This is a genomic window from Flavobacteriales bacterium (genome assembly GCA_016699575.1).
Lineage (GTDB): Bacteria > Bacteroidota > Bacteroidia > Flavobacteriales_F > PHOS-HE28 > PHOS-HE28.
Window position 1 is genome coordinate 114348 of sequence record CP064979.1, and the last position, 57671, is coordinate 172018.

General features: G+C 60.0%; 54 protein-coding genes (2 of these 54 cut by a window edge). 37 read left to right on the plus strand and 17 right to left on the minus strand.

What is annotated here, in order from left to right; translation table 11 throughout:
• Window positions 1–2553: the 5' portion of a DNA gyrase subunit A gene (gyrA, locus tag IPJ76_00535; GenBank protein QQR86745.1), read on the minus strand. It extends 36 nt beyond the left edge of the window; 2553 of the gene's 2589 nt are visible here — the first part of the coding sequence; its start codon is at window positions 2551–2553; its stop codon lies beyond the left edge, outside the window.
• A gap of 386 nt (window positions 2554–2939) precedes the next feature.
• Between gyrA and IPJ76_00540 the strand changes: the two genes are divergently transcribed.
• A complete protein-coding gene (locus tag IPJ76_00540) occupies window positions 2940–5528 on the plus strand; it encodes an ATP-dependent Clp protease ATP-binding subunit (protein QQR86746.1) in 2589 nt (862 codons plus the stop codon).
• Here the strand turns inward: IPJ76_00540 and IPJ76_00545 are convergent, their stop codons facing one another.
• Window positions 5529–5978, minus strand: coding sequence for a MarR family transcriptional regulator (locus tag IPJ76_00545; protein ID QQR86747.1), 450 nt, complete (start codon window positions 5976–5978; stop codon window positions 5529–5531).
• A gap of 63 nt (window positions 5979–6041) precedes the next feature.
• Between IPJ76_00545 and IPJ76_00550 the strand changes: the two genes are divergently transcribed.
• A complete protein-coding gene (locus IPJ76_00550; protein ID QQR86748.1) occupies window positions 6042–6758 on the plus strand; it encodes a methyltransferase domain-containing protein in 717 nt (238 codons plus the stop codon).
• 71 nt (window positions 6759–6829) lie between these two features.
• Here IPJ76_00550 and IPJ76_00555 read toward each other — a convergent pair whose 3' ends face one another.
• On the minus strand, window positions 6830–7441 hold the full coding sequence (locus tag IPJ76_00555) for an outer membrane beta-barrel protein (protein ID QQR86749.1): 612 nt from the start codon (window positions 7439–7441) through the stop codon (window positions 6830–6832).
• A gap of 207 nt (window positions 7442–7648) precedes the next feature.
• Here IPJ76_00555 and IPJ76_00560 point away from each other — a divergent pair, with 207 nt between their 5' ends.
• The 7 genes from IPJ76_00560 to IPJ76_00590 all read left to right on the plus strand — a co-directional run bounded on the left by IPJ76_00560 (window position 7649) and on the right by IPJ76_00590 (window position 13152).
• Window positions 7649–8011, plus strand: coding sequence for a hypothetical protein (locus IPJ76_00560; protein QQR86750.1), 363 nt, complete (start codon window positions 7649–7651; stop codon window positions 8009–8011).
• Window positions 8012–8188: 177 nt separating this feature from the next.
• Window positions 8189–9052 (plus strand): transketolase, encoded by an 864-nt coding sequence (locus IPJ76_00565; GenBank protein QQR86751.1) that lies wholly within the window; start codon window positions 8189–8191, stop codon window positions 9050–9052.
• A gap of 3 nt (window positions 9053–9055) precedes the next feature.
• Window positions 9056–10456, plus strand: a complete 1401-nt coding sequence (locus IPJ76_00570; GenBank protein ID QQR86752.1) for a VWA domain-containing protein — start codon at window positions 9056–9058, stop codon at window positions 10454–10456.
• Window positions 10457–10459: 3 nt separating this feature from the next.
• Window positions 10460–11419, plus strand: a complete 960-nt coding sequence (locus tag IPJ76_00575) for a transketolase family protein (protein QQR86753.1) — start codon at window positions 10460–10462, stop codon at window positions 11417–11419.
• Window positions 11420–11576: 157 nt separating this feature from the next.
• On the plus strand, window positions 11577–12143 hold the full coding sequence (locus IPJ76_00580; protein ID QQR86754.1) for an RNA polymerase sigma factor: 567 nt from the start codon (window positions 11577–11579) through the stop codon (window positions 12141–12143).
• Between the two features lie 20 nt (window positions 12144–12163).
• The gene (locus IPJ76_00585) at window positions 12164–12652 is read left to right on the plus strand and encodes a hypothetical protein (GenBank protein ID QQR86755.1); all 489 of its coding nucleotides are present in this window, start codon (window positions 12164–12166) and stop codon (window positions 12650–12652) included.
• A 5-nt stretch (window positions 12653–12657) separates the two neighbouring features.
• The gene (locus tag IPJ76_00590; GenBank protein QQR86756.1) at window positions 12658–13152 is read left to right on the plus strand and encodes a hypothetical protein; all 495 of its coding nucleotides are present in this window, start codon (window positions 12658–12660) and stop codon (window positions 13150–13152) included.
• Here the strand turns inward: IPJ76_00590 and IPJ76_00595 are convergent.
• The 3 genes from IPJ76_00595 to IPJ76_00605 all read right to left on the minus strand — a co-directional run bounded on the left by IPJ76_00595 (window position 13149) and on the right by IPJ76_00605 (window position 19748).
• Window positions 13149–13589, minus strand: a complete 441-nt coding sequence (locus tag IPJ76_00595; GenBank protein ID QQR86757.1) for a very short patch repair endonuclease — start codon at window positions 13587–13589, stop codon at window positions 13149–13151. The two genes, IPJ76_00590 and IPJ76_00595, sit on opposite strands and share 4 nt — an antisense overlap.
• A 10-nt stretch (window positions 13590–13599) precedes the next feature.
• The gene (locus tag IPJ76_00600; GenBank protein ID QQR86758.1) at window positions 13600–14739 is read right to left on the minus strand and encodes a cysteine desulfurase; all 1140 of its coding nucleotides are present in this window, start codon (window positions 14737–14739) and stop codon (window positions 13600–13602) included.
• 308 nt (window positions 14740–15047) lie between these two features.
• A complete protein-coding gene (locus tag IPJ76_00605; GenBank protein ID QQR86759.1) occupies window positions 15048–19748 on the minus strand; it encodes an SBBP repeat-containing protein in 4701 nt (1566 codons plus the stop codon).
• 120 nt (window positions 19749–19868) lie between these two features.
• Between IPJ76_00605 and IPJ76_00610 the strand changes: the two genes are divergently transcribed.
• The 9 genes from IPJ76_00610 (at window position 19869) to lepB (IPJ76_00650) (ending at window position 29819) form a co-directional block, all read left to right on the plus strand.
• Window positions 19869–22256 carry an immune inhibitor A gene (locus IPJ76_00610; protein ID QQR86760.1) on the plus strand — a complete coding sequence of 796 codons (2388 nt, stop codon included), beginning with the start codon at window positions 19869–19871 and terminating at the stop codon, window positions 22254–22256.
• Between the two features lie 35 nt (window positions 22257–22291).
• Window positions 22292–23020 (plus strand): tetratricopeptide repeat protein, encoded by a 729-nt coding sequence (locus tag IPJ76_00615; GenBank protein QQR86761.1) that lies wholly within the window; start codon window positions 22292–22294, stop codon window positions 23018–23020.
• Window positions 23021–23104: 84 nt separating this feature from the next.
• Entirely contained in the window at window positions 23105–23698 is a 594-nt protein-coding gene (locus IPJ76_00620; protein ID QQR86762.1) for a hypothetical protein, read from the plus strand.
• Between the two features lie 210 nt (window positions 23699–23908).
• Window positions 23909–24718, plus strand: coding sequence for a ParA family protein (locus tag IPJ76_00625; GenBank protein QQR86763.1), 810 nt, complete (start codon window positions 23909–23911; stop codon window positions 24716–24718).
• A complete protein-coding gene (locus IPJ76_00630; GenBank protein QQR86764.1) occupies window positions 24715–25608 on the plus strand; it encodes a ParB/RepB/Spo0J family partition protein in 894 nt (297 codons plus the stop codon). Before IPJ76_00625 ends, IPJ76_00630 begins: the two co-directional genes overlap by 4 nt.
• A 170-nt stretch (window positions 25609–25778) precedes the next feature.
• On the plus strand, window positions 25779–26309 hold the full coding sequence (locus IPJ76_00635) for a hypothetical protein (protein ID QQR86765.1): 531 nt from the start codon (window positions 25779–25781) through the stop codon (window positions 26307–26309).
• 3 nt (window positions 26310–26312) lie between these two features.
• Window positions 26313–27059, plus strand: coding sequence for a 4-hydroxy-tetrahydrodipicolinate reductase (gene dapB, locus IPJ76_00640; GenBank protein QQR86766.1), 747 nt, complete (start codon window positions 26313–26315; stop codon window positions 27057–27059).
• Window positions 27060–27870: 811 nt separating this feature from the next.
• A complete protein-coding gene (gene lepB, locus IPJ76_00645; protein QQR88367.1) occupies window positions 27871–28845 on the plus strand; it encodes a signal peptidase I in 975 nt (324 codons plus the stop codon).
• A 62-nt stretch (window positions 28846–28907) separates the two neighbouring features.
• The gene (lepB, locus tag IPJ76_00650; protein QQR86767.1) at window positions 28908–29819 is read left to right on the plus strand and encodes a signal peptidase I; all 912 of its coding nucleotides are present in this window, start codon (window positions 28908–28910) and stop codon (window positions 29817–29819) included.
• Here lepB (IPJ76_00650) and fabG read toward each other — a convergent pair.
• Window positions 29816–30568, minus strand: a complete 753-nt coding sequence (fabG, locus tag IPJ76_00655) for a 3-oxoacyl-[acyl-carrier-protein] reductase (GenBank protein QQR86768.1) — start codon at window positions 30566–30568, stop codon at window positions 29816–29818. The genes lepB (IPJ76_00650) and fabG overlap by 4 nt on opposite strands.
• Before the next feature lie 174 nt (window positions 30569–30742).
• Between fabG and IPJ76_00660 the strand changes: the two genes are divergently transcribed.
• The 3 genes from IPJ76_00660 to IPJ76_00670 are packed head-to-tail and all read left to right on the plus strand — an operon-like array spanning window position 30743 to window position 33597.
• Window positions 30743–32614: a hypothetical protein gene (locus tag IPJ76_00660; GenBank protein QQR86769.1), complete on the plus strand. Its 1872-nt coding sequence runs from the start codon at window positions 30743–30745 to the stop codon at window positions 32612–32614.
• On the plus strand, window positions 32592–32768 hold the full coding sequence (locus tag IPJ76_00665) for a hypothetical protein (protein ID QQR86770.1): 177 nt from the start codon (window positions 32592–32594) through the stop codon (window positions 32766–32768). Before IPJ76_00660 ends, IPJ76_00665 begins: the two co-directional genes overlap by 23 nt.
• Window positions 32769–32790: 22 nt before the next feature.
• The gene (locus IPJ76_00670) at window positions 32791–33597 is read left to right on the plus strand and encodes a hypothetical protein (GenBank protein QQR86771.1); all 807 of its coding nucleotides are present in this window, start codon (window positions 32791–32793) and stop codon (window positions 33595–33597) included.
• A 2-nt stretch (window positions 33598–33599) separates the two neighbouring features.
• Here IPJ76_00670 and sucD read toward each other — a convergent pair whose 3' ends face one another.
• The 6 genes from sucD to IPJ76_00700 all read right to left on the minus strand — a co-directional run bounded on the left by sucD (window position 33600) and on the right by IPJ76_00700 (window position 38928).
• Window positions 33600–34469, minus strand: coding sequence for a succinate--CoA ligase subunit alpha (gene sucD, locus IPJ76_00675; GenBank protein ID QQR86772.1), 870 nt, complete (start codon window positions 34467–34469; stop codon window positions 33600–33602).
• Window positions 34470–34493: 24 nt separating this feature from the next.
• Window positions 34494–35693 (minus strand): MFS transporter, encoded by a 1200-nt coding sequence (locus IPJ76_00680; protein ID QQR86773.1) that lies wholly within the window; start codon window positions 35691–35693, stop codon window positions 34494–34496.
• 5 nt (window positions 35694–35698) lie between these two features.
• Window positions 35699–36676, minus strand: a complete 978-nt coding sequence (locus IPJ76_00685) for an SDR family NAD(P)-dependent oxidoreductase (GenBank protein QQR86774.1) — start codon at window positions 36674–36676, stop codon at window positions 35699–35701.
• Between the two features lie 44 nt (window positions 36677–36720).
• Window positions 36721–38277, minus strand: a complete 1557-nt coding sequence (gene rny / locus IPJ76_00690) for a ribonuclease Y (protein QQR88368.1) — start codon at window positions 38275–38277, stop codon at window positions 36721–36723.
• 65 nt (window positions 38278–38342) lie between these two features.
• Window positions 38343–38627, minus strand: coding sequence for a cell division protein ZapA (locus tag IPJ76_00695; protein QQR86775.1), 285 nt, complete (start codon window positions 38625–38627; stop codon window positions 38343–38345).
• Window positions 38628–38640: 13 nt separating this feature from the next.
• A complete protein-coding gene (locus tag IPJ76_00700; protein ID QQR86776.1) occupies window positions 38641–38928 on the minus strand; it encodes a hypothetical protein in 288 nt (95 codons plus the stop codon).
• Between the two features lie 257 nt (window positions 38929–39185).
• Here IPJ76_00700 and IPJ76_00705 point away from each other — a divergent pair, with 257 nt between their 5' ends.
• Window positions 39186–40817, plus strand: a complete 1632-nt coding sequence (locus IPJ76_00705) for a M23 family metallopeptidase (protein QQR86777.1) — start codon at window positions 39186–39188, stop codon at window positions 40815–40817.
• A complete protein-coding gene (locus IPJ76_00710) occupies window positions 40814–41572 on the plus strand; it encodes a glycerophosphodiester phosphodiesterase (GenBank protein QQR86778.1) in 759 nt (252 codons plus the stop codon). Before IPJ76_00705 ends, IPJ76_00710 begins: the two co-directional genes overlap by 4 nt.
• Here the strand turns inward: IPJ76_00710 and IPJ76_00715 are convergent.
• Both IPJ76_00715 and IPJ76_00720 read right to left on the minus strand, forming a co-directional pair.
• Complete coding sequence (locus tag IPJ76_00715) at window positions 41569–42762, minus strand: DUF1501 domain-containing protein (protein ID QQR86779.1); 1194 nt, start codon at window positions 42760–42762, stop codon at window positions 41569–41571. The genes IPJ76_00710 and IPJ76_00715 overlap by 4 nt on opposite strands.
• A gap of 3 nt (window positions 42763–42765) precedes the next feature.
• Entirely contained in the window at window positions 42766–44172 is a 1407-nt protein-coding gene (locus IPJ76_00720; protein QQR86780.1) for a DUF1800 domain-containing protein, read from the minus strand.
• Window positions 44173–44343: 171 nt separating this feature from the next.
• On the opposite strand from IPJ76_00720, the gene IPJ76_00725 reads away from it, so the two are divergent.
• The 11 genes from IPJ76_00725 (at window position 44344) to IPJ76_00775 (ending at window position 54053) form a co-directional block, all read left to right on the plus strand.
• Window positions 44344–45021 carry a tetratricopeptide repeat protein gene (locus IPJ76_00725; GenBank protein QQR86781.1) on the plus strand — a complete coding sequence of 226 codons (678 nt, stop codon included), beginning with the start codon at window positions 44344–44346 and terminating at the stop codon, window positions 45019–45021.
• A gap of 38 nt (window positions 45022–45059) precedes the next feature.
• Window positions 45060–45557: a 6,7-dimethyl-8-ribityllumazine synthase gene (locus IPJ76_00730; protein QQR86782.1), complete on the plus strand. Its 498-nt coding sequence runs from the start codon at window positions 45060–45062 to the stop codon at window positions 45555–45557.
• Between the two features lie 107 nt (window positions 45558–45664).
• Window positions 45665–46051: a Co2+/Mg2+ efflux protein ApaG gene (gene apaG / locus IPJ76_00735; GenBank protein QQR86783.1), complete on the plus strand. Its 387-nt coding sequence runs from the start codon at window positions 45665–45667 to the stop codon at window positions 46049–46051.
• 68 nt (window positions 46052–46119) lie between these two features.
• Window positions 46120–46437, plus strand: a complete 318-nt coding sequence (locus IPJ76_00740) for a hypothetical protein (protein QQR86784.1) — start codon at window positions 46120–46122, stop codon at window positions 46435–46437.
• An 82-nt stretch (window positions 46438–46519) separates the two neighbouring features.
• Window positions 46520–48118, plus strand: coding sequence for a SulP family inorganic anion transporter (locus tag IPJ76_00745; protein QQR86785.1), 1599 nt, complete (start codon window positions 46520–46522; stop codon window positions 48116–48118).
• Window positions 48119–48164: 46 nt separating this feature from the next.
• Window positions 48165–48797, plus strand: coding sequence for a carbonic anhydrase (locus tag IPJ76_00750; protein ID QQR86786.1), 633 nt, complete (start codon window positions 48165–48167; stop codon window positions 48795–48797).
• Window positions 48798–48814: 17 nt separating this feature from the next.
• Window positions 48815–49459, plus strand: coding sequence for a carbonate dehydratase (can, locus tag IPJ76_00755; protein QQR86787.1), 645 nt, complete (start codon window positions 48815–48817; stop codon window positions 49457–49459).
• 82 nt (window positions 49460–49541) lie between these two features.
• Window positions 49542–51161: an L-glutamate gamma-semialdehyde dehydrogenase gene (pruA, locus tag IPJ76_00760; protein ID QQR86788.1), complete on the plus strand. Its 1620-nt coding sequence runs from the start codon at window positions 49542–49544 to the stop codon at window positions 51159–51161.
• Between the two features lie 12 nt (window positions 51162–51173).
• Complete coding sequence (locus tag IPJ76_00765; protein QQR86789.1) at window positions 51174–51605, plus strand: (4Fe-4S)-binding protein; 432 nt, start codon at window positions 51174–51176, stop codon at window positions 51603–51605.
• A gap of 111 nt (window positions 51606–51716) precedes the next feature.
• Complete coding sequence (locus tag IPJ76_00770) at window positions 51717–53162, plus strand: TonB-dependent receptor (GenBank protein QQR86790.1); 1446 nt, start codon at window positions 51717–51719, stop codon at window positions 53160–53162.
• 93 nt (window positions 53163–53255) lie between these two features.
• Window positions 53256–54053, plus strand: a complete 798-nt coding sequence (locus tag IPJ76_00775) for a DUF4846 domain-containing protein (protein ID QQR86791.1) — start codon at window positions 53256–53258, stop codon at window positions 54051–54053.
• Here the strand turns inward: IPJ76_00775 and IPJ76_00780 are convergent, their stop codons facing one another.
• On the minus strand, window positions 54054–55226 hold the full coding sequence (locus IPJ76_00780) for a hypothetical protein (GenBank protein QQR86792.1): 1173 nt from the start codon (window positions 55224–55226) through the stop codon (window positions 54054–54056).
• A 204-nt stretch (window positions 55227–55430) separates the two neighbouring features.
• Here IPJ76_00780 and IPJ76_00785 point away from each other — a divergent pair, with 204 nt between their 5' ends.
• The 3 genes from IPJ76_00785 (at window position 55431) to IPJ76_00795 (ending at window position 56854) form a co-directional block, all read left to right on the plus strand.
• Window positions 55431–55874 carry a hypothetical protein gene (locus IPJ76_00785; GenBank protein QQR86793.1) on the plus strand — a complete coding sequence of 148 codons (444 nt, stop codon included), beginning with the start codon at window positions 55431–55433 and terminating at the stop codon, window positions 55872–55874.
• Window positions 55875–55909: 35 nt separating this feature from the next.
• On the plus strand, window positions 55910–56320 hold the full coding sequence (locus IPJ76_00790; protein QQR86794.1) for a hypothetical protein: 411 nt from the start codon (window positions 55910–55912) through the stop codon (window positions 56318–56320).
• Between the two features lie 141 nt (window positions 56321–56461).
• Complete coding sequence (locus tag IPJ76_00795; protein QQR86795.1) at window positions 56462–56854, plus strand: DUF1987 domain-containing protein; 393 nt, start codon at window positions 56462–56464, stop codon at window positions 56852–56854.
• 24 nt (window positions 56855–56878) lie between these two features.
• Here IPJ76_00795 and IPJ76_00800 read toward each other — a convergent pair whose 3' ends face one another.
• Window positions 56879–57671: the 3' portion of a glycosyltransferase family 4 protein gene (locus IPJ76_00800; protein ID QQR86796.1), read on the minus strand. Its footprint extends 296 nt past the window's final position; 793 of the gene's 1089 nt are visible here — the last part of the coding sequence; its start codon lies beyond the right edge, outside the window — the gene reads right to left on this strand; it ends in the stop codon at window positions 56879–56881.

Sequence of the window (57671 nt, forward strand, 5' to 3'; positions counted from 1 at the left end):
GCCATCGGTGGCCTCGCCATCTCCTTCGCTGGGTGCATCACCTGTGGAAGTCTCCGCTTCGTCCTCCTCGTGCAGGTCACTGTCCACCTTGGCAACAGCAGCGATCTGATCCTTGGCGCCCAACTCGATGAGGCGCACACCTTGTGTGGCACGGCCAAGCACCCTCATTTCGTTCAGGCCCATGCGGATGGTGATGCCGCTGCGGTTGATGATCATCAGGTGGTCATCCTCCTTCACGTCCTTGATGGCCACTAGCGCGCCGGTTTTGTCCGTCACCTGGATCGTCTTCACGCCCTTGCTTCCGCGGTTCACCAGGCGGTACTCGTATTCGCCCTTCTCATCCACGATCGCCGAGCGCTTGCCGTAGCCGTTCTGGCTTACCACCAGCACTTGGCGTGTGGAGATCTCGGCCTTGTCGATGGTGATCATGCCGATAACCTCATTGTTCTTGCTTCCGCCTTCCAGGTTCATACCGCGCACGCCACTGGCGCCACGGCCCATCGGCCTCACATCGCTTTCCTCGAAGTGCACCGCACGTCCATCGCTGCTGGCCAGGATAACGTGGCTGTTGCCGTTGGTGAGGCGCGCTTCGAGCAGTTCATCGCCCTCGCGGATGCCCACGGCAATGATGCCATTGGCGCGTGGGCGGCTGTAGGCTTCGAGCGTGGTCTTCTTGATGATGCCGCCCTTGGTGCACAGCACAACGAAGTGGTTGTTCAGGTACTCCTCGCTCTTGAGGTCCTTCACGTTCAGGTAGGCCACAACCTTGTCGTCGGCATCAAGCTGCACGAGGTTGATGATCGCGCGGCCTTTGCTCTGGCGGTTGCCTTCGGGGATGTCGAAGACGCGCATCCAGTACACCTTGCCCTTCTGGGTGAAGATGAGCAGGTAGTTGTGGTTGGTGGCCACGAAGAGGTGCTCGAGGAAGTCCTCATCGCGGGCTGTTGAACCACGTGCGCCCTTCCCACCACGCCCCTGTGTGCGGAATTCGCTCAGCGATGTGCGCTTGATGTAGCCCAGGTGGCTTATGGTGACCACCACCGCGTCGTCGGCGATGAGGTCTTCCATGCTCATGTCGCCACCGGCCGTCACGATCTGGGTGCGGCGCTTATCGCCGTACTTCTCCTTCACCTCGCGCATTTCATCCTTGATGATGGCCATGCGCAGGCCTTCGTCGGCGAGAACGGCTTTCAGGTGATCGATGAGTTCCATGAGGGCCCTGTGCTCCTCGCGGATCTTGTCGCGCTCCAAACCCGTCAGGCGCTGCAAGCGCATATCGAGGATGGCGCGCGCTTGGATCTCGCTCAGACCGAACTGGGTCATCAAACCATCCCGTGCTTCATCGGGTGTTTGACTGGCACGGATGAGGGCGATGACCGCATCGAGATGGTCCAGCGCGATGAGCAGACCTTCCAGGATGTGGGCACGTTCCTCGGCCTTGCGCAGATCGAACTTGGTGCGGCGCACCACAACATCATGGCGGTGGTCCACGAACCGTGCGATCATGTCCTTCAACTTGAGGAGCATGGGGCGGCCGTTCACCAGCGCGATGTTGTTGACGCTGAAGCTGATCTGGTTGGCGCTGTGCTTGTAGAGCTGGTTCAGCACCACGCTCGCCATGGCCTCCCGCTTCACCTCGTAGGTCATGCGGATGCCCTGGCGATCGCTGTAGTCGTCCACCGCGCTGATGCCTTCGATCTTCTTTTCGTTCACCAGTTCGCTCACGCCCTTATCGAGCTGAAGCGCCTTGTTCACCTGGTAGGGCACCTCGGTCACCACGATGGTCTCGCGGCCCGTCTTCGGGTCTTCTTCAACATGCGCCCGGCTCCGCAGCACGATGCGCCCACGACCGGTCTCGTAGGCCTCTTTCACGCCTTCGATGCCATGAATGACACCACCCGTGGGGAAGTCGGGGCCCTTGATGTGTTCCATCAAGCCCGCCGTGTCGATGTCCTTGTTGTCGATGTAAGCGATGGTGGCGTCGCACACCTCGCTCAAGTTGTGCGGCGGCATGTTGGTGGCCATACCCACGGCGATACCCGCAGCGCCGTTCACCAATAACGTCGGGATCTTCGTGGGCATCACGGTGGGCTCTTCGAGCGTATCGTCGAAGTTGGGCCGCATGTCCACCGTCTCCTTGTCCAGATCGGCCATCACCTCCTCGGCGATCTTGCGCAAGCGCACCTCGGTGTAGCGCATGGCTGCCGGCGGGTCGCCGTCCAAGCTGCCAAAGTTGCCTTGGCCGTCCACCAGCGGGTAGCGCAGGCTCCAGCTCTGGGCCATGCGCACCATGGCGTCGTAAACACTGCCGTCGCCGTGGGGGTGGAACTTCCCGAGCACCTCGCCAACGATCCTCGCGCTCTTCTTGTAGGGCCGGTTGCTGAACACGGCCAGTTCCTGCATACCGAACAGCACCCTGCGGTGCACGGGCTTCAAGCCATCACGCACGTCCGGGAGGGCCCGGCTCACGATCACCGACATCGAGTAGTCGATGTAGGCCGTGCGCATTTCGTTCTCTATGTTGATCGGAATGATCTTCTCTCCGTCTGCCATGTCAAGCTTCAAGTCTCAAGTTCCAAGTCCAAAGTTCCAAGGCACCCGCATCCCAGCGGCCGCCATTGCGTTTTACAGGTCGAACGGGCGTCCTCGTTCCATGGCCGTCAAGTTGTCGCTCCACCGTTATGGCTTGAAGCTTGACACTTGGGACTTGAAGCTTGAACACCCCCTCCCGAAAAGGCGCCCGAAAGTAGCCTGCCCCCTAGGATGCACCGTTCACATTTTTCCACAACCGCACACGTTGGTGTGGATAAAAGGACCGCACCTCAAAAAGTCGCCGCCGAACCCCTAGGATAGCTTGCCCCCGCCGGGTGGTAGCCTACTTTGGGCGTTGTACGGTGACGGGCGGAAACCACCTCCGGGCCAAACAAAGAGCGAACGATATGGACGCGAAATTCTCTCCCAAGGTGAAGGAGGTCATCTCCTTCAGTCGCGAGGAAGCCTTGCGCTTGGGCCACAACTTCATCGGGATCGAGCATATCCTGCTGGGCCTCATCCGCGAAAGCGACAGCAACGCGGTGAAGATCCTCCGGCGACTGGAGGTGGACGTGGACCAGCTCCGCAAGACCGTGGAGAACGGGATGGAGCCGGCCAGCGCCATCCAACCCACCGACAAGGACAAGATCACCCTGGTGAAACAGGCCGAGAAAATGCTCAAGATCACCTTCCTGGAGGCCAAGGTGTTCAAGAGCCAGCAGATCGAAACGGAGCATCTGCTGCTCAGCATCCTGAAGGATGATGACAATCTGGCCACCCGCACCCTGAACAAAATGCAAGTGGACTACGAAAGCGTTAAACACGAGGTGGACACGATCAAAGCCGATAGCCCCAAGCCTGAACGACCCAAGGCCAGCGGTGCCACCGACGACGACGATGATGATGGTGGCAGCTTCCAAGGTGGGGGAAGCGGAGGTGGCGGCGGCCAACGCAAGCAGGGCGACAGCAAGAGCAAGACGCCCGTGCTGGACAACTTCGGCCGCGACCTGACCAAGCTTGCAGAAGATGGCAAGCTGGACCCCATTGTGGGCCGGGAGAAGGAGATCGAGCGCGTGAGCCAGATCCTCAGCCGCCGGAAGAAGAACAATCCCGTGCTCATCGGGGAGCCCGGCGTGGGCAAGAGCGCCATAGCGGAAGGCCTGGCCCTGCGCATCATCCAGCGCAAGGTGAGCCGCGTGCTGTTCGGCAAGCGGATCGTGGCGTTGGACATTGCCAGCCTGGTCGCCGGCACCAAGTACCGGGGCCAGTTCGAGGAGCGCATGAAGGCGGTGATGAACGAGTTGGAGAACAGCCCGGATGTCATCCTGTTCATCGACGAGATCCACACCATTGTGGGAGCGGGCGGTGCCAGTGGCAGCCTCGATGCCAGCAACATGTTCAAGCCAGCCTTGGCGCGCGGCGAGATCCAATGCATCGGTGCCACCACGCTGGACGAATACCGCCAGTACATCGAGAAGGACGGTGCCTTGGAACGCCGCTTCCAGAAGGTGCTCGTTGAACCGACCAGTGTCGACGAGACCATCCAGATCCTCAACAACATCAAGGAGAAATACGAGGATCACCACAACGTGAACTACACGCCCGAGGCTGTCGCCGCTTGCGTGAAGCTCACCAATCGCTACATCACGGACCGCCACCTGCCCGACAAGGCCATCGACGCCTTGGACGAGGCCGGTAGCCGCGTGCACATCAGCAACATTGTGGTGCCCAAGACCATTTTGGATGTGGAAGGCAAGATCGAGGAGGTGAAGGAGGAGAAGAACAAGGTGGTGCGCAGCCAACGCTACGAGGAAGCCGCCAAGCTCCGCGATAAGGAACGCCTGCTGCAGGAGGAACTGGAACGTGCCAAGAAGGCTTGGGAAGAAGAGAGCCGCAGCCACCGTACCACCGTCACCGAGGAGAACGTGGCCGAAGTAGTGGCCATGATGAGCGGCATCCCCGTTACCCGCATTGCCGAAAAGGAGAGCGGCAAGCTCCAGCGGATGCGTGAGGAAATGGTTGGTAAGGTGATCGGCCAGGAGGAAGCGGTCAAGAAGGTGGTAAAAGCCATCCAGCGTAACCGCGCAGGCTTGAAGGACCCTAACCGCCCCATCGGCAGCTTCATATTCCTGGGCCCTACCGGTGTTGGGAAGACACAGCTGGCCAAGGAACTGGCCCGCTACCTGTTCGATACGGACGAGGCGCTCATCCGCATCGACATGAGCGAGTACATGGAGAAGTTCTCCGTGAGCCGCTTGATCGGTGCTCCTCCGGGATACGTGGGCTACGAAGAGGGCGGCCAGCTCACGGAGAAGGTGCGCAGGCGCCCGTACGCCATCGTATTGCTCGACGAGATCGAAAAGGCACACCCGGATGTTTTCAACCTTCTGCTTCAAGCACTTGACGATGGGCAGATGACCGACAGTCTTGGCCGTCGCATCGACTTCAAGAACTCGATCATCATCATGACGAGCAACATCGGGGCCCGTGACCTGGCGGACTTCGGGAAGGGTGTCGGCTTCGGTACTCAAGCACGTGAACAACAGACCGAGGACAACAACAAGGGCGTCATCGAGAAGGCCCTGAAAAAAGCCTTCGCTCCGGAGTTCCTGAACCGTATCGACGACATCGTGGTGTTCAACAGCCTGAAGCGCGAGGACATCCACAAGATCATCGACATCGAGCTCGCGAACGTGTACAAGCGCATCGCCGAACTGGGATACGACCTGAAGCTCACCGACGAAGCCAAGGATTTCCTTGCCGAGAAGGGCTACGACGAGCGCTTTGGTGCCCGTCCCCTGAAGCGTGCCATCCAGAAATACGTTGAGGACACCATGGCCGAGGAGATCATCAACCAGCACGTTGAGGAAGGCGATAAGATCAGCGTGGGCCTCAACAAGGAAAAGACCGATGTCTCGATAAAGGTGACCAAGGGCAAGAAGAAGGTGGGCAAGGGCGAAGACAGTAAGGAGCTGCCCCCAGCTACCGAAGCCTGATCAACCGCGCATCCTGTCGAGGACGCGATTGACCACGGTCGCGTCCTCGATGGACAAGTTCGCATTGGTCGCTTCGATATCGCCCCGCACGAGTTCATCCACCCTGCCGAGAAGCTCAAGACCGGTCAGGGTGATGCTGAGATGTACCACGCGCCTGTCGTCAGTAGCGCGTTCGCGCTGAACGAGCCCTTTCTCGATCAGTTTGTCCACCAGTCGGGTGGCGTTGGGTGCCCGGTCCACCATCCGCTCCTTCACGGTCTGCATGTTCACAGGGGCTTGCGCGCCACGCAGGATCCTGAGGATGTTGTACTGCTGCATGCTCAACCCTGAAGGCGTGAGGACCGCATTGTGGCGCGACCGGAGCCAACTGGCGGTGAACATGATGTTGAGCAGTGCCTTGTGCTGCTCGCTCTCAAAGCGGCTCTTGATCTCCTCGTCGATGATGGCCATCGGTGGTCGAAGTTAGGTTTGTGCGGTTCGACACCCTCTATTTTCGGCCCTTTAGAACCCACCATGAAACCCACACAGGCCTTTGTCGTCGCCTTTTCGTTACTGCTTGTTGCGTGCGGCGCAACTGATCAACCAGCACAAGGCGTTGACACAGCTCCGGCGGGCACAGGCACCGCTTCCCGGTCCGACAACGGTTCGCAGGGCGACCCGCGGGACAACTGGCAGCGGCCTCAGGAAGTGTTCCGCGCCATGGGTGGCATACAGGGCAAGGTGGTGGCCGACCTATTCGCTGGCGACGGATACATCGCCTTCCACATGGTGAAGGCCGGCGCGGCCAAGGTGATCGCGGTGGATACGGATCCAGCGAACATTGCGGCCATGCGGCAAAAGAAGGCCGAGCTCGGCCTTGACGACCAACGGATGGAGATCCGTCAGGTCGCCCCGGGTGAAACCGGTCTTGAAATGAACGAGGCCGACCTGACCTTCATGTTCAACCGGTACACGACCATTCAGGACCGCAAGAGCTACATGCAGAAGGTGAGGTTGGGCACCAAGTCGCCGAAAACGGTTTACATCATCGACTTTCTCGTGGCCGAAACTCCCGTTGGCCCGCCAGTGTCGCAGCGTATGAGCGACTCCCAGATGATGGACGAACTGGGCGAGTACGAATACAGCGATATGGGTGCCCGCGGCGACCTCCTGCCCTATCAGTACATTCTTTTCGCGCAGGATTATGTGGAAGGTGCGGAGAGCGAGCCGGGCCCTATGCAGGAACAGTGAGGATCTGACCCGGTGAGAACAGAAGGCCGTTGCAATGCAACGGCCTTCTGTTTTGGAACGATCGCTTGGTTCTAGTCGTCGTTCTTATCGTCGTCGCCGATGTTGATGCCCACGGTCAACCCATAGGTCAGGTAGCGGCTGTCGATCTGCCCCACCGTCGGGTTGTCCTCGAACACACGGGTTAGGCCAAAGCTCACACCGGGCTCTACCGTCACGATGCCCATGTCGAAACCGAGCGCTGCGTCCAGGTTCCAGCTGCCCTTGTTGAAGTCGCCTTCGTTCCACGCGATCTCTGTGTCCTTCACATCGTTGCTGAGGAGCACATCGTAGCTGGGACCGATCCCGAAACGCAGGTCGAACTGGTAATTGTCGATAATGCGGTAACCAACGAGCGTTTTCAGCTTGAGGTTGTTGCGCACCACCTTGCCTTCGGAGAAAGTGCTGTCGTTGTACTGGAAGAAGGTGCTGCTGCGGCCAAGTGCAACACCGGGTTGCAGGTAGAGCCGGTTCCCGATGCGGAAGTCGACGCCCAAGGAGTAACCTGCACGTGCGGCGTAATCGATACCGGCTGGCGGGTTGGTAAGCGTTTGGAAATTGAGCCCCAGTTGCGGGTTCACTTGGAACTGGGCGCTGGCGGCTGCCGATGCACCCATCAGTGCGAAGGCGAGAATGTGCTTCTTCATGGTTTGCGGTTCTGTCCGCGAGGCGGGGTTGGCAAGCCCTGTGCCACGCGACCGGTGGTTATGATGCCAGCGCCGCCGAACGTCACTGGTTCCGATGACGGACGCCCAGCACCACTGAAGGAGGAAAACGCCGTCACGTCCTGTTCGATCCAGCGTTCGACCCAACAAACCCACGTATCCATTTAGAACAACCTACGAACCCTGTAGGTGCTCTACTACATCTACGGTGCCTTGCAACTGCTTGGTGGGCTGGTGCTGTTCTTGGTCTTCGGTGGACTGAGCATGTTCCTGAACAGCGATGCAGTGGCCGATCACGCGAACGGAGACGTGGCGCCCGCGGTGGTGGGCACCGTTATGGGTGTCGTCGGCGGCCTGATAACGTTGTTCGTTCTAGTGGTCGCCGTGTTGAACATTCTCGCCGCCCGGAACATTGGCAAACGCAAAGGACGGACGTTGGTCATGGTTGCCGCTGGCCTGGATTGTTTCAGCTTCCCGTTCGGTACGGCTTTGGGCATCTTCACCTTCGTGGAACTGAGCAAGGATGATGTGAAGCAGCTGTTCACGAGTTAGCCTGTTCATTATCCACGCTTCACCGGAGCGCGTTTGCAACGCGCTCCTTCCGGGGGCGGCGCTTGCAGCGCCCTTCCCTCTTTATCCACACCTCCGCTCTCTTATCAACGATCGGCGGGGCCTGCGGGGGTGCCCGGATAGTTTCGCGGCAGCTCACCGCACATGCTCCCAGAACCCATGACCCGAACGGCTTCCGTTGCGGACATCGCCCATTTGCAGCAGGTCTGCACCCAGGTACGACGCGATATCGTGCGTATGGTGCACGCTGTTCAAAGCGGTCACCCAGGCGGCTCCTTGGGCTGCACGGAGTTCTTCACCGCACTGTACTTCCATGTGATGAAGCACGATCCCAAGGCCTTCGACATGGATGGCAAGGGCCAAGACATCTTCTTCCTGAGCAACGGCCACATCAGCCCGGTGTTCTACAGCGTTCTCGCGCGGAGCGGCTACTTCCCCATCAGCGAACTGAAGACCTTCCGCAAACTCGACTCACGTCTGCAAGGGCACCCCACCACCCATGAAGGTCTGCCGGGTGTGCGCATGGCAAGCGGCTCGTTGGGCCAAGGGCTCAGCGTGGGTATCGGTGCAGCACTTGCCAAGAAGTTGAACCATGACGATCGCCTTGTATACACGCTGCATGGCGATGGCGAACTGCAGGAAGGCCAGATCTGGGAGGCTGCCATGTTCGCTGCGCACAATAAGGTGGACAACCTCATCAGCACCATCGACGCCAATGGACGGCAGATCGATGGCGATACGAAGGACGTCATGGACCTTGGCGACCTCGAGGCCAAATGGCGGGCATTCGGCTGGGATGTCCTTCGCGCCGAAGGCAATGACCTGTCGAACCTCATCAGCGTCTTGGCCGATGCGAAAACGCGCACCGGAAAGGGCAAGCCCGTGATGATCATCATGCGCACCGAGATGGGCCAGGGCGTGGACTTCATGGTGGGCAGCCACGAATGGCACGGTATTCCCCCCAACGACGATCAGCTGGCCAAAGCACTGGCGCAGCTGCCCGAAACGTTAGGTGATTACTGACCCGTGCGTATCCGACTTCCGATACTTCTCTTCCTGGCCGTCCCGCTGCTTCTGCAAGCACAGGATGAACCCGCACGACCGCTGACGCGGATGCTCTTCGTGATGGACGCAAGCAACAGCATGAACGCGTTCTGGGGCAATCAACCGAAGATCAATACGGCTCGGCATCTGCTCCTGAAGAGCTTGGCGGAACTGGAAGGGCAACCCGACCTGGAGATCGCACTGCGCCTCTATGGCCACCAGACGCGCATTGAAGCCGGTAAGCAGGATTGCGACGACACCCGCTTGGAAGTGCCATTCGGGCCGAGCACGATCCCGGCCATCAAGCGGACATTGGAAAGTGTGCGCTGCCTCGGCACAACACCGATCGCGCGTTCATTGGAAAGGTCCGGTGGTGACTTTCCCCCGCTCGAACGAGGTGGAAGACCTGTGCGCAACATCATCATTCTCATCACGGATGGCATCGAGGCCTGCGACGAGGATCCCTGCGCGGTAAGCCGGGCGCTGCAAGCAAAGGGCATCGTGCTGAAGCCTTTCGTGATCGGCGTGGGGCTGGAGGACGGCCAGAAGTACAGCCTGCAATGCGTTGGCAATTACTACGATGCCAGCACGCCAGAGCTCTTCGAGCAGGTGCTTCAAGTAGTGGTGACCCAGGCGCTCAACAGCACCACTGCAGAGATCGACCTGCTCACCGATGATGGCACGCCTACGGAAACCGATGTGCCCATCACCCTTTACGACCAGAAGACCGGAGCGTTGAAGCACCATCTGGTGCACACGATGAACGAGAGAGGTTTGCCGGATACGCTGAGCATAGACCCGATCTTCACTTATCGGCTGGTCGTGCACACGATCCCTTCAGTGGAACGCAACGATGTGAAGCTGAGCCCAGGCATCCACAACAAGATCCCCGTGAGTGCCGGGCAAGGCACCTTGGAACTCAAGGTGGAAGGCATCCCGAACAACATCGGCTGGAACGATGCCAATGTGATCCCGTGCATCGTGCACCCCAACGATGCCGACAGCATCCTGCATGTGCAGCACATGGGTAGCGAAGAGCGCTATCGGACCGGCACGTACGACCTCGAGATCCTCACCCTACCAAGGATGCGGGTGAACGATGTGGTGATCGTTCAAGACAAGACCACGCCCGTTGTGATCCCGCAGCCGGGCGTGTTCAATGCGCAAATGGCTGCACCCGGTGCTGGCGCGGTTTTCCTGAAGACCGGCAGCAGCCTGCAGTGGGTAACCGACCTCGACACACGCAGCACCCAGCAACAGTTCCGCTTGTTGCCGGGCGAGTACCAGCTGATCTACCGTAGCGACAACGCCCGCCGTACGGAGTTCAGCATCACCAAGGATTTCAGCATACAACCCGGACGCAGCACCACCCTCAACCTCTGACCGATGAACGCAACGGCCTTCCCCGTCCTCGACAACAAAGACACCCGCAGTGGCTTCGGTGCCGGCCTCATGGAGGTGGCCAAGAAGAACGATCGTGTGGTGGCCTTATGCGCCGATCTCACCGGTAGCTTGAAGATGGATGCTTTCGCCAAGGCCTACCCGCACCGGTTTTTCCAAGCGGGCATCGCTGAAGCGAACATGATGGGTGTTGCGGCCGGGCTCACCGTCGGAGGCCTCATTCCTTTCACCGGCACGTTCGCCAACTTCTCGACCGGCCGCGTTTACGATCAGATCCGCCAGAGCATTGCCTACGCTGGCAAGAACGTGAAGATCTGTGCGAGCCATGCTGGTCTCACGCTCGGCGAGGACGGCGCCACCCACCAGATCCTGGAAGACATCGGGTTGATGAAGATGCTACCGGGCATGACGGTCATCGTTCCGTGCGACTTCCACCAGACCAAGGCGGCAACGATGGCCATTGCCGAGCACGATGGCCCGGTTTACTTGCGTTTCGGGCGCCCGAAGTGGCCGGTGTTCACGGCGGCCGATCGTCCCTTCACCATCGGCAAGGCCGATGTGATGACCGAGGGCAGCGATGTGACGATCATCGCGTGCGGCCACTTGGTGTGGCAAGCGGTGAAGGCCTTGGAAGAACTGGCGGCACAAGGGATCAGCGCCGAGCTGATCAACATGCACACGATCAAACCCTTGGACGAAGAGGCGGTCTTGAAGAGCGTAGGCAGGACGGGATGCGTGGTTACCTGCGAGGAGCACAACATGTACGGCGGCTTGGGCGAAAGCGTGGCCCGGGTGCTGGCGCAGCGCATGCCCAAACCCCAGGAGTTCGTGGCGGTGAAGGACAGCTTCGGCGAGAGCGGAACACCGGACCAGTTGTTGAAGAAGTACGGGCTGGACACACCGGACGTGGTGGCAGCGGTGAAGCGGGTGATGGCGCGGAAGTGAACCTCACCCCTGCCCCTCACCCAAGGAGAGGGGTCAGAGCAGAAGGAACAACGCTGTGCCAACGCCGAAGCCAGTGTGACCAGATGACTGCATTGCCCTTTGTTCTTCACCTGAGAGCATTTCACCCTCTACATTGGAGAGGGCAGGGTGAGGCCCCATGAGCGAACTCAGTGACAAAGAGCTTCTGGCCCTGTTCCGCGATGAGCAGTCGCGCAACTATGGTTTCAATCTCCTGATGCGACAGCATCAACAGCGGCTCTACGGTTTCGTGCGGCGCATGGTCACCGATCCGGACGATGCCAAGGATGTCTTGCAGAACACCTTCATCAAGGCCTGGCATGGGCTGGTGAACTTCCGCGAAGACAGCCATCTCTACAGTTGGCTGTACCGCATTGCCCACAACGAGAGCATCAACCACCTGAACAGGAAGAACAGGGCGATCTTCGTGAGCAGCGACACGGTCACTGAGCGCCTCACGGGCACCTTGGACAAAAGCGAGCACTTCAGCGGCGATGCGATACAGGAACGCCTGCAACGTGCTGTGATGAAGCTGCCGCCCAAGCAGCGCTCGGTCTTCATCATGAAATACTTCGATGGAAAGAAGTACGAGGAGATCCACGGCATAACCGGCACGAGCGTTGGCGCCTTGAAGGCCACCTACCATATCGCTGTGAAGAAGATCGAACAGTGGGTGGTGGCGGATCAAACCAACCCGAACGACTGACGTCCTATCCCCGCTTTCCGATGGAACCCATGGACCCGAACCAGCAGCCTGACTTCCGGCGCGGCGATGACGCGACGGAGCGCGAGGAGTTGCAGCGCTTGGCCCCTACCCTGTTCGGGCTCCCCAAAGCCGATCCGTTCGTGGTTCCGCCGCACTTCTTCGATCAACTTCCGCATGCGGTGCAGGCTAAGGTTGCGCAGCAAGACCGAGGCCGACGGTTCCCCTTGGTGTGGCGTTTGGCCATTGCCGCACCCGTGGTGCTGGTGCTCATCGGTGCGTGGTGGTTCCTGCGTGAACGACCCACGACGGACAGCGCGATCGCCACCGTGGACGTTTTGCCGACAGAGGATGACCTGGACGTGCTGGACGAAGAAGTTCTCTTCACAGCCCTCTCCGTGGATGGCGCCGCATCAGCCCTGACGCTGGGCACCGGGCTTACCGACGACGAGCTGCTCAGCTACTTGGAAAACGAGCACCCTGACCTCAACGAACTCATCAACGAACTATGAAACGCGTGTTGCAACACCTTCTGATCCTCTTCGTGCTCCTCTCGCCTGCTCTGCCAGCCGTGGCACAGGACGACGAACTGCCGCCGCTGAGCGAGGAACGCATGAAGGAGATCAAAGCCCAGAAAACGGCCTACCTCACCACCAAGATGGAACTGACACCGGAGGAATCGCAGAAGTTCTGGCCGGTGTACAACCAGTACGACAAGGAGCTCGAAGCCTTGCGCAGGGAGCGCCGTGAAGCACGCCGGTCGTTGAAACAGGACGCCGACATCACCGATGCAGAGGCCGAAGCGGCCATCGACAAGGAATTGGCCAACCAACAGCGCGAGCTCGACATCCGCAAGAAGTACAGCGCAGAATTCAAGAAGGTGATCGGTGCACGCAAGACGATGTTGCTGGCCAAGGCGGAGCGCGACTTCCTGCGCGAGTTGCTCGGACGCTTGCGCGACCGTCGCGAAGGTGGTGGTGGCCACGGCAACCGCCCCGGCGGACGTCGCTAAAGCACCCGCTGCACACGCGCCACCTCCCGTTGTGGGCTTTGCTTCAGCCGACAATCCCAAACGGTGAGCACGCGCCATCCAAGTTTCTTCAGCGCCTTGCGCTTCTCGGCATCACGCTCCACGTTCCGGTCCAGTTTCTTGCGCCACCAGCTCTTGTGCGTCTTCGGCCGCGGTGGTTGGCAATGCGGGCACTGGTGCCAGAAGCAGCCGTGCACGAACACAGCCACCTTCCGACCGACAAAGGCGATGTCGGGTTTGCCCGGTGCCTTGACGAAATGCAGTCGATAACCACGCACGCCCACCGCGCTTAAGGCTGCCCGCATCGCTTTCTCCGGTCCCGTGTTCTTGCTACGGATGCGGCTCATCTGCGCGCTCACGCGCGGGTCGGTGGGCATAGGGGCACGGCCGTCACGGAGGTAAGCGCGCACCACAGGCATCGCGGATATGTTACGCCGCCACCAACTGGAAGATCCGCTTCAGGGCCTTCACGGTATGCTCTACCTCATCAGCAGTGTTGAAGCGCCCGAAGGAGAAGCGGATGTTGGCGCCCGTTTGGTCAGGATAGAGCGCGGCCATCACGTGGCTGCCTTTGTTGCTGCCACTGCTGCACGCGCTGCCGCCGCTCGTTGCGATGCCTTCTATGTCGAGGTTGTAGAGCAGCATCTCGCTCTTGCCATCGTCAGGGAAGTTCACGCTGAGCACGGTGTACAGGCTGTCCGCACCACTGTCACCGTTGAAGCTCACCCCCGGTATCTCGGCCGAGAGGCGCTTCTTCATGAGTTCTTTCAAGCCGCCGATCTCGCGCTGGTGCTCTTCCATATCACGGTACGCGATCTCCATCGCCTTGGCCAAGCCCACAATACCAGCAAGGTTCTCGGTACCCGCTCGCATGTTGCGCTCCTGGCTTCCGCCAACGATCATCGGTTTCAGTGTTGAGCCGTTGCGCATGTACAGGAAGCCGATGCCCTTGGGCCCATGGAACTTGTGCGCACTGGCACTGAGGAAGTCGATGGGCAGTTGCTGCAGATCGAACCGGTAGTGCGCCATGGTCTGCACGGTATCGCTGTGGAAAAGCGCGCCGTGCTTTCTACAGAGCGATCCAATGGCGTTCAGGTCAATACGCGTGCCCAGTTCGTTGTTGGCGTGCATCACGCTCACAAGGGCATTCTTGTGCTTTGAAAGGAGGTGCTCCAGATCGGCCATGTCCGGGCGGCCATGTGCATCCAACTTCACCCAGTGCACCTCTGCGCTTCCCAACTTGCCAACCTCATGTGCCGTCAATTCAATGGCGTGGTGCTCGATCGCTGAGGTGATGATGTGCCTCACTCCGAGATCCCGCACGGCGCAGTGCAGCACCATGTTGTCCGCCTCGGTGCCCCCACTGGTGAAAACGATCTCGCCCGGGGTGCAGTTGAGCAACGATGCCACCTGTCGGCGCGCTTTTTCGATGGCCGCCCTTGTCTGGCGTCCGAACGCGTGGATGCTGCTCGGGTTGCCGTAGTGCTCCTTCAGATAGGGCACCATGGCTTCGAAGACCTCGGGGTCCAGTTGGGTGGTGGCGGCGTTGTCGAAGTAGATGCGGGGCATGCGTCAGTGACCGATTGAACGGCAGGCAAATATGGAGAGGACGTAACGGGCATGACGTGCCGCTACCGCACCATCTTTGACTTGTGCTTGCCATCCCGTTCATACCCCTGTACATCTGGTGGCTCATCGCCAAGAGGCCGCATCACCGATATCGATCGTTCATGTTCCCGAGATCGGGGTTTGAACTTCGACTGGACCGGTGGTCGAATAGTCTGTCAGCACGCAGGCAGCTACCTCGCCTCGGGCGTTCTTGGGAGCCTTTGGCGTAGCGCTCGTCTCTCAAGGAGCTTCCTGCTGAATGGTGTAGGTCAGCGGATCACGAACCTCAGGACCTGCTCGCCCCCACTGAGCTGTATGATCTTCAACACGTAGATGCCAGTGCCGAGCGATGCGGCGTCCAGGGACCCGTTGGTCGCCACGTTCAAGGCCACCTGCCGACCGGTCGCGTCGTGGCAAACAACACGATCACCTTCCAGCAGGCCGTGCACGATCACACCGCCGGAACCGTCGTGGTGCAGCCACACAACGGATGTCCCGTTCCTGCTGACCGCTACAGGCCCGAAGTACTCAACCTGTCCGTTCAGATCCACCTGTTTCAACCGGTAATACGATAAGCCGTCCAGCGCCTGTTGGTCGACCACACTGTAATGCGCCGTGGTTTGGCTGAACCCGGCAGCGGCGAGGGAGCCCACAGCGACGAACCGGTCGAGATCCCTGCTGCGTTCCACCACGAAATGACTGCTTCCTGTTTCCGTGGCCGTGGACCAATCCAGGCGAACCGCCTCTCCTACCTCCTGCGCGCTGAACGCGAGCAGTTCCACCGGCAACGGACCTACTGAAGCCCAGACATAGTCTTCGGTTTCGCCTTGCGGTGCCGCCATGTACGGAACGGTGGTGCTCATGGAATCCACCGACAATCGGATGCGGATGTAGAACAGGCCGCCGGTGTTGACGAAGGGCGGCACAGTGAACAGCATGCTGTGCACGGCCGAACCCGACAATGCCGGAATGCCAACCGCGTTCAACGACCGCTCAAGGGAGTCCAGGAAATCACCGTCCGCGTTCCAATCGATGTACGCCCGCAGGTGGGTTTTCGAAGCTGAGTTGTTGGTGGCGCGCGTAGGCAATGCGTAGCTGGACCCCGCAGGTGGCCATGGGTCGACCCAAGGGTTGTTGGTGAGGGCATCTTCTTCAGTGCCATCGCCATCGGCCATAAGGCTGTTGTTCGCCAGCACTTCTACCCCAGGGGCGACGAAACCAAGGTTCACCCCGGAGAAGAGCGTGCTGGCGGCGGCCGGGGGCTGATAGTTGATGTTCAGATCGTAAACGATGGGTGCATCGCCGTAGTCGTATTGCACATTGGCAATGGTGACCTGGCAGCTCTCGGTGGTCTCGCAGCCGTTCGCGTTCACCGTGGTCAAACTGATCTCCACGTAGCCGTTCGCAACGTCCACAGGTGTGGGCGTGTAGGTGAGCGTGGGCGCTGTCACCGTTCCACCGCCAGCAATGTTGGCCACCGTGGTGGAGCTCCAGAAGCGTGTGGTCGCACCGGTGACACTGATGCCGCTGAAAACAATGTTGCTACCCACCACAACGGATCCGGGACAGTTGAAGCCGCCGATGACCGGATAAGGGAACACCGTGACGCCTGTCGCATCCGAAGCGAGGTTGCTTTGGCCTGTCGGGTTGATGGCAGTATGGATACTATCGATCCGGGCGAAGAGGTTGACGGTGGCGGCGCCGATCGCCAGGTCCACGTTGAAGGTGGAAACGCCCGTTGGTATCTGGAGGACGGGAATGGACTGCGCACCAAGGTTGCCGTAAAGTGCATTCGGCACGGCCGGATAGAACGGATCCAGCACGTTGGGCGGGGTGATGTTGAGTCCTGCAGTGGCGTTGTAGATCTCGCTGGCGTAGGTGGCACCAGCACCGGTGAGGTTCAGGAACAAGTCGGTATTGCTGACCGTCAACCCGCTGTTGTTCGTTATGGTGACGGTGGCCTGAACGAAATAGCCCGTCCCGCAACTGCTCGCCGCGGGTATGTTAACGGCAATGGTGATCTGGTTCCCCGGTGTGCAGTTGGTGCCCAATACCGGGATCGTCACGTTATCGCCCGTGTGCACCGCGCCGTTGAACCCGTCGATGTTGATGAAGCCCCCTGCATTGAAGCCGATATCAGGCAGCACCAGTGGCGGCTCGTCCAGGACATTGACGGGACCGGCTGCAACACCCATGCTCAGGTTGTAGGTACCAGCCACTACACCGCTGTAATCGTAGATGTATTGGCGCACAAGGCATTCCCCCGCGTTGAGAACGTATGGCAGTTCCACCTCGAAGAATTTGGCCAGAAAGGCTTCAACGTCCGTGTCCAAGGCGGTCTGGTGGGCTCCCGGCGTGGCGATATCAGTGAGGCTTAGCGTGGCCCCAGCGATGTACACGGACCCTTGTGCGCTCACCGCCGCACTGTAACAGTCTTCAACATCGGTGCCCCCGTAATAAGTACCCCAGGTCTGTTGCCCAAGGCCATCGAACTTCATCAGGAAGGCATCGTCCTCAATGCCGTTGAGCACCGTGCCGTACGAGAAGGGTGTGGCGATGAGATCAGGACTGGTGGTGCTGCCGGTCACATACGCGTTGCCTGCGGCATCCGTCGCCACGTCGCGGGCCTCATCGCCATCGCTCCCTCCAACATAGTTACCCCATTGCCGCACACCGGTTGCATTGTACTTCACCAGGAAGCCGTCCTTGCTACCCGCACGGAAACCTTGGTGCAAGGCCCCGAACGCGATCGCATTGTCGCTGTCCGTGGTACCGGATAGGAATGCGTTGCCCGATAGATCGCACGCAACGCCCATTTGCTCCTCCGTTTCCAGGCCACCACAGTAGGTGCCCCATTGACGAGCACCGGCAGCATTGAACTTCACCAGATAGGCATCGGGGTTGTTGTTGCCGCCATACGCTGCTTGCGGTGAACCGGCCGTTGAAATGCCAGCGGTGCTCATGGTCTGCCCGGCCAGGAAGACGTTGCCGGTGGGATCAGTGGCCACCGCGGCTTCCAACTCCTCAAACGCACCACCGTAGTACGTGGCCCATTGCCGCACGCCGACCGCGTTGAATTTCACCAGGAATTGGTCGCTCACCCCGTTGAACGTATTGTCGAACGCGCCAACGGTCCCCAGGTTGGTGGAGCCTTCCGTGACACCAGCGAGGTAAACGTTGTTGGCAGCGTCCGTGGCCACGGAGAAGCCGAAGTCCGCATCGGCACCGCCGTAGTAGCTGGCCCATTGGCGCACGCCGTTACTATTGAACTTCACGATGAAAGCGTCCTCAGCTGCATTCAGCGCTGCCTGGTGCGAACCCGCAGTGGCAATGCCCGAAGGGCTGTCGGTGAACCCGACCAGGTACACGTTGCCAGCGGCATCGGTGGCCACGCCCGTTCCGTAGTCGTCATCCACATCGCCATAGTAGGTACCCCATTGGCGTACCCCGTTGCTGTTGAACTTCACGAGGAACGCATCCCGCGCATCCGTGTAGGCCGGCCGGTGCGCCCCCACGGTACCGATCCCCACCGTGCTCTTGGTGGTTCCTGCTATGTACACGTTCCCCGCCGCATCCGTGGTCACACTGAAGGCCTCATCGCTGTCCTCTCCTCCGTAATAGGTGGCCCAATCGAGGTCCGTGGAGTAAGTTCCTGTTTGAATGATGTTGTTCACCATGACCGCGCCGGGCACGGCAATGGGCAGCGTTGGGGTGATGAAGGCGGATGCGTCGCCTGTGTTGCAGATGCTGATCTCGTAGGTGACCAGGTCATTACAGCCCACGCCGCCGGTGGTGATGTTCGTACTGATGATGGCCTGCGGAGGACAGGTCACGGGGTCATCCACACGATCCGCTTGCGGGCTGATGTTATTGAAGGTCGCGAACTCATCGGCCACAACGGTTTCGTTGTAGAGGTTGAAAGGGATCGGAGGTGCATTGCCTGCCAAGGCGCCGTCGTAGTTCACGACAGCATACAGCGTGTTCGTGCTGGCGAACTGCAGGCTGGGCACCGCAGTACTGAAGCTTGCACCCGGCACCAACGTCTGCACACCGAAGTTCTGCACGAACAACAGGAGGCTGGTGGCGTTGGTGGGCGGCCCATTGTAGAAAGACACTACCAGCGGTCCGTTGAAATCGACCGCACCCGCGTTGGAAATGCTCAGGTCAGCCACGAAGTTGGGCGGAGGCGTGGTGCAACCGCTGGCGGTGAACGCATCGACGGTTATAGCAAGGTCGTACGATGGATCGAAGGAGCCGTTGCACCCGGCATTGATCATGTCCTGGACCAACTGCACGTTGGCCTGCATCAACTGAGCATACGTCGGTGCGCTGAAATACCCGCCGGGGCTGGCCACATTGGTGCCAGCAAGCACAGCACAGCCCGAGGCCGCCTCAATGGCCACTACCACCACGTACACACCGGCATTCTTCACCTGGGTTGCCAGTGTGCTCAACCCTGGCGGCACCTGGCTGCAGGCCGCATCGGTCATCAGCACGATCACCGGCTTGGCCACACGGCCGGGCACCGGGGTTTGCCCAATGGACTGGTAGGCGTTGAGCAACGCCGTGTATGGGTCGGTGCCACCGATCAACGCCCGAGGGGCGTTCTGATAAGCCAACACATCGGCCAACAGGTCGGAATAGCCCACGCCCGCCACCGGGAAATTGAATTGCTGCCACACGCCCGGGCTGTCCCAGTCCGCGATGGCCATACGGCTTTGGCCGGGCCCACTGCCCCACGGTTGCATGCCATTGAACAAGGCCGTGATGAACTGCCTGCTTTGGGTGTTCTCCAACGCGCTGACGGAGCCGCTCTGGTCGTTGGCCACGAACACGTCCAAGGCACAGGTCTGTGCAACAGAGACCGTCGCACCGCTCATTACGGAGGCGCAGGACAGAACACCCAAGTACCGCTGCAAGGCCATTGCTCGCTCGAAGATGGCCACAATTAGGACTGCACGTTCGATCACACGCTGAAACGGGAAGAACAGCGGACGAAACGGGCCACCAACGACCTGAGGGGCAATGTCCCCTGAACGAGGAACGGTCTTTCGGACCAGTGGAAGCGGACTATCTTCACTGCCACACCCATGCGCATCATGTTCACCCGGTTGTTCCTCACGTGTGTCCTTTCCAGTTCTGTGCTCGGTGCATTGGCCCAGCAACGCGCCGTGCATTCACGCGCCTGCATCAACTTGAGCGGACACGCTGATGCAGTCCCTACGCTTCAAGGCTTGGGCATCTGCCTGGACCACACCGACCTCTCGCCCGGCAACTTCGTCAGCGGCGATTTCAGCGAGCGTGATCTGGACCTGGCGCGGCAAGCGGGCTTCGAGGTGCGCGTGGAAGTGGCCGACATCGGGGCGTTCTATGCGGAACGTGCCGCCCACAACACGGGTGCTGACAAGTCTTTCGGTGAACCGGGCTGTCCGGGAAGTGAGACCTACCCGGAACCAGCGCATTTCGTGCTGGGCAGCATGGGCGGGTTCTATACTTGGCAAGAGATGCAGGACCAGTTGGATTCAATGGTGGCCCACTTCCCTGCCCTGATCTCCGCAAAGGCGTCCATCGGCACTTCGCACGAAGGGCGACCGATCCACTACGTGCGCATCAGCAACAACCCGAACGTGGACCAGGCCAAACCCGAAGTGCTGTACGATGCGCTGCACCATGCCCGTGAACCCGAGAGCGCGATGCAGTTGTACTACTTCATGTGGTACTTGTTGGAGAACTACGGTACCGATCCGTTGGCCACGCACATCGTCAACACCCGCGAGCTCTACTTCGTGCCGTGCGTGAACCCCGATGGTTATGTGCACAACGAGACCATCGCCCCAATGGGCGGCGGTATGTGGCGCAAGAACCGCCGCGACAACGGCGATGGTTCGTTCGGTGTGGACCTGAACCGCAACTACGGCTATGCATGGGGTATCGATGACTGGGGTTCCTCACCAAGTACCGTCAGTGACACCTACCGAGGTCCATCAGCCTTCAGCGAACCGGAGACCCAAGCGATGCGTGATTTCATCGTTGGTCGCGAATTCGTAACTCGGCACAGCCATCATTGCCGCGGCCATCTGCTGCTCTACCCATGGGGGCACGTGAACACGCTTTGCCCCGATTCCGCCGTGTTCTCCACATACGCCCAACGCATGACGGAGGACAACGGCTACCACTTCGGAACCACCTACGAAGCGCTCTTCTACCTGGCCAACGGCAGTGCAACGGATTGGAGCTACGGTGAACAAGTGGCCAAGCCGAAGATCTTCGGTTATGTACCGGAGACGGGCACCTACATCGACGGCTTCTGGCCTCAGCCCGATCGGATCGTGCCGCTGGCACAAGCCAATATGGAGCAGAACATCATGCTCGCGCTTTTCGCCGGCGCATATGCCGAAGTGAAGGATGTTAGCCCTCGCGTTGAGAACAGCACCACGCCCAGCGCGACCTTCGCACTACAAAGCCTCGGGCTCCAGGACGGCACGTTCACCATTTCCTTGGAGCCGCTGTCCAACGTCATCGCCGCCACCGGTCCCCAGACCTTCAGCGGTCTCGACACACTGGAAACCGTGACTGCGAGCATCGGCCTGACGCTCGACCCGCTGATCGCCGATGGCGAGTCCTTCAGCTATGTGCTCGTGCTCGATGCCAACAACCTCATCCTGCGCGACACCATTGAACGGGTGTATGGCGAACCGCTCACTGCCTTCAGCGACAACAGCGCCACGGACGACAATTGGACGGGTGGCTGGTCGCTCACGAACGAAGACTGGTTCTCGGCGCCCAGCTCGTTCACGGATAGTCCACTGAGCAACCATAGCGCTTTCGAAAACAATGCTTGGGGTCTTGCCGTACCCATCAACCTATCGCTCGCCACCACGGCCACGCTGGAATTCATGGCGCGCTGGACCTTGCAGAGCGAACTGGACCACGTTCAGGTGGAAGCCAGCGACAATGGAGTGTCGTGGACCGCGCTCTGCGGCACCTGGTCGCGGCCTGGCACGGACACCCAATTGGAAGATGAGCCGGTCTATGACGGCAAACGGACCGACTGGACCTTGGAACGCATGGCGCTTGACGACTTCATCGGTGGCCCGCTATACCTGAACTTCCGTCTGCGCAGCGAAGACCAGATCGAATACGACGGCTTCTACCTCGACGATGTGGTGGTGACCATCACGGGGGATGTTTGGACCGGGGTTGAACAGGTGGCAACATCCGGAGCGTCGGCACAATGCCATCCCTCGCCTGCCACCACCAGCGCGACGGTCTTCTGGGCTTTGCCTGAACACCCTGAAGACGCCCAATGGCAACTGGTGGATGGCCGTGGTGCGGTGGTGTTAGCCCATTCGGTGCTGGGGCGGTCCGGACGGCTGGATGTATCCGTAGGCCACTTGGCCTCAGGGCTTTACAGTTACCGTCTGGTTTCCAACGGGCTGGTACGGGCACATGGAAGACTGAGCATTCTGCCCCAATAGAACCCAGTGGGGCGATCGGCCGTTCAAAGGCCGCTATGATCCGCATCCCCACTGGTGCGCTGGCCACCCTCCTCACCGCCAGCCTTTTTGCCCAGCAGCCCGCTACTGACGCAACTGCCCTGTACACGCAGGCCATCCAACGCATGAAAGCGGAGGACCATGCTGCTGCCATTGAGGCATTCAACGAGCTATTGGTGTTGCGTCCGGAAATGAGCAAAGCCTGGTACTACCGCGGTTTGTGCCGGCAGGCCCAAGGCGATCTGGAGGGTGCTGCCCACGACCTGGAGCGCACGCTGGCCCTGCAACCCGGCGACGCCAACGCCCGCATCCGCCTCTACGACGTGTACACTGCGCAAGGAAATCCCCAACGTGCCATCGATGGGCTCACCAATTTGATGATGTCCTTCCCGACCGGCCCCATTGCCGAGCACGCACTGTTCAGCATGGGCCATGCGTACGTCCAATTGAACGACCACGCCAGCGCTCTCGCCGCCTATGAGCGCTTGGTCACGCTGGCGCCCAACAATGCCAAGGCCTGGTTCGACCGTGGGGTGGCCAAGAGCCATTTGAAGGACCTGCCTGGTGCCATAGCCGACATGAGCAGGGCCCTCGAACTGGACCCCACGCTCACGAATGCCTACGCCACACGTGCTTTGGCGCTCATCCACGCCGAGCGCAAGCAGGAAGCCTGCCCCGATCTGATGAAGGCAAACGAACTGGGCGACCCCAGCGTGGCTGAATTGATGGCCATTTACTGCGACTGAGGTCCGGTGACTTGACCTGTTTTCGGACGTCTTTGTTCGGCGCCGCGGCAGCATCTTTGCCGCCGAAGGCTAAACCGAACCCCAATGATCCGTTCCCTCTTTTCCATCGGTCTTATCGTGACAACATTCCTCAGTGCCAACAATGTCCATTCTCAAGCTTTTCAGGGCGGTGGCAACGTGCTGGGCTTGGGGATAGGTGCAGGCGGCCGGTACAGTGCATTCTCGACTTACTCCGGGCAATCGCCCGTTTTCATGATGACCTATGACCATGGCATGGGCTTCAAAGCAGGCCCTGGCGTGGTTGGCATCGGGGGCTACTTCGCGTACAAGACACTGCGGTACTATTACAGCTACGGTTACTTGGGGTCGAACTACTACTACGACGAGCGTTGGAACTACCTGATGTTCGGTGTCCGCGGCACATATCACTGGAATGAGTGGCACGGGATCGACAAGTTGGACACTTACGCCGGCGTGCTTGCGGGCTTGGACATCATCTCATACTCCGACAATTCCTACTACGCCTCGGGCTATGCGCAGCGTTCGTACCCAGGGTCCCGGGGCCGCACGAACCTCTTTGCCGGGGCGCGGTGGTACTTCACTGACGCCTTCGGCGCATATGCGGAACTCAGCCACGGGGTGAGCTACGCGACCATAGGTCTACAGTTCAAGTTCTAGTAACACGACAGCCTCGCAAGAAGGCCGCCCGTTCAGGCGGCCTTCTTACTTCGATGGGGTTATGAGCAACGGCCTTGTGGGAACTTCCCTCTGATCGTTGAAAAGTCGGCTGTTTATCAACAAGACCAAGGCCCGGTTCGGCGGGTACTTTGTGCCTGACGGTGGCGTGGAACATTCAGTTCCACCCTTCACCGACCACCGAACGAGACCATGGCCAAGATCATCAGCATAGTGAACCAGAAAGGCGGCGTGGGAAAGACCACCACCGCCATCAACCTGGCCGCCTGCCTGGGCGTGCTGGAGCGCAAGACCCTGCTGGTGGACGCCGATCCACAAGCCAACGCCACCAGCGGCGTGGGCATCGACCCGAAGAAGACCGGCCACAGCATCTACGAATGCATCGTGAACGGCACCGATCCGAAGAACGTCATCCAGGGCACGGTGAACCCGAACCTGGACATCCTCCCTGGCCACATCGACCTGGTGGGCGCCGAGATCGAGATGATCGACATGGCCAGCCGCGAGCAACAGATGAAGAACGTGCTGGACCCGCTGCGCGACCAGTACGACTTCATCCTCATCGATTGCAGCCCGTCCTTGGGCCTCATTACCGTGAACAGTCTCACCGCCAGCGACAGCGTGATCGTGCCGGTGCAGTGCGAGTACTTCGCGTTGGAGGGCTTGGGCAAATTGCTCAACACCATCAAGATCGTGCAGCAGCGCCTCAACCCGGCGTTGAGCATCGAGGGCATGCTGCTCACCATGTACGACAGCCGTCTGCGCTTGGCCAACCAAGTGGTGGACGAGGTGAAGACGCACTTCCAGGAACTGGTGTTCGACACGGTGATCCACCGCAACGTGACCCTGAGCGAAGCACCCAGCCATGGCCAGACCATCGTAATGCACGATGCCACGAGCAAGGGCGCGGTGAACTACCTGAACCTGGCGCGCGAGATCCTGCAGAAGAACGAGATGACGCGCATCCCTGAGCGCGAGCGTACCATCCCCATCGCGCAATGACGAAGAAACGTGGGCTGGGCCGTGGGCTCAGCGCCTTGCTGGAAGACAACAGCACGGAAGTGATCGCGCGCCCCGAAGGTGTGCGGGCCGAGGACGTTGCGCCGCCGCGGGCAGGTGGCACCATCAGCACCATTCCTGTCGACCAGATAGAACCCAACCCGTTCCAACCGCGCACCTCCTTCAGCCAAGAAGCGCTACTGGAATTGGCCACCAGCATCCGTTCGCTCGGCATCATCCAGCCGGTGACGGTGAGGAAGATGGGCTACAACCGCTACCAGCTCATCAGCGGTGAGCGGCGTTTCCGTGCGAGCCAGGCCGCGGGGTTGAAGGAGGTTCCAGCATACGTCCGCGTGGCGAACGATGAGGCCATGCTGGAGATGGCGCTCGTGGAGAACATCCAGCGCGAAGAACTCGACGCCATCGAAGTGGCCATCAGCTTCCAACGCCTGGTGGACGAGGTGAAACTGACGCACGAAGAGCTGAGCCACAAAGTGGGCAAGGACCGCGCAACCATCACCAACTACCTGCGCCTGCTGAAGCTGCCCGCCGAAGTGCAGCTGGGCCTCCGCCAGCGGCAGATCGCCATGGGGCATGCACGCGCGCTCATCAATGTGCCCGATCCCGCCCGCCAGATCGAACTCTACCACCTCATCGTTGAGAGCCAACTGAGCGTGCGGCAAGTGGAGGAATTGGCGAGAGAGAAGAAGTTCACCAACAACAAGCCGGCAAAGGCCACCATCGTGCACTTCCGTGATCTGGCCAAACAACTCACCAAACAGCTCGGCGTGAAGGTGAACGTGAAAGGCGATGTGCGCGGCAAGGGAAAGTTCGAGATCCCCTTTGCCGATGCCTTGGAGATGGAGGCCATCGTGAAGCGCTTCCCGAACTGAGCGGCCCGATGGTTGCTCGGTCGTTGATCATGTCCCGAGACATTGGCCCTATTGATCCTGCTCACGTCATCGCAAGCGGCAGCCTAGCGACCCAGCCAAATACACTGGATCGCTTCGGACCTAAAAAGGTCCTCGCGATGACGGTCCGGCCAACGTGGTGCAAGTCCTTGATGTTGATCGCGGTCGTCCTGTTCGCTGCTGGTGCGGCCGCGCAGACCGCCGCTCAGCCGGACAGCACCAACAACGAATGGCGCCTACGCCACTCCCCCACCAAAGCCACCATCTTCAGTGCGGTGCTCCCGGGCGCCGGACAGGTATACAACCGGAAGTATTGGAAGGTGCCCATCGTGGCAGCGGGCATCGGCACCTGCATCTATTTCATCGACCGCAACACACGCCAATACGAGCGCTACAAGGACGCCTACATCGCCCTCACCGACAACGACCCGAACACGGTGGACGAGTTCAACGGACAGTTCAGTGCGGGCGCAGTACTCGACGTAGCGAACACCTACCGGAAGTGGCGGGACCTGTCGTGGATCTGCACGGGCGCCGTGTACATCCTCAACATCGTGGACGCCACCGTGGATGCCCATTTCGTGCGCTTCGATGCCGGTGATGACCTGACGTTGGCCGTGGCACCAGGCTTTGAACTGGCTTCGCAGAACGCCATTGGGTTCAGCCTGCAGTTGAACTTCTGAAGCATGAACATCGCCTTGCTCGGCTACGGAAAAATGGGCAAGGCCATCGAGGCTGCTGCTCTGCAACGCGGGCACACCATCGGCTTGAAGGTGGGCAGTAGCAACGCCGGTACGGCACCCACCGGCTGCGATGTGGCCATCGAATTCAGTAAGCCGGAGCATGCCCTGGCCAACTTGCGGCTTTGCCTGAATGCAGGCGTTCCCGTGGTGGTGGGTACCACAGGGTGGTACGACCATCTGGCCGAGGTGAAAGCGCTGGTGCACGAACACAACGGCAGCTTGCTCTGGGCGAGCAATTTCAGCATCGGGGTCAACCTCTTCTTCCGGCTGAACAAACAGTTGACCCGGCTGATGGACCCACAGGCGGCCTACCATGTCCACATCGACGAGGTGCACCACATCCACAAGCTGGATGCACCCAGCGGAACCGCCATCACCCTGGCGCGCGATATCGACCTGAATTCGCAGCGGTACAGTGGCTGGGCCTTGCAGTCATCTGGCCAAGCGTACTCTCCCCTCTCCACTGGAGAGGGGACGGGGGTGAGGCCCATTCCCATCGCCAGCGAACGCACCGGCGAGGTACCCGGCAAGCACAGTATCTCCTGGACGAGCGAGGAAGACCGCATCGTCATCACGCACGAGGCGTTCTCAAGACAGGGCTTCGCAACGGGCGCAGTGGTAGCAGCCGAGTGGCTACGCGGCCGAACGGGGCTCTTCACAATGGACGATGTGCTGGACGAGGTCCGCTGACCGTCCATCACGGCCAATGTGCGCTTGCACCCGTTCGTAACAGCTCTTGGCAAGTCGCGGCGCACGGGCAACGCGGCGGATTGCGCACATTCGCGGGCCAACGAGCGAGGCGAGCAGCAGAGGGAGCGTCATTCCCCTGCCCCCTTCAAAGGGGGACAACGGCGTCTTCGACCGGTGGTTCTTGTATCCGACTGAGCAATAGATCATGATCCCGTACCTCTTCCTCTTCGCCTACCTCATCGTTCTTTACGCCACGCTGTGGAAGTTCTTCGTGAAGGCCGGCCGCAAGGCTTGGGAAGGCTGGGTGCCGCTCTACAACATCTACGTCTGGAACAAGATCATCGGCAAGCCCTGGTGGTGGTTGTTCCTGTTGCTCGTGCCGGGGGTCAACTTCCTCATGCTCATCATCATGAACGTGAACCTGGCGATCTGCTTCAATGCACGTGACCGCCAGCACTACCTGCTCGCCTGCTTCCTGCCTTGGTATGCGCTGCCCAAGCTGGCGTTCGGCGCCCAGTACAACTACATCGGCCCACTGCCGGTGAAGGAACGCCGCACCACGCTGCTGGCACAATGGGGTGATGCCATCCTGTTCGCCGTCATCGTGGCCACGGTGTTCCGCACGTTCACTTTCGAGGCGTTCACCATCCCTACGGGTTCGATGGAGAAGAGCCTGCTCATCGGCGACTATCTCTTCGTGAGCAAGCTGAGCTACGGCCCGCGCATGCCGATGACGCCCATCAGCGTGCCCTTCATGCACCACACCATAGCGGGCACCAAGAACACGCCCAGCTTCGTGGACTGGTTCAGCATGGACTACTACCGGCTGCCCGGCTTCGGCTCAGTGGAGCGCGGCGATGCGGTGGTGTTCAACTTTCCGGAGGGGGATACCATCGTTATCGACATGGAGAACCCGAGCTATTACCAATGGGTCCGTCAGACCCGAGGAGGAGTCAACACGGTCCTAGCTCGAAAGCGAGTGGGTATCCGCACCGCTGATGGCAGCTATGCCGAAATACCCGTTCAAGGCATACGAACAAGACCACTGGACAAGCGTGAGAACTACATCAAGCGGTGTGTTGGTCTTTCAGGGGATAGCATTGAAGTCCGCGAGGGACAAGTTTTTGTGAACAGTGCTTTGTACCCCTTGGCTGAAACCGGTCAGTTCAACTATTGGATGACCAGCAAGCCACAGTTGAGCGAGAAGAAGATGAAGGAAGATTGGGACATCAACAAGGCTGATTTCAAGCTTAGCCGTGACAGAGGAATTGCCCCGCCCAACTATGTACTGCCGGTGACACAGAGAGACTACGAGCAGTTCAGCGAACAGCCCATGATCAAATCCATTGTAGGCACTATGGAACCGAAGCATCCAGGTGCTGACGAAGCCTACCCCATCTTCCCGAACGACCCGGCCTACGCGTGGAGCCGCGACAACTTCGGGCCCATTTGGATCCCGAAGGAAGGCGCCACCACCCAACTCACGTTGGCCAACCTGCCGCTCTACCGCCGCGCCATCACCGCCTATGAGCACAACGAACTTGAGGTGCGTGATGGGAAGATCTTCATCAACGGCGCAGAAGCCACGAGCTACACCTTCAAGCAGAACTACTACTGGATGATGGGTGACAACCGCCACGGATCGCAGGACTCCCGCTATTGGGGCTTCGTGCCGGAGGACCATGTGGTGGGCAAGGCCGTGTTCATTTGGTGGAGCTCAGACCCAGAGGTAGAAGGCCTTATTGATGGCGTGCGCTGGAAGCGCATCTTCTCGCTGGTGGATTGATCCTCACCACGCCGCATGCCGACCTTTAGCGCGTGAAGGCCCTTTTGCACCGTTGGCGGCACATGAACGAGTGGCTGCGTGCGCTCTTCATCGCGATGCCAGTGCTGGTGCTCCTGCACCTGTTCGTGGTGCGCTGGGTTACCGTGCAGAACACGAGCATGTACAGCACGCTGCTGCCCGGGGACCTTCTTGCGGTGAACCTGCTGGCGGGCATCGGCGGCTATGAAGTGGGCGATGTGGTCGTGTTCCGCGATCCCGTGCAGGATGATCGCGCGATGGCCGCACGCGACCTGCTGGTGAAGCGCATCGTGGCCATGCCGGGCGATACGCTGCGCATGAAAGGGGGCGTTGTGTTCGTGAACGACGAGCCTATGCCCGCACCGGAAGGAGCCACGCGCAGTTGGTTGGTGCGGTTGAAGAAGGAAGACCAACTCGGCGACGTGCTCACCGAGCTGGGACTTCCCTCGGACTTCGCTCCTACCGGCCGCACCTTCATCGAACTACCGCTGAACGAAACTCTTGTCGAGGATCTGACGGCTTCCAAGCTGATCGCCGATGCAGAGGATATGGGCACCGACCGTGGGTCACCGGACCACATCTTTCCCTACAGCCCCACCTACCGTTTCAATGCCGACAACTACGGTCCATTAGCGATGCCGAGATCGGGCGATACGGTACGGATCGACGTCGGCCGACTGCCGCTGTACGACCGCATTATCACCCGGTATGAAGGCCACACCCTGGAGGCCAGCGGCAACAACATCTCCATGGATGGCAAGCCACTGGAGGAATACATCATTGAGGGCGACTATTGCTTCGTGATGGGCGACAGCCGCAACCACAGCTCCGACAGCCGCTATTGGGGCTTCCTGCCCCTGGACCACGTGGTAGGGCGTGCGGCTTTCGTCGTGCTTGGCCAGGACGGCGAGCGCGGCGGCTTCCGCAGCGGCCGCTGGTTCAGATCGATCGACTAGGTGACCAAACCACCGCAGACGTTGAGCGTCTGCCCGGTGACGTAGGCGCTGAGGTCGCTTGCGAAGAAGAGGCAGGCATTGGCGACGTCCTGCACAGTTCCCGGCCGACCAACAGGGATCTCCTTCGCCCAGCCTTCCACCACCTTGGGGTCCAGTGCGCCGGTCATCTCCGTGGTGATGAAACCGGGAGCTATGGCGTTGCTGCGGATGTTGCGGCTGCCCAGTTCCTGGGCCACGCTCTTGGTGAACCCGATGATGCCGGCCTTGCTGGCCGCGTAGTTGCTCTGGCCTGCATTGCCCTGCACACCCACCACGCTGCTCATATTGATGATGCTGCCGCTGCGCTGCTTCAACATGGTGCGCATGACGGCCTTCGTCATATTGAACACGCTTTTCAAATTGGTGTCCATTACGGCATCCCAATCCGCCTCGGTCATCCGCATAATGAGCTGGTCCTTGGTGATGCCTGCATTGTTCACCAGCACGTCCAACCTGCCCCAGTCGTTCACCACCTGATCCACGGCGGCCTGAGCGGCAGTTGCATCAGCGGCGTTGCTTTGGATGGCCACCACCCCACGTCCGGCATACTTCGTTCGCAATTCGTTCGCGCATGCCTCGGCTTTCGCGGGGCTGCTTACGAAGGTGAAGGCAACATCGGCACCTTCCTCCAGAAAGCGCTCAACAATGCCTTTGCCGATCCCGCGCGATCCGCCCGTTACGAGGGCCACTTTACCGTCCAGAAGTCCCATGATCGAAAGCCCGTTTTGTAAAGCGGGTTGCGGCGAATGTAGACGTCCCCTCCGTGCAGCGATGGACCCAATATGGCCGAGGCACCCATACACACTAGGAACCACTTGTGCAACCACATGATCTCGGGGTTGCCCGCCAGAGGAGTACTGGTACATTTGGGCAACACGTCAACCATGGAAAAGCGCTCCCCCCAACTCTGGCTCGTCGCAGGCCTTGTTCTCAGCTCCATCAACCTTACGGCCCAATCGGCCAAGCAGCCGCTTCCCGGAACTGCGCTATCGGGTGGCGGCCAGCATTCGATCGTGCAGAGCACGCCGCTGAGCGGTGTGGTAAGCGCTAAGACTTCCACAGAACGCTGGGCCAACAAACTGGTGCGTTTGGAAGCCCGCAACCCAGGGCTGCCTGAGGTGAATGTCATCAAGGACGCCAAGCTCGCGGAGAAATGGTCGACTGCGGCACGACCGCTCCCTCCAGCTTCACCAAAGGCGGTCTTGCCCGTGGTGGGAACCAATATGGAGGGCAATTGGAGCGTGCAACAAACACCGCCGGACAACAGCATGGCCATCAGCAATGGCGGTTGGATCGTGAGCGTGAACAACGACGAGATCGTGTACGCGCAATCCAGCGGTACGCTCACCTACGCCGCCTTCTGGGCCGACTTCTTCCAAGGTCAAGGGCTCTTCGCCAACATCTACGACCCCAAGGTGCTGTACGACAGTCAAGCGGACCGCTTCTTCATGACGGTGCTGCACGGCTCCGAGGCCAGCAACTCCATCCTGCTCCTGTGCTTCAGCCAAACCAACAACCCGACCGACGGGTGGAACATCTACCAACTGAGCGGCAACCCGCTGAACAACAATTGCTGGTTCGATTATCCGAGCATCGGGGTGAGCAACAACGAGGTGTACCTCACCGGCAACCTGTTCACCAGCGGCAACAACCAGTTCAACCAGGTCGTCATTTTCCAGGTGACCAAGAGCACAGGCTACAACGGCAGCAACCTCAACTGGCAATACTGGTACAACCTGTCCGCGGACATCACACCGTTCACCATTGTTCCGGCCAGCTGGGGACAGAGCGGCAACTACGGCCCGGGCATCCTGTTCATGAGCAGTGCTTCCGGAGGCGACAATCGCTACATCGCATGGGAGCTGACCAACGACCTTGGCTCCAATCCAAGCCTGAACGCCTACACGGTGAACGTTCCGAGCTACTCACCTGCAGCCGATGCACAACAACCCAACAACCCCGACCTGTTGGACAATGGCGATTGCCGCATCCTTGGGGCCTTCTACCTCAACCAAACACTGCACTGCATCCACCATGGTGATGTGGGCAGCGGTTGGAACGGCTTGATCTACACACGCATCAATGTCACCAACCTGCAAGCCACCCAGAGCGAGTTCGGCGCGCCCGGCGTGGTGGACATCTCCTACCCGCAGTTCACCTCGTTCTCGGGCGGAACCAGCGACCCAAGTGTGATGGTGGCCTATTTGCAAAGCTCTACCCAGATCTATCCCGAAGTGCGCGTAGTGAACTGCGACGCCAACATGAATTGGGGGCCCAGTGCGCTGGTGAAAGCCGGTGAGACGCATGTGGACTTCCTGCAGGGCGAAGAGCGCTGGGGCGATTACACCGGCATGGCGCGCAGGCACAACGCTTCCAACCCGGAGGTGTGGCTCGCGGCTTGTTACGGGGCCAACGTGACGGGCCAGCTCAACAACACGTACAAGACGTGGATCGCTGAGATCACGGGCAGTTCTTCATCCGTGGAAGAGGAAGAGGAGGATGCCCGCACGGTTCTCTATCCGGTGCCCGCCATCGACCTCTTCACTCTCGAACTGAACATCACGGAACGCGCCCAGCATACCATGCAGCTGATCGATGCGGAAGGTGCCGTGGTGAAGGTGCTCTACCAAGGTTTCCCGGCCATGGGCCGCAACCAACTCAGCTTCAATCGGGGCCAGCTAGCGCCGGGCACGTATTCGCTCGTTGTTTCCACCCCTCAAAAACGCATTGCCCATGAAACGCTGGTTGTTCAGTAGCCTGCTTGCCGCCGGTTTCCTTGGCGCGTGCTGCGGCAGCAAGAAGACCGCCGATGCGCCCGCCAGTGATCGGCGCGAGGCCCCGGAGCACAACGCTCCGGACCAAGACCGGATCGATAGCCTGAAACAGGAGAAGCAGAAGGACAAGAACTGAGGCAGACCACCGACCGAGAAGCATGAGGATACCCAAGTACTGGGATTCGGTGGAGGTGGAACTGAAGGTCGACGATGTTACCCAACGGTCGGTGGTGCGCGGGCACTCGGACGTTTCCCAAACCGATGCACGGTCGCAGGCGTTGCGCAATGCAGAGAAGGTCCAAGCAAGGATCATCTCCTCTGAACCACGCCATTGGGAAGAGTATGAAGTCTGCATACGCGAAGAGATCCTGGCCGAACTGGCCCCGGATGCGATCGTGACGCGCAATCGTTATGGTGCCGAGGTCCTGAATTGTGCCCGGCTCGTGATCATCGATGTGGACAGGGCGCCTGAACGAGGATTCTGGTCTCTACTGTTCAAACGCGACAGGCGTTCGGCCAAGCTCCGCATGCTGGATCATGTGCGGCAAACGGCAAAAGCCCATTTGAGCGAAGGCCTGGGTTTCCGCATTTATGAAACCCACAACGGTTACAGAGTGATACTGGTCGGCAGAGCGCTTCCGCCGGCCGAACCGCTCGTCCGGGATCTCTTCAAAGCGATGCGCAGTGACAATTTGTACGTGATGCTGTGCTTGCGACAGGATTGCTACCGGGCACGACTGACGCCCAAACCCCACCGCATCAAGCAAAAGACCATCCGGTTGCGGTTTCCCTACGATGCGGCGACCGGGACCGCGCTTACGGAGTGGGCCCGGTCTTACGAGAATGCGTCACGCCGTTTCAGCGTTTGCCACTTGGTGGACGTCATCGGAGATCAACGAACGGACGACGTGGTCCGATACCACGATGAGCGCTGCTGCCGTGGCAATGACCTGCCCCTGGCCTGACCTCAGCCCAGTACCTCCTTCACCTTGGCGCCGATGGTGGCGGGGCTGTCCACCACGTGGATGCCGCACTCGCGCATCACGGCCTTCTTAGCGGCAGCGCTCTCATCAGCACCGCTCACGATGGCACCAGCATGGCCCATGGTACGGCCCTTCGGTGCGGTCTCGCCAGCGATGAAACCCACGACGGGCTTCTTACAGTTGTCCTTGATCCACTTGGCCGCACGGATCTCCAGATCGCCACCGATCTCACCGATCATGACAATGGCTCTTGTGTCCGGGTCGTTGGCGAAGAGCTGCACGGCTTCGAGCGTGGTTGTGCCGATGATGGGGTCGCCACCGATGCCGATAGCGCTCGTGATGCCGAGCCCGGCCTTCACCACTTGGTCGGCAGCTTCATAGGTCAGTGTGCCGCTCTTGCTCACAATGCCCACCGGCCCCTTCTTGAACACGAAGCCGGGCATGATGCCCACTTTGCATTCATCGGCGGTGATGACGCCCGGGCAGTTGGGGCCGATGAGGGTGCAGCCCTTGCCACGGATGTACTCGCGCGCGGCCACCATGTCCTTCACCGGGATGCCCTCAGTGATGCACACGATCACCTTGATGCCTGCCTCAGCCGCTTCCATGATCGCGTCGGCAGCGAATGCAGGAGGAACGAAAATGATGCTCACATCGGCACCGGTCTTCGCCACAGCATCGCTCACGGTCTCGAACACGGGCTTGCCCAGGTGCTCCTGGCCACCCTTGCCGGGCGTAACGCCGCCCACCACGTTGGTGCCGTACTCGATCATCTGACTGGCGTGGAACGTGCCCTCGCTGCCGGTGAATCCCTGGACAATGACCTTGCTGTTCTTGCTGACGAGTACGCTCATGGTGCTTGCTAGTGGGCGGCGAATCTAGTCGGCCGCAGGTTTGGGGGTGGCCGGCTCGTAGCCCGTACGGAGGAAGTGGAACACGAGCCACAACGTGCCGATCATGATGATGCCGCCGATAATGAACGGTGAACTCATGTGCCAGGCGTAGAGACCAGTGCTCATGACCGGTCCCACCACCCTGGCCAAGGAGCCGAAACCCATGTTCTGGCCCATCACCTCACCAAGCTCATGGGGCCTGGCTTTGCGACTGAGGATGGAGACCAGGCTTGGGCTCAAGCACGCATTGCCGATCGACAACAGGATGATGGGCACCAAACTGAAGGCCACGAACCATGTATGCGGAACGAACGGTATGGCGACCAGCCCGAGGCCTACCAATAAGCAACCGTATATCATCATCCGGCTTTCACCCAATGTCCGCTGCAGAATACCCACCATGCCCCCTTGGGCAATGGCCGAACAAACCCCCACCAATGAGAACATCAATCCCACGTGGTCCACATCGAGACCGTATTTCTGCTCCCAGAAAAAGGCCATGCTCACGTTCATCATGCTGAAGGCCGTGATGTACACGAAGTTGATGAGGAAGATGTCGCGGAAGCGATCATCGCGCAGCGAGGCGAACGTGCTGGCGATGGGCTTGAAGTTGACGCGACGACCAGTGTCCTTGTTCTTCAACGACTCCGGCAGTACGAACAGTACCCCTAGTAGGTTGAAAAGGCACAGCGCCACGGCGAAGTAGCCGAGGGTGACGAGCCCGAAGTGGCTGTACAGGTATCCGCCGATCGCAGGCCCGAACGCGAAGGCCATACCGAACGAGGCGCCCACCACAATACCGATCCGCTTCGCCCGCTGTTCCGGTGGTGTAATGTCGCTCACATAGGCCTGTGCGGCGGCGATGTTCCCGGAGCCAATGCCCGTTAGGATGCGAGAGAGGAACAACAGGAAGAGGCTGTTCAGGTGGGCGAACACGATGTAGCTGATCGCACTGATGATGACCGACCACATGATGACCGGTCTGCGCCCGATACGATCGCTCAACGAACCCCAAATGGGCGAGCACAGGAAGACGAACGCGCTGAACACGCCAGCCGAGAGCAGCACCCATTTCTCCTCGGTGCCCAGCACGCCCGGCAAAAAGGCCACCACCGGGATGAACATCGTGAACCCGATGAGGTCCACGAAGACGGTGAACCAGAGGATGAACAGGCGGCGGTCCATCTGGATCAGGACCAATGTGCTTGGTACCACGGTATGGCCCTCTCCATACCCTGCTTCAGATCGAACGGTGCCTTGAAACCGAGGACGTGTTCCGCGAGGGAAGTCTCGGCCAATGAGTCGCGTACATCGCCAGGACGCTCAGGTACATGCTCAATGGGCACGGAGGCTATAGCCGGGTCTTGCGCAGCCAGCCCATCGCGCAATAGTGTAACGATGTCCAGCAGTTCGGTGCGCTCACCACAAGCCACATTGAAGACCTGTCCGAATGCTTCCTCCCGATCGCACTGCATGCCCGCTACCATCGCGGCCACGGCGTTGCCCACGTAGGTGAAGTCGCGGCTTTGCCTGCCGTCGCCGTGCACTTGGGGTGCCTGGTGCTTGAGCAACCGAAGGATGAACTTGGGGATGGCGGCGGCGTAGGCCCCGTTGGGGTCCTGCCGCTCGCCGAACACATTGAAGAACCGCAACCCGATCACAGGCAGCTTGAACATGTGCCTGTACAGCCAGGCGTACTGCTCGTCCATCAGCTTCGTAACGGCGTACGGCGATAGCGGCCTTCCCTCCTGCCCTTCTCGTTTGGGCAACTGTTTGCTGTCACCGTAAACGCTGCTGCTGCTGGCGTACACCAACTTCACGTTGCCGTTGTGGCGGCATGCTTCCAGCACGTTGAGGAACCCTCCAAGGTTGGCGGCCTCGCTGGGAAGCGGGTCATCGATGCTGCGCGGCACACTGCCGAGTGCGGCCAAGTGCAACACAGCGTCCGCACCGGCCACTGCACTGTTTACCGAAGCCGGGGCGCGCAGGTCACCTTCGATGAACGTGAAGCGGTCGGAACCTGCATGATGCTCGACATTGGCGCGATTGCCGGTGGCCAGATTGTCGAAGCAGCGCACGGTCAGCCCGGAGGCCACAAGCGCATCGCACAAGTGGCTGCCGATGAACCCGGCACCACCTGTGACCAGCACTGTGCGTTGCTGTGCCATTCGTTCCGTTCGACGTGTGGACAGCCGGAAGGCTGCCGGCACCGTCACTTTGCCACTGCCACTGAGCGTTTCTCACGGATCACCGTCACGCGCACTTGGCCGGGGTAGGTCATTTCGTTCTGGATGCGGTCGGCCAGTTGCATACTGATGTCGTCAGCTTGTGCATCGGTCACCTTGTCGCTCTCCACCATCACCCGCAGCTCGCGGCCGGCCTGGATGGCGAAGGCCTTGTTCACGCCGTTGAAGCTCATGGCGAGGTCCTCCATGTCGCGTAGGCGCTTGATGTAGGCTTCCACCATCTCACGACGGGCACCCGGGCGTGCACCGCTGATCGCATCGCACACCTGCACGATGGGGCTGATGAGCGTGGTCATTTCGATCTCGTCGTGGTGGGCACCGATGGCATTGCACACGTCGGGCTTCTCGCCGTACTTCTCGGCCATGTTCATGCCCAGAATGGCGTGCGGCAGTTCGGGCTGCTCATCGGGCACCTTGCCGATGTCGTGCAGAAGGCCGGCGCGCTTGGCCACCTTGGGGTTGAGCCCCAGCTCTGCGGCCATCGTGGCGCACAGGTTGGCGGTTTCGCGGCTGTGCATCAACAGGTTCTGGCCGTAGCTGCTGCGGTACTTCATGCGCCCCACCATGCGGATCAGCTCCGGGTGCAGGCCATGGATACCCAGATCGATGCAGGTGCGCTTGCCGACCTCCACGATCTCCTCTTCCAAGTGCTTCTTGGTCTTGGCAACGATCTCCTCGATGCGCGCCGGGTGGATGCGGCCGTCAGTGACCAGTTGGTGCAGGGCGAGACGCGCCATTTCGCGGCGCACGGGGTCGAAGCAACTGAGTATGATGGCCTCCGGGGTATCATCAACGATGATCTCCACACCGGTGGCTTCTTCCAAGGCCCGGATGTTCCGACCCTCGCGGCCGATAATGCGGCCCTTCATCTCGTCGTTCTCGATCTTGAACACGCTCACGGCGTTCTCCACGCTGTGTTCAGTGGCCACCCGCTGGATGGTCTGGATGACGATCTTCTTGGCTTGTTGGTTGGCGGTGAGCTTGGCCTCCTCCGTGATTTCATTGATCATGGCCATGGCCTTGGTGCGCGCCTCATCCTTGAGGCTGTCCATAAGCTGCTTCTTGGCGTCCTCCGCATTGAGGCCGCTGGCCGCTTCGAGCACGGACACCTGCTTCTGGTGAAGCTTATCAAGTTCCTCTTGGCGCCGGGCAATGCCGTCGATCTGGCGCTGCGCATCAGCACGTGCGTTCTCGGCATCCTTTTCCTTGCGGGACAGGTCCTGCTGCTTGCGGGCCAGGTCGCCTTGCTGCTGTTTCAGGTTGCCGTTGGCCTGGTTGATGCGCTGCTCCTTATCGCGGACCTCACGCTCACGTTCCCGCACTTGCTTCTCATGTTCATCCTTCAACTGAAGGAACTTCTCCTTGGCCTGCACCATCTTTTCGTTCTTGATGGCTTCTGCCTTGACCTTGGCCTCCTCAAGCATGGCGTTGCCACGCTTCTTCATCATGGCGTTGAGCAACAGATAGATGATGCCGCCCCCGAGCAACAGCCCGGCAAGCGCACCGATGAGCAAACTGACGATGTTGAATTCCATTGTTCCGCGTTGTTAAGCGGACCAAGTAGGGCCTCCTGCGGTGCAGCGAGGGATCAGGACGGCGAGGCGTTGGCCAGTACACCTTCCAAGCGGGCCAATTCGGCCATTAGCGGTGCCTTCGCGCGATCGCCCACGCTGTTCAGCGCGCGGGTGGTCACTTCCAATGCTGCCATTGCCAGCAGGTCCTGCTTGTCGGTCATAGGGTGTTCCCTTTGCAGCCTGGCAATGCTCTCGTTGATGTCCTTGACGGCCTGGCGGATGTTCGTCTCTTCATCGCGATGGATGCTGAGCGGATAGGCCCGCCCGGCGATCTCTATGCGTATGGAGAATTCTTCCATCCCGGAGGTTCAGCTACTTATCGCCGATCATGGCGAGGCAGCGATCGATCTCGCTCACCAGTTCATCGATCCTTTCCTTCGCTTGCGGTTGCAGGCTCTTGAAGCGTGCCTGCTCCGTTCGGAGGACCTCGTTCTCCTGCTCCAGTTCCTGAACGCGCTTGCTGAGCACCTCGTTGGTGCGCCGCTGTGTACCCAACTCCTCATCGGTATCAGCCTGGCGCTTCCGCACAGCTTCGAACTCCTTCACCAAGGTGGCCACACGGGTGGTAGCATGTTGCAGGCGCTCAAGGGCTTCGTTCATCGTCCGGATCAATTGAATGACATGGTCCGAGGGCAAACATAACCATCCATGCCCCGGTGGCTCAGGCAATTGTCGGTGCCGACTTTCCACCATGGTCTGTTGACCGGACCTTTCATGCTTGCCGCACTGGTCCCAACTCGCCAGGTAGCTTGGCATCCGTGAAGTTCATCTCCCAAAGGACACTGTCAGTAAGGAACAATTTACTGGCATTCAGTATTTTCATCTCAAGTGTTGGCACCTCGCAATCCATCCAAAAGATGGTCCCACCTCTCGACATTCCCATGTTGCTCTCGGGCAACTTCATGGAACTGCGGAGCGACCACTTCCATAGTGGGTTGGACATTAAGACGAACGGAGTGGAGGGGCTGCCTGTGAGGGCGGTGAAGGATGGCTATGTGGCACGCATCAAGGTGAGCCCCTGGGGTTACGGTAAGGCCATCTACCTACAACACCCTGATGGGACCACCACGGTCTATGGTCATCTTCAACGCTATGCCGGTGCCATTGCGGACCATGTGCTGGAGGCGCAGTACGCAGCCCACGACTTCTCCATCGACAACTACCCCGACGCGGGCAAACTACCGGTGAAGCAGGGCGACGTGATCGCGTACAGCGGCAACTCGGGTGGCAGCAGTGGCCCGCATCTCCACTTCGAGGTGCGCAATGGCGCCCAGCACGCGTTGGACCCCGAGGCAAATGGCATCGACCTGGTGGACAACTTGGCGCCAGAACTGCGCGGCTTGCGTGTTTACCCGTTGGACGGGAATTCTGCAGCCATGCCCTACCCGGCAGGTGCCAAAGGGTTCCCGTTAGTGAAAGGCAGCGGCGGTTACCGTTTGAAGCAGGACACCGTGGACGCCTTCGGGACGATCGCATTCGCGCTGAACGTGGTGGACAAGTACAATGGCACCCCGAACGATTGCGGCCCGCGCAAACTCGAGCTCTTCGTGGGCGAAAAGCCCTACATCACCGTGCTTCTGGACCACATCGACTTCGGATCGAACCGTTTCTGCAACGCGCACACGGACTACGAATTGTTCAAGGAGAACGACCTGCAGTACCAGCGGCTCTTCAAACTGCCCACCAATAAGCTGAACATCTACGGAAAGGAGCCTGAACAAGGACGACTGACCGTGGAGCCGGGCGCCTTCCATCCTGTCCGAATTCTGGCCACTGACGCCAACGGTAACACCTCGCAGTTGTCCTTCACAGTGCGTGGTGTAGAAGCCGAAAAGGCGGTCGCCTGGCTGCCCAAGGACGGTTCGGGCACGCTGATGAAAGCTGGAATGGAAAGCAGGTTCGATGGCCCGGGTATCCGTGTGATCCTGCCACCGGACGCACTCTACGAGGACATCCTCTTCCTCCATGCGGCCAAGCCAAAACCCCAACGCGCGTTCAGTCCGCTGCATGCCGTGCACTCTTACACAACGCCCCTGCACGTGAGCGCGACGATCAGTTTGAAGGCCGATAGTGTGCCTGCATCGTTAACGGCCAAGGCGCTGATCATGCGCAGCGGGCCGAAAGGCAAAAGCAGCGCGCACGGCGGCACATGGGAGAAAGGCTGGGTGCGTACCACGGTGAAGTCCTTCGGTGATTATTACGTTGCCATCGATACGGTGCCGCCCACCATTACACCCATCGGGTTGCGGAGCAGCATGGTAGGACGTGCAGGGTTCGCCCTTCGTGTCAGCGACAACCTCAGCGGTTTGGAGAAGTGGCACGGCACGCTCAACGGCGAGTGGATCCTGCTGGAGTTCGACCCCAAGGCAAAAAGCCTGAGCCATCAGTTCGACAAGTACACGAACAAAACGGGCCGCCAAACACTGAAGGTGGACGTGCAGGACGAGCGTGGCAACCTGCGCAGCTTCAGTTACACCTTCACGCGATGAAGGCTTGGCCTTGGGTATTGGTGCTGGTCGCGTGCAGTAGCGCGCCACGACGGGCCCCGCAAGGCACCATCGTGGTAGGCCATGGTGGAAGCGGACCAGGGGCGCCCTACCCGATGAACACCAGGGATGCCGTGGATGCGGCAATGAAGGCAGGCGCGAACGGCGTGGAACTCGATGTGCAGCTTTCGGCTGATGGCATCCTGGTCTGCTACCACGACGAGCGGCTGGAAACGCTCACCAGTTGCAATGGTCTTGTGAACGGTCAGCATTGGATCCCCACCTTGGAGCGGTGCACCTATCGTATGGCGGACGGGCCTTTCTCGCTGATGGCGTTGGAGACCGTAACCAACAACATGGACAGCACGGCCACCGTCATCCTCGACTGCAAGCTCTTCTCGGCAGGAAAGGACTGGTCCGGGTACTTGGATGATTTCGCGGGATCGCTGTTCGACCACGTTGCCAAACTCGATGTGCCAAAAAGCGTGATCATCGAATGCCAGGTGGCTGAGTTCCTTGACCGCTTCCCGGGTGATGGTCCGTTCAGCACGTTCTACTACGCGAAGGACTTCGACGATGGACTTGCAACAGCCACCGCGCGCAACTATGACGGCATCACGATATCGGCCGACCTGATTTCCGCGGAAGAGGTTGCCCAAGCACAGGCGCAGGGGTTGCGCATAGCCGTGTTCGGTATCGACAAGGCTTCGGACGCCGTGCACTTGGGTGCCGATATTCTGGAGGTCGACCGTCCCTAGCCGGAGATCAGACCTTCCAATGGTCGGGCTCCTGGCACCAACGCCAAGGCATCAGCGGTCAGCCACTCCTGCAACACGGCCGCATAAACGCTGCGGAAATCAACACTGAACTTCATATCGCCGTTGGCGTCCAGATCAGTGAGCGATGGCAACGGATTGAAGATGCCCGGCTTCTTCAGACCACCACCGATGAGGAAGACCGGACCCGCCGTCCCGTGGTCCGTTCCGTTGCTTGCGTTCTGCTTCACGCGCCTGCCGAACTCGCTGAAGACCATCACCAACGTGTTCTCCAATTGCCCTCCTGCTTTCAATTGCTGCACAAAGGCATGCAGGTTGTCGCCCAAGCTGCGGAGCAAGCGCTCGTGGCGTTGCAGTTGGTTGGTATGCGTGTCGTACCCGCCGGTGGTGACGTAGTATGCGGTGGTTTCCAAGCCGCTGTTGATGAAGTGCGCTACTGTCCTCAACTGCTTACCGAGATCGTCCTTCAAGAAAGCACCCGGAGCAGGCGCTGGCTTCAACTGCTCCTTCACATAGGCCGCGCTTTGGTAGGTCTCGGCCATGGTCTGGTACAGGTAGGACACGGTCGCATGTTCGTGTCCTTCGCCCTGCGACAATGCGGCGAAGTAGGGCTCGCGGGTGCTGCGGTAAAGCCGCTGTGCATCCGTGAGGGTGAGCGCTTTAATACGCTCGCCCCTACCGGCAAGCGATAGGGTTGAACCCACTTCGATAACGTCATGCGGCGCCGTTCCGCGCAGATCAAGGTAGCGCCCGAGCCATCCTGTGCTCCAGTGCTCACTGCTCGCACTTGCGCTATGCCAGATGTCCAACGAGCGGAAGTGGCTGCGATCCGGTCCGGGATAGCCAACGCCGTGAACCACGCAGAGCAGACCTTCATCGTGCAGGCGCTTCAAACCAAGAGCGCCAGGATTGAGGGCGAACTCATCGGTGATCGCGTGCAAACGGTCTTGGGCCAGGGCCAAGCGTTGCCGGTTGGCGTGGTAACCGTCGTTGCGCCAAGGCACCACTGTATTTAGGCCGTCGTTGCCGCCGCTCAGTTGGACCACCACCAATTTGCGGTGGGCCGTGCTGCCCAGAGGCGCCATGGCCTTCAGAAAAGAAGGTAGCAACCAAGCGGTGCTCACCAGCCCGGTCTGCTTCAGGAATTGGCGGCGGGAATTGCAGTAAGCCATCGGTCAGCAGAGTTGGTATTCTGGACTGGAAACCACTTGGAGCACTCGTTGGAGCAGATCCGCATTCGACGGGATTGAGATGATGCCCAGCAGGGTGTGCGAAGGCGGCACGCACAATAGCAAGGCGCACAACTCCTCGTTGCTGACATTGCGCGGCAGTTCCGCCAGCAACGCATCCCGGTTGTTGGTCACCTGCAGCAACCGGCCCTTCGCATCGCGGCCGGGTTGGTCACCTTGAGCATCCATCATCATTTGGTCAAGGCCCTCGGGGTCGTTGCCGTTGGGCTCCCAGTCCAGTTCACCGTTGTTCACCAAGATGCTCGGCAGGCGCAACCGGAGGAGCGTACTGTTGCTATCGATCCATGCCACCCCTTCGGCCCAACCCGCTACACTCGGCGGATGGAACAGGACCTGCCCCAATGCGCGTTGCAGCGTGATGCGATGATCCACGGAACCATAGCCCAGCCCGAACAAATGCTCCAATCCGGCCAACAGCTCCACCGGGTTCTTCACCCTTGCGCCACGTTGGCGCGCCTGCTGGAAATGCTCACTGAGGAAAACGAAACGCATGAGGTGACCGATGTCCAAACCGCTGCCCCGGAAACGCCGGGCCATCTCCGCAACGAAAGCCGCATCCTCCTTCGGTGAAACGAACCATTTGTAGATCTTCCCGCAGATGAACGTGGCCGTGCGTTCGTCCTCCAGCAGGAACCCCAGGATGTCTTCGCCTCCCCAGTTACCGGTGCGGCCGCGGAAGGTCTTCGGCCCGTCATCGTGCTGATCCGCGTTCAGCTTGAATTCGCCGGTCACCAACTCGAACGACCAACCGGTAAAGGCCCGGGCCGCCTCCTTGATGTCCTGTTCGGTGTAGTGCCCACGGCCCAGCGTGAAGAGTTCCATCACCTCTCGGGCGAAATTCTCATTGGGTGCCCCTTTGCGGTTCTGCTGGTTGTCCAGGAACTCGAGCATGGCCGCGCTCTTGCTCACGGCCATCAGCAGATCACCGAAGCGCCCCAAGGCATGCTCTCGGATCGCGTTGTTGAGCAGTTGTGCGCTCCTGCCCCACTTGCTGCGGCATGCGAAGTGGCCATGCCAGAACAGGGTCATCTTCTCGCGGAACACATCATGGGTGCCTGCCAAACGCTTGCACCATGCCTCGTTGAGCCGGGCCATGCCCTGGCGCTGCGCCCGGCGGAAGGCGCGCTGCTCCTTCTCCGTCATGGCGCGGTACTGCTTCAGGGTGGCAGTTGGCACCTCCGTCACCAATGGCTGGGCCTTGTCCCGTGGGAACAAACGGTCCACGCACTCGGCATAGGGGACACCCATCAAGGCCTCCAATTGCACCGGGCGAAGCCCAAAACCTGCCCTACCGTACAGGTGGTTTACGAGTTCCCGTTGATCCTTGTCCATGTTCCTGCGCCGACCAAAGATGGGGCCGCGCTCATGGCGACCTGTCGCACGGAAAGACCGGCCGCACGATGAAGGGTTTACCGAAGGCCGCTCCCATCCCGGTCCGGCTTCTACATTCGCGGCCGCTTTGCCGGGTACTATCCACCCGCGGACACTGAAGAACCGACCACCATGGCCGAGACCACGCAGCAGAAAGACCTCGATGTGAGCGAGGTGTACACCAAGACCGAACTGTTCGTCGATAAGAACAAGAAGCCACTGATGATCGGGGCTGGTGTGCTCGTGGCGATCGTGCTGGTTGTCATCGGGTACCAGCAGTTCGTGGTGAAGCCCAAGACGGCCCAAGCCTTGGAGGACATTTGGAAGGCCCAGTACTACTTCGAGATCGACAGCTTGGACCTCGCGCTGAACGGCGATGGCCAGTGGATGGGGTTCGAAGCGGTGGCGGATGAATACGGCAGCACCCCCACTGGCAAGCTGGCCCATGCGTACCTGGGTACCATTTATATGAAGAGGGAAGAATGGCAGGCCGCCATTGACCATTACGAACAGGCCGACGTGGACGACGACGTGATCCGCGTAATGGCCGTGGGCAACATGGGCGATTGTTACGTGGAGTTGAACGATATGGAGAATGCCGCGGCCCAGTTCGAGAAGGCGGCAGGTATGACCACCAGCGACTTCACCACCCCGCTTTATTTGATGAAAGCAGGTATCGTGCACAAGCAGAACGGCAATTGGAAAGCCGCTGCCAAGGCTTTCCGTCGTGTGGTGACCGATTTCCCCAATAGCCCCGATGTGAACCAGGCACGCAAATACGCCGCCGAGGCCGAAGCGTTGGCGGGTTGACCGAGTTATGAGGTGGGGCTACATTGCGAGCCCCCACAATGGCCACGAACAACCTCAGTCACTACGATCGTTCCTCAGTGCCTGATGCGCAGCACATGCGTGTCGGCATTGTTGTGAGCGAATGGAACAGCAGTATTACCAGCAAGCTGCTCGAAGGCGCGCGCACTACCCTTCTCGAGTGCGGCGTGCGCCAGGAGAACATCACCATTGAGCGTGCTCCGGGCAGTTTTGAACTGGCGCTTGCGGCACAGTTCCTTTTGGACACGCTCCGCATTGACGGTGTCATTTGCCTGGGCAGTATCATCCGCGGTGAAACCCCGCACTTCGAGTTCGTATCGCAAGCATGTGCCAATGCCGTGGCCAGTTGCGGACTGCGCAATGGCCGCCCGGTGATATTCGGTGTTCTCACCGACGACACGGTGCAGCAGGCAGAGGCGCGCAGTGGCGGTGCTATGGGCAATAAGGGGGTGGATGCCGCGATCGCCTGCATCAAGATGGTGGACCTGCGCAAACGCATGCGCGAGACGAGCCGTTGACCGGGACGGTGGATGGCGCGGTTGAAAACATCCATGACCTTTGACGGTGCAGCTGGCAGCCCCTCCGGTTACACTTGCACGGATCGCCTCACCAAAATCCTCTGCGCATGGCCATTCTGGTGACCAACAGTATTGCAGTTTCAGTTCAGGCGAAGTACGACCCACGCCACAGCAATCCGTCGGAGGGGCGCTACTTCTACGCCTACCGCGTCACCATTGCCAACCAAGGCCATCGCACCGTGCGCTTGCTGCGGCGCAAGTGGCACATCGTGGACAGCATGGCCGCTCCGCGCGAGGTGAAGGGGCCCGGCGTTGTGGGCGAAACACCTGTGCTGTTGCCGGGCCAGGAGTTCACCTACAGCAGCTTTTGCGACCTGCACAGCACCCTCGGCAGAATGGAAGGTTGTTACACGATGCGGGATGAAGAGGACCTCTCGGAGTTCGAAGTGAACATTCCCTCCTTCGACCTCTTGTATTCCTGGCTCGCGAACTGAGCCGCTGTTAAGATCTCTGATCCTACCTGTGTTCCGAACGATGGCACGGGGTAGTTTTGGCGCCCTCAATGAAGCGCCTGTTCAAGCATAGCATCAGGAACCGTTGGACGCCTTTCATGCGTTCGATGGCCGTGCTGCTGGCCTTGAACCTGGCTTTGCTCCCACTGCTTTCGACCGCGAACACCACCATTGCACTGTTCGAGGAACGCGGCAATGAGGTACCCCCTGTGCTCGAAGAGGAGATCCTGAAGCATGCGTGCGAACTGCGCATTGCGCGTTCCTCGGACACCACATCCCGGTCGGTGCTGCTGCAATTGCACCAGTACCAGGACCGCATGCTGGACCACCCCGTACTGGAGGTGCCGCACCAGCCGCCCAGATCGTAGTAAGCCCTCGACCGGCGATAGCCGTTCTGACCAGCCCTGCGCTCGCTCAGCTGGCCCTGCTTACCACCATCATCCTTTTTCCATGAAGAAACTGTTCAGTTCCTGGCGCAGCGATGTGCCGTCATCCATCGTCGTTTTCCTCGTTGCCCTGCCTCTTTGCCTCGGCATTGCTGTTGCCTCGGGCGCACCGCCCATGGCCGGCATCATAGCGGGGATATTGGGAGGCATCGTTGTCGGTTTCGCAAGTGGGTCTCCATTGGGGGTCAGTGGTCCAGCGGCAGGCCTTACCGCCATCGTGTCCATGGGGATCGAGGAACTTGGGAGCTTCGAGTTGTTCCTGGGTGCTGTGGTCGTTTCCGGGATGTTCCAGATCCTGCTCGGGGCATTGCGTGCCGGCATCATCGCCTACTACTTCCCCAGTTCCGTCATTAAAGGGATGCTGGCAGGCATCGGTATCATCATCATCCTGAAACAGATCCCACATGCCTTGGGCGATGACAAGGACCCCATGGGCGACGAGAGTTTCGACCAGCCGGACAAGCTGAACACCTTCCAAGAACTTTGGTCGGCCGTGCAGGACCCAACGATGGGTGCGGTCATCATTACGCTGGTGTGCTTGGGCCTCATGCTGTTGTGGGAGCGCCCCTTCATCCAGCGGAACAATTGGTTGCGCTATGTGCCCGGACCGTTGTTGGCGGTTTTCGCCGGTATCATTCTCGCTGCGGCCTTCAGCGGGTACCCCTCGCTCGCTATCGGCGCTGATCACTACGTTCCCCTGCCGGACCTCTCCGATCTCTCCTCGTTCGCGTTCCCGTCGTTCGCCGCATGGGACAGTGGGGCATTCTGGCGTATCGCTTTCACCATTGCCGTGGTGGCAAGCATCGAAACGTTGCTGTGCGTGGAAGCCACGGACAAAATGGACCCACAAAAGCGCATCACACCGGCAAACCGCGAACTGTTCGCGCAGGGCACAGGCAACATGGTCAGTGGTCTGCTCGGCGGTTTGCCGCTCACACAAGTGATCGTGAGAAGCTCGGCCAATATCCAGAGCGGTGGAAGAACGAAGCTCTCGGCCATTCTGCACGGCTTATGGTTGCTCATCTGCGTGGTTTCGATCGCCGGGTTGCTGCGCATGGTGCCACTGGCCAGCCTTGCCGCCGTGCTCTTGCTCGTAGGTTACAAACTGGCCAAACCTTCCCTGTTCAAAGCCATGTGGGGCCAGGGGCCGGCGCAATTCGTTCCGTTCGTCGTCACTGTGGCTTTCATGGCCGTAACGAACGACCTGTTGCGGGGCGTTGCGCTCGGTCTGTCGCTCGCGTTCATCCACATCCTCTGGAAGAACTACCGGGTTCCTTTCCACTTCGACCGCGACAAGCACAAGACCGGGGAGCCTATCCGTATCCAGCTGAGCGAGGATGTGACCTTCCTCAACAAGGCCGGGATCAAGCGCACCCTGAGCGAATTGCCCGATGGCGCCAGCGTCGTCATTGATGCCAGCCGCACCGTGGACCTCGACCCGGACGTGGAGGAGATCATCAAGGATTTCACTACCGAAGCGAGCGCACGGGGCATTACCCTGGAGTGCAACGGCTTCGGCAAGAAGCGTTCGAAGCACACGAAGACCCTGCTCCAAGAGGTGCTTCTCACCGCTCAACGTTCACTCACTGGAAAAAAGAACTGAACAGCTGTCCCAGCGCGACGCGCCGGGCACGAACCCTAATTGGACAATGAGAACACAGACCAAAGAGACCCAGGACCACCTGACGCCACAGAAGGCGCTGGAGATCCTCATGGAAGGCAACAAACGCTTCGTCAACAACCTCAAGGCGAACCGCGATCTGCTCAAGCAGGTGAACGAAACCAGCACGGGGCAATTCCCGTTCGCGGCCGTTTTGAGCTGCATCGATAGCCGCACCAGCGCCGAGCTCATCTTCGACCAGGGCCTGGGCGACATCTTCAGCATCCGCATCGCAGGCAACTGCGTCAACGAGGACATCCTCGGCAGCATGGAGTTCGCCTGCAAAGTGGCGGGCTCCAAGTTGATCCTTGTGCTGGGGCACACGAAGTGCGGCGCCATCAAGGGAGCGTGCGACGATGTGCGCATGGGCAACCTCACTGCACTGCTGAACAAGTTGCGCCCAGCGGTCGATGACACGACCACGAACGGTGCACGCAACAGCAGCAACGAGACGTTTGTTGAGGATGTAGCGTTGCGGAACGTTCAGTTGGCCGTGCAGCAGATCCCGGAGCGCAGCCCCATCATAAAAGAAATGATGGACAAGGGCGAGATCATCATTGCCGGTGCCCTGTACGATGTAAGCACGGGCCAAGTGGAAACTGTTCAGCCACTTCACGCATGAGCGACCATCTTCGCGCCATGCAACGCGATGACCAAGCCCTTCACAGCACGCTTCTGGCCAACAACCGGCAATGGAGCGAACGGATGCGCAAGGAGAACCCTGAGCTCTTCACGGAGCTGAGCAAGCACCAGCACCCGTTCTTCCTGTGGATCGGTTGTAGTGACAGTCGAGTGCCGCCGAACGAGATCACCGGCACCGTGCCCGGCGATATGTTCATCCACCGCAACATCGCCAACATGGTGGTTCACACCGACCTCAACCTCATGAGCGTGCTGGACTACGGGGTGAACGTCCTCAAGATCGACCACGTCATCGTTTGCGGGCACTACGGATGCGGCGGTGTGAAGGCGGCGATGGGGCCCGAATTCGGCGGCCCTGCCAGCAACTGGGTGCGTGAGATCCGCGACGTGATGCGATTCCACCATGGCGAGCTTATGGCCATCCATGATGAGGAACGGCGTTTCGACAGGCTGGTGGAACTCAATGTGGCCGAACAGGTCTACGATCTGAGCCGGACGAGCGTGATCCGCGACGCGTGGTCGAATGGACGCAAAGTGCAGGTGCACGGCTGGGTCTACGGTCTGAGCGACGGTCTGATAAAAGACCTCGGGGTGACACGCACCCGGTTCGAGGAAGAAGACGGCGGTGTGGAGATGGCCTGAGCCGGGTAATTTCGTCGGCGCACGTCATGTGTCCATGTGAGCCTGTGCTCATGTGCGCTTGAAAGATCAGACTGACCTGAACATGAGCTTCAACGTCCCTCCTCCGAAGAACGAACCCGTCCTCTCGTACGCCCCCAACACCCCGGAGCGCACCGCCTTGCAAGCGGAAATGGACCGCCGCCTGCGCGCACGCATTGATGCGCCCATGTGGATAGCGGGCCACGCGATCGAGACCAAGGATGTGCGGAAAATGAGCCCGCCACAAATGCATGCCCACAACCTTGGCAATGCGCACTTCGGCGAGGCCAAGCACGTGCGTGCTGCCATCGACGCAGCGCTGAAGGCCAAACGCGATTGGGAGAACATGCCGTTCGAGGAGCGTGGTGCCATCATGCTGAAAGCAGCCGACCTCATCAGCGGCCCTTACCGTGCGCAGATCAATGCCGCCACCATGCTCGGACAAGGGAAGAACTGCTTCCAGGCCGAGATCGATGCGGCCTGTGAGTTCGCCGATTTCCTGCGCTTCAACGTGGCCTACGCGCAGCAGATCCACCGGGACCAGCCCATCTCCTCCCCCGGCGTTTGGAACCGCTTGGAATACCGCGCGCTCGAAGGCTTCGTGTTCGCGCTAACGCCGTTCAACTTCACCGCGATCGCCGGTAACCTACCGAGCAGCTGTGCCCTCATGGGCAACACCGTGGTGTGGAAGTGCGCCGACACACAGGCATACAGCGCGCAGGTGATCATGGAGATCTTCATGGCGGCCGGATTGCCCGCCGGTGTCATCAACCTCGTTCATGCTGACGGACCCACCACGGGCGACATCGTATTCAAGCACAAGGATTTTGCTGGCATACACTTCACCGGCAGCACGAAGGTGTTCCGCCATATCTGGCAGACCATCGGCAACAACCTGCCGCTCTACCGCAGCTATCCGCGCATCGTGGGTGAAACCGGCGGCAAGGATTTCGTGGTCGCACATCCCAGCGCCGATGCCAAAGTGGTGGCCACCGCCCTGAGCCGTGGAGCCTTCGAGTTCCAGGGACAGAAGTGCAGCGCTGCCAGCCGCGCGTACATACCCGCCAACCTATGGCCCGATGTGAAGAAGGAACTCCTCGCCGATCTGGCCGACATGAAGATGGGCGACCCGCGCGACTTCCAGAACTTCATCGGCGCCGTGATCGATGAGCGCGCCTTCGACAAGATCAGCGGGTACATCGATGGGTTGAAGCAGGACAAGAAGAACGTGAAGATCATCGCCGGCGGCAAGTACGATAAGAAGGTCGGCTACTTCATTGAACCTACCGTGGCTGAAACAAAGGACCCGAAGAGCAAGACCATGTGCGAAGAGATCTTCGGGCCGGTGCTCACGGTGTACGTGTACCCCGAAGGCAAGTGGAGCGAGACGCTGAAACTGGTCGACAGCACGGGCGAATACGCGCTGACGGGTGCAGTGATCAGCAACGATCGCGCGAGCATCATCGAAGCCCAGCAGGTGCTCCGGCACGCGGCGGGCAACTTCTACATCAACGACAAACCCACGGGCGCCGTGGTGGGCCAGCAGCCTTTCGGCGGGGCTCGCGGCAGTGGCACCAATGACAAGGCGGGCAGCTATCTCAACCTCATCCGCTGGGTAAGCCCACGCACCATCAAGGAGACCTTCGTGCCGCCCACGGACCACAGGTATCCGTTTTTGGGCTAAGGACCGTTCGGTATGAGCAAGGAACACACATACACCAACGGCGAGGTCACCATTGTGTGGAAGGCCGATCTGTGCATCCATAGCCGCAAGTGCTGGCAGGGCTTGCCAGGTGTGTTCAAACCCGGCCAAAAACCCTGGATCCATCCGGACGGTGCCAGCACGGATGCCATCGTAGCCCAGGTAGCCCAATGTCCCAGTGGCGCGTTGAGCATCCGGCGGAACGCGGAGGCAACCTTACCGGAAGCGGCACCCGGAAAAACTGGCCGCACCGTTGTTGAAGTGACCAAGAACGGCCCTGTGCTCGTGAAGGCGGACTGCGAGATCACCCACAGCGACGGGCGCACGGAAACGAAGGAGAACATGATCGCGCTGTGCCGCTGCGGCGCCTCTGCCAACAAGCCCTTCTGCGACGGAAGTCACCGGAAGATCGGGTTCGAAGGATGACCGACCCCGGGTCCAACCGTTCACCGTGCACGAGCTGCCGTTCATGAGGCCGCTCAGGTCACTCGGCGAAGGCAGGGCCTAACTTGCGCGCCTACCAGAGAATTGCAGCGAATGGCACCCCAGGACCAGCTCCGCGTACCGCTGAGCCCCGGCCAGAAGGCCCGTAGGATCAATCAGGACCGCGACCTGTACGGCACCTTCGCCGAGATCGGTGCGGGACAGGAAACGGTGCGCCACTTCTTCCGTGCAGGCGGGGCCAGCCAGACCATCGCCAAGGCGATGAGCGCCTACGACAAGGACTTCAGCAACGCCATCTACGGCAAGGAGCCCAACAACCGTTTCGTGTGCGAGAGCCGCTTGCGCAACATGCTCGGTCATGAATACGGGTTGATGGTTGAACGACTAAGCCGGAACGACCACCCCACCAAGAAGTTCTTCACCTACGCCAATACGGTCGCCACCAGCACCTACGAGCGCCCGCACAGCGGCCACGGCTGGTTGGGTGTGCGCTTCCAGACGGCTGCCGATCGCCCCACCAGCGAAATGATCATCCACGTGCGCTTGCACGACGCGGACATCAGCCTTCAGCAAGAGAGCGTCGGCGTTCTGGGCACGAACCTGCTCTATGGTTGCCTTTTCCAGCACAACGATCCGGACGGCATCATGGACGCGTTGTATGACAACGTGAGCCGCCATGTGGTTGAGATCGACATGGTGCAGATGAACGGGCCCGACTTCGCACAGGTTGACAACCGTTTGTTGAGCCTGCAGTTGGTGAAGCGTGGCTACACCGATGCCGTGATCTTCGGTCCCGATGGGCAGAACCTTCAAGCCAGCGAAGCACTGTACCGCAAGAACATCCTGGCCATCCGCGGAAGCTTCCGACCGGTGACCAAGGTGAACATCGACATGATCATGAACGGCTACAACATGTTCATCAAGGAACAGCGTGTGGACCGTGCCAACCTGCAAGTGCTCTTCGAGATCACCCTCAGCAACCTGAAGGCCGATACCGGCGACATCGATGAAAAGGACTTCATCGACCGTGCCGATATCCTTTGCTCGCTGGGCCAAACGGTGCTCATCAGCAACTACCAGGAGTACTACAAGCTGGTGGAGTACTTCAGCCGCTACACGAAGAGCCGCATGGGCCTCATCATGGGCGTCAACAACCTCATCGAAGTGTTCGACGAGAAGTACTACCGCCACCTGAACGGCGGTATGCTCGAAGCGTTCGGCATTCTCTTCACCCGCGACCTGAAGATCTACGTCTATCCGAGCCGCGCACGGCAGGAGGACGAGATCATGACCACGGAGAACATGCCCGTGCACCCGCGCTTGAAACCACTGTACGATTACCTACTGAGCAACAAACGGATGGTGGACATCGAAACGTTCGACCCGAACGTGCTCCACATCTTCAGCAAAGCGGTGCTGAACATGATACGCGATGCCGCACCCGGCTGGGAGAACATGGTGCCTCCGTACGTGGACAACATGATCAAGGACAACAAGTTGTTCGGGTACAGGCCCGTCAAGGAAGGCGCCAAAGCCTGATCCGTTACCCGCGCGGCCATGCGGCATTCAAGGGGCATGCATGTGTTGACGATCATCTGCGCGGCAGCATTGCTGGTAACCTGCGCACCACCCATGGCCGGACCCTCAAGTGGCAGCCCGCCTGTTGTGGATGCGGCCGGACCCGCAGCGGATACGGGCGCGACCATTGCCATCCGCTTTCCTGAGCCGACCGGTTTCCAAAGGACCAGCTACGAGGCCACCACGTTCGGCTCTTACCTGCGCCAGCTACCATTGAAACCACCAGGCACGGCCGTGCTCCTGTACAACGGCGATCTGAAGTGGAACCAGCGTGCACATGCCGCAGTGGTGGACATGAGCGTCGGTACGAAGGACTTGCAACAGTGCGCTGATGCGACAATGCGACTGCGCGCCGAGTACCTCTTCGCCTCTGGAAAGCAGGACGATATCGCGTTCAACTTCACCAGTGGTTTCCGCGCTGAATGGAAACGTTGGCGTGCTGGCGAACGCATCAAGGTGAACGGGAACAAATGCTCCTGGACTTACGGGGGCGAAGCCGATGCATCGCACGAGCAGTTGCTCAAGTTCTTGACGATGGTCTTCACCTATGCCGGAACGCTATCGCTGGACCGCGAGCTCGTGAACCCGCCCACCTCCGGACCGGAGATCGGTGATGTGTTCATTCAAGGTGGAAGCCCGGGCCACGCTGTGATCGTGGTGGACGAAGTGGAAGATGGGAGCGGCCGGAAGGCCTTCTTACTGGCCCAGAGCTACATGCCCGCGCAAGTGATCCACGTATTGCTGAACCAAAAGCACCCTGAGCTCGGTGCCTGGTTCATTTTTGATGGTGACGACAAGCTGTACACCCCGGAGTGGACCTTCGAATGGGGCGACAGGAAGCGGTGGCCGTGATCAGTTGGTAGCGAGCGCCTCGCTTTGATAGGTCTGCTGGGTGCAAGCCTGGCCGTTCTTGAAGTAGAAGACGGCGCCGTACTTGTGCACGATCTTCTTGTACTCGGCTTTCTGCGCGTCCGTCCACAAGTGGATGACGGTGATGACCTGATTGGGTTCAACGATCAATTCCTCTTTGCGGCTGACCTGCGCAACGGGCTCTGCAGCGGGCGGCGGCGGATCCTCGCTGGCAGTTGTAACCGTAGTGGCGCGGCGCGTGTCTTCCCCTGCCACGGCGGCAGCACCCACACCGGCGCGTTTCGGGGCCGGAGGTGGCTGCGGCTTGGGCTTCTCTTCCACTTTGGCCAAGGGTTCGGGCTTCTTCGGCGGTTCGGCTTTGGCCGCAGCCTCCGACTTTCGCCGTGCCGCCTCCGCATCGGCAGCTGCTTTCGCTGCCGCCGCAGCGTCAGCTTTGGCCTTTTCATCGGCCTGTTTGGCGGCCAGTGCATCGGCCCTGGCTTTGTCGGCCTCGGCTTTCTTGGCGGCCTCTGCTTGCTCTTTCTCCAACCGGGCCTTTTCCTTGGCATCCGCCGCTGCCCGCTTTGCCGCTTCGGCTTCAGCCTTGGCCTTGTTCTTCTCAGCTTCAGCAGCCGCTTTGGCGTTGGCCTCGTTCTGCGCTGCTTCTTCAAGCTGCTTTTGCGCCACTTGCTGCTGGATCTGCTCCAATTGGCTCTGGATGCTCTTGGTGTAGTCGGTGTCGTAGTCGAAGTCGTCCACCGAAGCATCGTAGTGGATCATGCCCACCGGTTGGTTGAAGACGACCGTGTTCATGTCATCGTACTGCTTAAAAAGGGACACAGCATACTCGAACGGCTGGAAACCGTTCTCGGCGCTCGAGGCTGGAACGTGCGTATCGAACGCCAGCTTCTTCGTCACGAAGCCGTCCTTCTCGAAGCTGAGCACATAGCTGTGCCCGAGCTCCAATTCCAAGGAAAACCGGCTTAGACCACTGCTCACGGTCCGCTCCTTCTGGCCATCCTTCATCACCACCACCTTGGCCCCTTCAACGCTGCCGCCCTCGATCTTCAAGCGGCCGTTGATCGTGAAGGTCTGGGCTGAGAGCCACTGCGCGCCGCAAAAAAGCGCGGCACACAGGAACAAGGTCCGCTTCAAAGGAAGTACGTTGAAGGTCATGATGGCTTCGATGCCCGCCACGCGGGGGCGGCATTTCTACGCAGGATGCTATTTGCGGGTTGCTAGAACACCACGGCCACGATGCAGGCCAGGAAAAAGCCGGATGCCATGATGAGGGTGCGCTTTGCGACGGGGTTGTTGCGTAACATGTTGAACTTGTTTTGAGCTGGGTACGTAGCAGGGATAGCGCCAGTTCACAGCACCATGACGAAAGCCATTTTCCTTTCGACGAGCCTCCTTCTGGCAACCGTTGGACAAGCACAGGAGGTTGACGCCAAGCTCAAGGACCTCAACGCCATCCTGGAAGGCAACGCCAAAGTGCGCCTGGACCGCAGCGACCGCCTGATCATTGATGTCTTCGCCAACGGCGAGCTCGTACGCCAAGACATCGCCTACGTGGACTACTTGTCGCCCGACGGGGTGAGCTACAACAGCGAAGAGCAGGCCTTGGTGCTCACCTGCAAGGCTGAAGAACCCCAGTGCATAGACAAGGAAGTGTTCAAGCACAACACGATCAAGCACACCGGGCGCAGCACATTGTTGATGCCCCCAGAGACAGGCGCCCGCGCTGTTGAGGCGCTCAAAGAGCTCCTTCGCGCTGAACTGGCCCGACTGGCCAACGAAACGGGTGCAACCATGCCGCGATGACCACGTATGAAGCGCGCAGACGTCACATCGATATCATGATCGCCCTACGCAATATTCTCCTCCCCGCCACCTTGCTCCCCTCTGCGCTGGGCATGGCCCAGGATCAGAACTACAGCCAATGCATCACCAAGGTGAAGGCCGAATGGGGCAAGCCGTGCGAAAAGTGCGAGGACTACAAGGATGGCTGGAAGCGGAGCTTCGAGGGCACGTACCAACTTGAACTGAAGAACACCTGCGGCGACATGGTGGAGGTGAAGGTTGCCGTGCAGGAAAAAGGCGGCACCTGGCGCACCTTCCCGGTGAAGGCCTTGGAACCCGGCAAGAGCATGGAAGCCTTCGCCTGTCATGGCACCGGGAAGTACCTCTATTGGGTGCGCCGGTTGAACGACACCGAGATCATCTTGCCGAGCGACCAGGAGATCATCACAGAATACCGGGAGCGCTAGTTCCGTTCCATCCGACTATTGAAGGCCCTTGACGTGTCAAGGGCCTTCGTCGTTCAACCCACGATCGTTCATACACCGTGCGGCCCGGTCGCTCTGCCGCTCGCCCGGCACGGCACCTTCGTGGCTCAACCACCAAGAGCCATGTCCAGCAGCACCTTGCACATTGAGCGCACCGAGACCAGTCCTCAAGTGGACATCGACCTGAAGCACGGGGTGCTTGAGTTCATAGGCCGCAGCTTGCCTGCGAACAGCGAGGCGTTCTACACGCGTGTGCACCACTGGCTGGACGATTACCTGCGCGCCCCTCAGCCGAGCACCGTGGTCAACATGAAGATGGACTATCTCGACACCAGTTCGAGCAAACACATCTACAACATCCTGGAGCGGCTCAACGGAGCCAGTGAACGCGGCTTACAGGTGAACGTGAACTGGCACTTCGAGGCCGGTGATGACGGTATGGAAGAGACCGGCAAGGACTACCAGAGCTGTTTCCGCATGGACTTCAACCTGGTGGAGGTGGAAGAGCTGTTCTGACGCGGGACATAACTGGACGCGCAGCTAACGAGGGGCGGCGAGCACTTTTCCAAAGATCTCCAAGTACCGGTCTCGCCAGGCCAGCACGCTGTACCGGTCTTCCACGGTGTGTCTGGCTTCGGCGCCCAATCGGTGCCTGAGTTCAGCGTCATCGACCAGTCTCGATATCTGGCGCACCCAATCGTCGTGATGGAAAGCCAGCAATCCGTTGAAACCGTCCTGTACGATGGTGCCGTTCACACCGATTTCGTCCAGTACAACGGCCTTGCCCAAGGCCATGTACTGCAATCCCTTGAACCCGCACTTGCCCTTGCTCCATTCGGTGTGCGGCAGGGGCATGAGGCCGATATCGATGGGTTGCAGATCGTCCACTTCGCTGGCGCTGGTCCATCGGATGTTCTCCACTCGGAGACCATCGTCCCGGAAGATGCCATCGCTGATGATGCGGAAGCGCACCCGCTCGCCGTACTTCTTCTGCACCTCGCGCAAAGCCGGCAGGGCTTGCCTCAGATGGGCGACGCTGGTGGTACTACCCGTCCAACCGATCACCACCGGTCCACCGGCCTCCTTGGGGCGGGGCCGGTAGAGTTCCGTGTCGATCACCGTTGGGATCAGTGAGACAGCGCTGTTGAGGTTTCGCGCATAGTCCGCCAGGTAAGCGTTCCCCGCTATGACATGGTCGGCCATGGCGATCAGCTCGGCGGTCTTGGAAGGCTTCTTCAACCAGCGCAGGTAGCGGTTGCCGTCGCTCACGTCCATGCGCCAGATCGCGTCATCGAAATCAAAAATGAACCTCGCCCCGCTCCTCTTGATGGCA

Excerpts from the sequence above, each read along its gene's own strand:
- IPJ76_00540 (QQR86746.1), top strand. The coding sequence starts at position 2,940 with ATGGACGCGAAATTCTCTCCCAAGGTGAAGGAGGTCATCTCCTTCAGT.
- IPJ76_00545 (QQR86747.1), bottom strand. The coding sequence starts at position 5,978 with ATGGCCATCATCGACGAGGAGATCAAGAGCCGCTTTGAGAGCGAGCAG.
- IPJ76_00550 (QQR86748.1), top strand. The coding sequence starts at position 6,042 with ATGAAACCCACACAGGCCTTTGTCGTCGCCTTTTCGTTACTGCTTGTT.
- IPJ76_00555 (QQR86749.1), bottom strand. The coding sequence starts at position 7,441 with ATGAAGAAGCACATTCTCGCCTTCGCACTGATGGGTGCATCGGCAGCC.
- IPJ76_00565 (QQR86751.1), top strand. The coding sequence starts at position 8,189 with ATGACCCGAACGGCTTCCGTTGCGGACATCGCCCATTTGCAGCAGGTC.
- IPJ76_00575 (QQR86753.1), top strand. The coding sequence starts at position 10,460 with ATGAACGCAACGGCCTTCCCCGTCCTCGACAACAAAGACACCCGCAGT.
- IPJ76_00580 (QQR86754.1), top strand. The coding sequence starts at position 11,577 with ATGAGCGAACTCAGTGACAAAGAGCTTCTGGCCCTGTTCCGCGATGAG.
- IPJ76_00585 (QQR86755.1), top strand. The coding sequence starts at position 12,164 with ATGGAACCCATGGACCCGAACCAGCAGCCTGACTTCCGGCGCGGCGAT.
- IPJ76_00595 (QQR86757.1), bottom strand. The coding sequence starts at position 13,589 with ATGCCTGTGGTGCGCGCTTACCTCCGTGACGGCCGTGCCCCTATGCCC.
- IPJ76_00600 (QQR86758.1), bottom strand. The coding sequence starts at position 14,739 with ATGCCCCGCATCTACTTCGACAACGCCGCCACCACCCAACTGGACCCC.
- IPJ76_00610 (QQR86760.1), top strand. The coding sequence starts at position 19,869 with ATGCGCATCATGTTCACCCGGTTGTTCCTCACGTGTGTCCTTTCCAGT.
- IPJ76_00615 (QQR86761.1), top strand. The coding sequence starts at position 22,292 with ATGATCCGCATCCCCACTGGTGCGCTGGCCACCCTCCTCACCGCCAGC.
- IPJ76_00620 (QQR86762.1), top strand. The coding sequence starts at position 23,105 with ATGATCCGTTCCCTCTTTTCCATCGGTCTTATCGTGACAACATTCCTC.
- IPJ76_00625 (QQR86763.1), top strand. The coding sequence starts at position 23,909 with ATGGCCAAGATCATCAGCATAGTGAACCAGAAAGGCGGCGTGGGAAAG.
- IPJ76_00630 (QQR86764.1), top strand. The coding sequence starts at position 24,715 with ATGACGAAGAAACGTGGGCTGGGCCGTGGGCTCAGCGCCTTGCTGGAA.
- IPJ76_00635 (QQR86765.1), top strand. The coding sequence starts at position 25,779 with ATGTTGATCGCGGTCGTCCTGTTCGCTGCTGGTGCGGCCGCGCAGACC.
- dapB (QQR86766.1), top strand. The coding sequence starts at position 26,313 with ATGAACATCGCCTTGCTCGGCTACGGAAAAATGGGCAAGGCCATCGAG.
- lepB (QQR88367.1), top strand. The coding sequence starts at position 27,871 with ATGGACTACTACCGGCTGCCCGGCTTCGGCTCAGTGGAGCGCGGCGAT.
- lepB (QQR86767.1), top strand. The coding sequence starts at position 28,908 with ATGAACGAGTGGCTGCGTGCGCTCTTCATCGCGATGCCAGTGCTGGTG.
- fabG (QQR86768.1), bottom strand. The coding sequence starts at position 30,568 with ATGGGACTTCTGGACGGTAAAGTGGCCCTCGTAACGGGCGGATCGCGC.
- IPJ76_00660 (QQR86769.1), top strand. The coding sequence starts at position 30,743 with ATGGAAAAGCGCTCCCCCCAACTCTGGCTCGTCGCAGGCCTTGTTCTC.
- IPJ76_00665 (QQR86770.1), top strand. The coding sequence starts at position 32,592 with ATGAAACGCTGGTTGTTCAGTAGCCTGCTTGCCGCCGGTTTCCTTGGC.
- IPJ76_00670 (QQR86771.1), top strand. The coding sequence starts at position 32,791 with ATGAGGATACCCAAGTACTGGGATTCGGTGGAGGTGGAACTGAAGGTC.
- sucD (QQR86772.1), bottom strand. The coding sequence starts at position 34,469 with ATGAGCGTACTCGTCAGCAAGAACAGCAAGGTCATTGTCCAGGGATTC.
- IPJ76_00680 (QQR86773.1), bottom strand. The coding sequence starts at position 35,693 with ATGGACCGCCGCCTGTTCATCCTCTGGTTCACCGTCTTCGTGGACCTC.
- IPJ76_00685 (QQR86774.1), bottom strand. The coding sequence starts at position 36,676 with ATGGCACAGCAACGCACAGTGCTGGTCACAGGTGGTGCCGGGTTCATC.
- IPJ76_00695 (QQR86775.1), bottom strand. The coding sequence starts at position 38,627 with ATGGAAGAATTCTCCATACGCATAGAGATCGCCGGGCGGGCCTATCCG.
- IPJ76_00700 (QQR86776.1), bottom strand. The coding sequence starts at position 38,928 with ATGAACGAAGCCCTTGAGCGCCTGCAACATGCTACCACCCGTGTGGCC.
- IPJ76_00705 (QQR86777.1), top strand. The coding sequence starts at position 39,186 with ATGGTCCCACCTCTCGACATTCCCATGTTGCTCTCGGGCAACTTCATG.
- IPJ76_00710 (QQR86778.1), top strand. The coding sequence starts at position 40,814 with ATGAAGGCTTGGCCTTGGGTATTGGTGCTGGTCGCGTGCAGTAGCGCG.
- IPJ76_00715 (QQR86779.1), bottom strand. The coding sequence starts at position 42,762 with ATGGCTTACTGCAATTCCCGCCGCCAATTCCTGAAGCAGACCGGGCTG.
- IPJ76_00720 (QQR86780.1), bottom strand. The coding sequence starts at position 44,172 with ATGGACAAGGATCAACGGGAACTCGTAAACCACCTGTACGGTAGGGCA.
- IPJ76_00725 (QQR86781.1), top strand. The coding sequence starts at position 44,344 with ATGGCCGAGACCACGCAGCAGAAAGACCTCGATGTGAGCGAGGTGTAC.
- IPJ76_00730 (QQR86782.1), top strand. The coding sequence starts at position 45,060 with ATGGCCACGAACAACCTCAGTCACTACGATCGTTCCTCAGTGCCTGAT.
- apaG (QQR86783.1), top strand. The coding sequence starts at position 45,665 with ATGGCCATTCTGGTGACCAACAGTATTGCAGTTTCAGTTCAGGCGAAG.
- IPJ76_00740 (QQR86784.1), top strand. The coding sequence starts at position 46,120 with ATGAAGCGCCTGTTCAAGCATAGCATCAGGAACCGTTGGACGCCTTTC.
- IPJ76_00745 (QQR86785.1), top strand. The coding sequence starts at position 46,520 with ATGAAGAAACTGTTCAGTTCCTGGCGCAGCGATGTGCCGTCATCCATC.
- IPJ76_00750 (QQR86786.1), top strand. The coding sequence starts at position 48,165 with ATGAGAACACAGACCAAAGAGACCCAGGACCACCTGACGCCACAGAAG.
- can (QQR86787.1), top strand. The coding sequence starts at position 48,815 with ATGCAACGCGATGACCAAGCCCTTCACAGCACGCTTCTGGCCAACAAC.
- pruA (QQR86788.1), top strand. The coding sequence starts at position 49,542 with ATGAGCTTCAACGTCCCTCCTCCGAAGAACGAACCCGTCCTCTCGTAC.
- IPJ76_00765 (QQR86789.1), top strand. The coding sequence starts at position 51,174 with ATGAGCAAGGAACACACATACACCAACGGCGAGGTCACCATTGTGTGG.
- IPJ76_00770 (QQR86790.1), top strand. The coding sequence starts at position 51,717 with ATGGCACCCCAGGACCAGCTCCGCGTACCGCTGAGCCCCGGCCAGAAG.
- IPJ76_00775 (QQR86791.1), top strand. The coding sequence starts at position 53,256 with ATGGCCGGACCCTCAAGTGGCAGCCCGCCTGTTGTGGATGCGGCCGGA.
- IPJ76_00780 (QQR86792.1), bottom strand. The coding sequence starts at position 55,226 with ATGACCTTCAACGTACTTCCTTTGAAGCGGACCTTGTTCCTGTGTGCC.
- IPJ76_00785 (QQR86793.1), top strand. The coding sequence starts at position 55,431 with ATGACGAAAGCCATTTTCCTTTCGACGAGCCTCCTTCTGGCAACCGTT.
- IPJ76_00790 (QQR86794.1), top strand. The coding sequence starts at position 55,910 with ATGATCGCCCTACGCAATATTCTCCTCCCCGCCACCTTGCTCCCCTCT.
- IPJ76_00795 (QQR86795.1), top strand. The coding sequence starts at position 56,462 with ATGTCCAGCAGCACCTTGCACATTGAGCGCACCGAGACCAGTCCTCAA.